This window comes from Gulosibacter sp. 10 (genome assembly GCF_900163695.1).
In the GTDB taxonomy this organism is placed as follows: domain Bacteria; phylum Actinomycetota; class Actinomycetes; order Actinomycetales; family Microbacteriaceae; genus Gulosibacter.
Window position 1 is genome coordinate 1 of sequence record NZ_FUIC01000016.1, and the last position, 56,040, is coordinate 56,040.

At 70.6% G+C, this 56,040-nt stretch carries 51 protein-coding genes and 3 tRNA genes (1 of these 54 only partly in view); 24 read left to right on the top strand and 30 right to left on the bottom strand.

Features of this window, described 5'->3' with window-relative positions; translation table 11 throughout:
• The 4 genes from FM112_RS06290 to FM112_RS06305 all read right to left on the bottom strand — a co-directional run.
• Positions 1 to 2,828 (bottom strand): LuxR C-terminal-related transcriptional regulator (locus FM112_RS06290; RefSeq protein ID WP_140400591.1); only part of this gene is annotated, 2,828 nt, incomplete at its 3' end.
• A gap of 117 nt (positions 2,829 to 2,945) precedes the next feature.
• Positions 2,946 to 4,436: an MFS transporter gene (locus tag FM112_RS06295; protein ID WP_087005185.1), complete on the bottom strand. Its 1,491-nt coding sequence runs from the start codon at positions 4,434 to 4,436 to the stop codon at positions 2,946 to 2,948.
• Between the two features lie 50 nt (positions 4,437 to 4,486).
• Positions 4,487 to 4,627 (bottom strand): hypothetical protein, encoded by a 141-nt coding sequence (locus tag FM112_RS17120; protein ID WP_176386700.1) that lies wholly within the window; start codon positions 4,625 to 4,627, stop codon positions 4,487 to 4,489.
• A 28-nt stretch (positions 4,628 to 4,655) separates the two neighbouring features.
• Entirely contained in the window at positions 4,656 to 5,027 is a 372-nt protein-coding gene (locus tag FM112_RS06305; protein WP_087005193.1) for an META domain-containing protein, read from the bottom strand.
• Positions 5,028 to 5,512: 485 nt separating this feature from the next.
• On the opposite strand from FM112_RS06305, the gene FM112_RS17125 reads away from it, so the two are divergent.
• Together FM112_RS17125 and FM112_RS06315 are read left to right on the top strand one after the other, a co-directional pair.
• Complete coding sequence (locus FM112_RS17125; RefSeq protein ID WP_087005196.1) at positions 5,513 to 6,187, top strand: hypothetical protein; 675 nt, start codon at positions 5,513 to 5,515, stop codon at positions 6,185 to 6,187.
• A gap of 75 nt (positions 6,188 to 6,262) precedes the next feature.
• Positions 6,263 to 6,979: a hypothetical protein gene (locus FM112_RS06315; RefSeq protein WP_087005199.1), complete on the top strand. Its 717-nt coding sequence runs from the start codon at positions 6,263 to 6,265 to the stop codon at positions 6,977 to 6,979.
• A 351-nt stretch (positions 6,980 to 7,330) separates the two neighbouring features.
• On the opposite strand, the gene FM112_RS06320 is transcribed toward FM112_RS06315, so the two are convergent.
• Complete coding sequence (locus FM112_RS06320) at positions 7,331 to 8,038, bottom strand: asparagine synthase (protein ID WP_140400593.1); 708 nt, start codon at positions 8,036 to 8,038, stop codon at positions 7,331 to 7,333.
• 203 nt (positions 8,039 to 8,241) lie between these two features.
• Here FM112_RS06320 and FM112_RS17400 point away from each other — a divergent pair, with 203 nt between their 5' ends.
• Positions 8,242 to 13,785: a DEAD/DEAH box helicase gene (locus tag FM112_RS17400; protein ID WP_217874460.1), complete on the top strand. Its 5,544-nt coding sequence runs from the start codon at positions 8,242 to 8,244 to the stop codon at positions 13,783 to 13,785.
• A 237-nt stretch (positions 13,786 to 14,022) separates the two neighbouring features.
• Positions 14,023 to 14,910 (top strand): DNA-formamidopyrimidine glycosylase family protein, encoded by an 888-nt coding sequence (locus FM112_RS06330; protein WP_087005209.1) that lies wholly within the window; start codon positions 14,023 to 14,025, stop codon positions 14,908 to 14,910.
• Positions 14,911 to 14,938: 28 nt separating this feature from the next.
• On the opposite strand, the gene FM112_RS06335 is transcribed toward FM112_RS06330, so the two are convergent.
• Entirely contained in the window at positions 14,939 to 15,634 is a 696-nt protein-coding gene (locus FM112_RS06335; protein WP_087005212.1) for a hypothetical protein, read from the bottom strand.
• A 245-nt stretch (positions 15,635 to 15,879) separates the two neighbouring features.
• Here FM112_RS06335 and FM112_RS06340 point away from each other — a divergent pair, with 245 nt between their 5' ends.
• Positions 15,880 to 16,242: a hypothetical protein gene (locus FM112_RS06340; protein WP_087005215.1), complete on the top strand. Its 363-nt coding sequence runs from the start codon at positions 15,880 to 15,882 to the stop codon at positions 16,240 to 16,242.
• Between the two features lie 184 nt (positions 16,243 to 16,426).
• Complete coding sequence (locus FM112_RS06345; protein ID WP_087005218.1) at positions 16,427 to 16,867, top strand: Hsp20/alpha crystallin family protein; 441 nt, start codon at positions 16,427 to 16,429, stop codon at positions 16,865 to 16,867.
• A 59-nt stretch (positions 16,868 to 16,926) separates the two neighbouring features.
• Here FM112_RS06345 and FM112_RS06350 read toward each other — a convergent pair whose 3' ends face one another.
• The 4 genes from FM112_RS06350 to FM112_RS06365 form a co-directional block, all read right to left on the bottom strand.
• On the bottom strand, positions 16,927 to 18,279 hold the full coding sequence (locus tag FM112_RS06350; protein WP_087005221.1) for a M20/M25/M40 family metallo-hydrolase: 1,353 nt from the start codon (positions 18,277 to 18,279) through the stop codon (positions 16,927 to 16,929).
• A 13-nt stretch (positions 18,280 to 18,292) separates the two neighbouring features.
• Entirely contained in the window at positions 18,293 to 18,859 is a 567-nt protein-coding gene (locus FM112_RS06355; protein WP_087005224.1) for an HdeD family acid-resistance protein, read from the bottom strand.
• Between the two features lie 62 nt (positions 18,860 to 18,921).
• Positions 18,922 to 19,605, bottom strand: coding sequence for a Fic family protein (locus FM112_RS06360; protein ID WP_087005227.1), 684 nt, complete (start codon positions 19,603 to 19,605; stop codon positions 18,922 to 18,924).
• A gap of 257 nt (positions 19,606 to 19,862) precedes the next feature.
• Positions 19,863 to 20,762: an arginase family protein gene (locus FM112_RS06365; RefSeq protein ID WP_087005230.1), complete on the bottom strand. Its 900-nt coding sequence runs from the start codon at positions 20,760 to 20,762 to the stop codon at positions 19,863 to 19,865.
• A gap of 128 nt (positions 20,763 to 20,890) precedes the next feature.
• On the opposite strand from FM112_RS06365, the gene FM112_RS06370 reads away from it, so the two are divergent.
• Positions 20,891 to 21,940 carry a tartrate dehydrogenase gene (locus FM112_RS06370; protein ID WP_087005233.1) on the top strand — a complete coding sequence of 350 codons (1,050 nt, stop codon included), beginning with the start codon at positions 20,891 to 20,893 and terminating at the stop codon, positions 21,938 to 21,940.
• A gap of 73 nt (positions 21,941 to 22,013) precedes the next feature.
• Here FM112_RS06370 and FM112_RS06375 read toward each other — a convergent pair whose 3' ends face one another.
• Complete coding sequence (locus FM112_RS06375; protein ID WP_087005235.1) at positions 22,014 to 22,229, bottom strand: SCO4848 family membrane protein; 216 nt, start codon at positions 22,227 to 22,229, stop codon at positions 22,014 to 22,016.
• 313 nt (positions 22,230 to 22,542) lie between these two features.
• On the opposite strand from FM112_RS06375, the gene FM112_RS06380 reads away from it, so the two are divergent.
• Positions 22,543 to 23,349, top strand: coding sequence for a DUF817 domain-containing protein (locus FM112_RS06380; protein WP_254910399.1), 807 nt, complete (start codon positions 22,543 to 22,545; stop codon positions 23,347 to 23,349).
• A 59-nt stretch (positions 23,350 to 23,408) separates the two neighbouring features.
• On the opposite strand, the gene FM112_RS17135 is transcribed toward FM112_RS06380, so the two are convergent.
• Both FM112_RS17135 and FM112_RS06390 read right to left on the bottom strand, forming a co-directional pair.
• Positions 23,409 to 23,579: a hypothetical protein gene (locus tag FM112_RS17135; RefSeq protein WP_176386701.1), complete on the bottom strand. Its 171-nt coding sequence runs from the start codon at positions 23,577 to 23,579 to the stop codon at positions 23,409 to 23,411.
• Between the two features lie 236 nt (positions 23,580 to 23,815).
• Entirely contained in the window at positions 23,816 to 24,091 is a 276-nt protein-coding gene (locus FM112_RS06390) for a helix-turn-helix domain-containing protein (protein ID WP_087005243.1), read from the bottom strand.
• 176 nt (positions 24,092 to 24,267) lie between these two features.
• Here FM112_RS06390 and FM112_RS06395 point away from each other — a divergent pair, with 176 nt between their 5' ends.
• A complete protein-coding gene (locus FM112_RS06395) occupies positions 24,268 to 24,465 on the top strand; it encodes a hypothetical protein (RefSeq protein ID WP_087005246.1) in 198 nt (65 codons plus the stop codon).
• Positions 24,466 to 24,588: 123 nt separating this feature from the next.
• Here FM112_RS06395 and FM112_RS17140 read toward each other — a convergent pair whose 3' ends face one another.
• Positions 24,589 to 26,196, bottom strand: a complete 1,608-nt coding sequence (locus FM112_RS17140) for a PucR family transcriptional regulator (protein WP_176386702.1) — start codon at positions 26,194 to 26,196, stop codon at positions 24,589 to 24,591.
• A 367-nt stretch (positions 26,197 to 26,563) separates the two neighbouring features.
• On the opposite strand from FM112_RS17140, the gene FM112_RS06410 reads away from it, so the two are divergent.
• From FM112_RS06410 to FM112_RS06420, 3 genes are read left to right on the top strand one after another with little or no spacing between them, the layout of a single operon-like run.
• Positions 26,564 to 28,666 carry a hydantoinase/oxoprolinase family protein gene (locus FM112_RS06410; RefSeq protein WP_176386703.1) on the top strand — a complete coding sequence of 701 codons (2,103 nt, stop codon included), beginning with the start codon at positions 26,564 to 26,566 and terminating at the stop codon, positions 28,664 to 28,666.
• On the top strand, positions 28,663 to 30,393 hold the full coding sequence (locus FM112_RS06415; protein ID WP_087005254.1) for a hydantoinase B/oxoprolinase family protein: 1,731 nt from the start codon (positions 28,663 to 28,665) through the stop codon (positions 30,391 to 30,393). Before FM112_RS06410 ends, FM112_RS06415 begins: the two co-directional genes overlap by 4 nt.
• Complete coding sequence (locus FM112_RS06420) at positions 30,393 to 31,742, top strand: MFS transporter (RefSeq protein ID WP_087005258.1); 1,350 nt, start codon at positions 30,393 to 30,395, stop codon at positions 31,740 to 31,742. Before FM112_RS06415 ends, FM112_RS06420 begins: the two co-directional genes overlap by 1 nt.
• A 292-nt stretch (positions 31,743 to 32,034) precedes the next feature.
• Here FM112_RS06420 and FM112_RS06425 read toward each other — a convergent pair whose 3' ends face one another.
• The 3 genes from FM112_RS06425 to FM112_RS06435 all read right to left on the bottom strand — a co-directional run bounded on the left by FM112_RS06425 (position 32,035) and on the right by FM112_RS06435 (position 34,524).
• A complete protein-coding gene (locus tag FM112_RS06425; protein WP_087005261.1) occupies positions 32,035 to 33,126 on the bottom strand; it encodes a type I restriction endonuclease in 1,092 nt (363 codons plus the stop codon).
• Between the two features lie 166 nt (positions 33,127 to 33,292).
• The gene (locus tag FM112_RS06430) at positions 33,293 to 33,907 is read right to left on the bottom strand and encodes a hypothetical protein (RefSeq protein ID WP_087005266.1); all 615 of its coding nucleotides are present in this window, start codon (positions 33,905 to 33,907) and stop codon (positions 33,293 to 33,295) included.
• A gap of 47 nt (positions 33,908 to 33,954) precedes the next feature.
• The gene (locus FM112_RS06435) at positions 33,955 to 34,524 is read right to left on the bottom strand and encodes a hypothetical protein (protein ID WP_087005269.1); all 570 of its coding nucleotides are present in this window, start codon (positions 34,522 to 34,524) and stop codon (positions 33,955 to 33,957) included.
• A gap of 372 nt (positions 34,525 to 34,896) precedes the next feature.
• On the opposite strand from FM112_RS06435, the gene FM112_RS06440 reads away from it, so the two are divergent.
• From FM112_RS06440 to FM112_RS06455, 4 genes are all read left to right on the top strand, one after another.
• Positions 34,897 to 35,193: an antibiotic biosynthesis monooxygenase gene (locus tag FM112_RS06440; protein ID WP_087005272.1), complete on the top strand. Its 297-nt coding sequence runs from the start codon at positions 34,897 to 34,899 to the stop codon at positions 35,191 to 35,193.
• An 84-nt stretch (positions 35,194 to 35,277) separates the two neighbouring features.
• Positions 35,278 to 36,057 carry an L-threonylcarbamoyladenylate synthase gene (locus FM112_RS06445; protein WP_087005274.1) on the top strand — a complete coding sequence of 260 codons (780 nt, stop codon included), beginning with the start codon at positions 35,278 to 35,280 and terminating at the stop codon, positions 36,055 to 36,057.
• A gap of 161 nt (positions 36,058 to 36,218) precedes the next feature.
• The gene (locus tag FM112_RS06450) at positions 36,219 to 37,595 is read left to right on the top strand and encodes an MmgE/PrpD family protein (RefSeq protein WP_087005278.1); all 1,377 of its coding nucleotides are present in this window, start codon (positions 36,219 to 36,221) and stop codon (positions 37,593 to 37,595) included.
• Positions 37,596 to 37,624: 29 nt separating this feature from the next.
• Entirely contained in the window at positions 37,625 to 38,461 is an 837-nt protein-coding gene (locus FM112_RS06455; protein ID WP_087005281.1) for a phosphosulfolactate synthase, read from the top strand.
• A gap of 97 nt (positions 38,462 to 38,558) precedes the next feature.
• On the opposite strand, the gene wrbA is transcribed toward FM112_RS06455, so the two are convergent.
• Complete coding sequence (wrbA, locus tag FM112_RS06460; RefSeq protein WP_087005284.1) at positions 38,559 to 39,173, bottom strand: NAD(P)H:quinone oxidoreductase; 615 nt, start codon at positions 39,171 to 39,173, stop codon at positions 38,559 to 38,561.
• 60 nt (positions 39,174 to 39,233) lie between these two features.
• Positions 39,234 to 39,953: an SDR family oxidoreductase gene (locus tag FM112_RS06465; protein WP_087005287.1), complete on the bottom strand. Its 720-nt coding sequence runs from the start codon at positions 39,951 to 39,953 to the stop codon at positions 39,234 to 39,236.
• Positions 39,954 to 40,204: 251 nt separating this feature from the next.
• Between FM112_RS06465 and FM112_RS06470 the strand changes: the two genes are divergently transcribed.
• Positions 40,205 to 41,308 carry a sorbosone dehydrogenase family protein gene (locus FM112_RS06470; protein ID WP_087005289.1) on the top strand — a complete coding sequence of 368 codons (1,104 nt, stop codon included), beginning with the start codon at positions 40,205 to 40,207 and terminating at the stop codon, positions 41,306 to 41,308.
• A gap of 125 nt (positions 41,309 to 41,433) precedes the next feature.
• Positions 41,434 to 42,024, top strand: coding sequence for a GNAT family N-acetyltransferase (locus FM112_RS06475; RefSeq protein WP_087005291.1), 591 nt, complete (start codon positions 41,434 to 41,436; stop codon positions 42,022 to 42,024).
• A gap of 119 nt (positions 42,025 to 42,143) precedes the next feature.
• On the opposite strand, the gene FM112_RS06480 is transcribed toward FM112_RS06475, so the two are convergent.
• From FM112_RS06480 to FM112_RS17145, 6 genes are all read right to left on the bottom strand, one after another.
• Positions 42,144 to 43,445, bottom strand: coding sequence for a CapA family protein (locus tag FM112_RS06480; RefSeq protein ID WP_087005294.1), 1,302 nt, complete (start codon positions 43,443 to 43,445; stop codon positions 42,144 to 42,146).
• 33 nt (positions 43,446 to 43,478) lie between these two features.
• A complete protein-coding gene (locus FM112_RS06485; protein ID WP_087005466.1) occupies positions 43,479 to 44,246 on the bottom strand; it encodes an amino acid ABC transporter ATP-binding protein in 768 nt (255 codons plus the stop codon).
• Positions 44,246 to 45,154, bottom strand: a complete 909-nt coding sequence (locus FM112_RS06490; protein WP_087005298.1) for an amino acid ABC transporter permease — start codon at positions 45,152 to 45,154, stop codon at positions 44,246 to 44,248. The genes FM112_RS06485 and FM112_RS06490 overlap by 1 nt, the downstream gene beginning before the upstream one ends.
• Entirely contained in the window at positions 45,154 to 46,110 is a 957-nt protein-coding gene (locus FM112_RS06495; RefSeq protein WP_140400594.1) for a transporter substrate-binding domain-containing protein, read from the bottom strand. The genes FM112_RS06490 and FM112_RS06495 overlap by 1 nt, the downstream gene beginning before the upstream one ends.
• A gap of 195 nt (positions 46,111 to 46,305) precedes the next feature.
• Complete coding sequence (locus FM112_RS06500; RefSeq protein ID WP_087005304.1) at positions 46,306 to 47,796, bottom strand: cytosine permease; 1,491 nt, start codon at positions 47,794 to 47,796, stop codon at positions 46,306 to 46,308.
• The gene (locus tag FM112_RS17145; RefSeq protein ID WP_176386704.1) at positions 47,796 to 47,960 is read right to left on the bottom strand and encodes a hypothetical protein; all 165 of its coding nucleotides are present in this window, start codon (positions 47,958 to 47,960) and stop codon (positions 47,796 to 47,798) included. Before FM112_RS17145 ends, FM112_RS06500 begins: the two co-directional genes overlap by 1 nt.
• Before the next feature lie 130 nt (positions 47,961 to 48,090).
• Between FM112_RS17145 and FM112_RS06505 the strand changes: the two genes are divergently transcribed.
• Positions 48,091 to 49,449 carry a flavin monoamine oxidase family protein gene (locus FM112_RS06505; protein WP_087005307.1) on the top strand — a complete coding sequence of 453 codons (1,359 nt, stop codon included), beginning with the start codon at positions 48,091 to 48,093 and terminating at the stop codon, positions 49,447 to 49,449.
• Between the two features lie 138 nt (positions 49,450 to 49,587).
• On the opposite strand, the gene FM112_RS17150 is transcribed toward FM112_RS06505, so the two are convergent.
• From FM112_RS17150 to FM112_RS06520, 4 genes are all read right to left on the bottom strand, one after another.
• Complete coding sequence (locus tag FM112_RS17150; protein WP_176386705.1) at positions 49,588 to 49,731, bottom strand: hypothetical protein; 144 nt, start codon at positions 49,729 to 49,731, stop codon at positions 49,588 to 49,590.
• Between the two features lie 753 nt (positions 49,732 to 50,484).
• Positions 50,485 to 50,560: transfer RNA gene (locus tag FM112_RS06510), tRNA-Phe, on the bottom strand.
• A 62-nt stretch (positions 50,561 to 50,622) separates the two neighbouring features.
• Positions 50,623 to 50,696, bottom strand: a tRNA-Asp gene (locus FM112_RS06515).
• Positions 50,697 to 50,762: 66 nt separating this feature from the next.
• A tRNA-Glu gene (locus tag FM112_RS06520) sits at positions 50,763 to 50,835 on the bottom strand.
• 279 nt (positions 50,836 to 51,114) lie between these two features.
• Between FM112_RS06520 and FM112_RS06525 the strand changes: the two genes are divergently transcribed.
• A complete protein-coding gene (locus FM112_RS06525) occupies positions 51,115 to 52,491 on the top strand; it encodes a M23 family metallopeptidase (protein ID WP_087005310.1) in 1,377 nt (458 codons plus the stop codon).
• A 169-nt stretch (positions 52,492 to 52,660) separates the two neighbouring features.
• Here the strand turns inward: FM112_RS06525 and ppa are convergent, their stop codons facing one another.
• Entirely contained in the window at positions 52,661 to 53,194 is a 534-nt protein-coding gene (gene ppa, locus FM112_RS06530) for an inorganic diphosphatase (RefSeq protein ID WP_087005314.1), read from the bottom strand.
• Positions 53,195 to 53,307: 113 nt separating this feature from the next.
• Between ppa and FM112_RS06535 the strand changes: the two genes are divergently transcribed.
• The 4 genes from FM112_RS06535 to ftsH form a co-directional block, all read left to right on the top strand.
• The gene (locus FM112_RS06535; RefSeq protein ID WP_087005317.1) at positions 53,308 to 53,562 is read left to right on the top strand and encodes a hypothetical protein; all 255 of its coding nucleotides are present in this window, start codon (positions 53,308 to 53,310) and stop codon (positions 53,560 to 53,562) included.
• Positions 53,563 to 53,633: 71 nt separating this feature from the next.
• Positions 53,634 to 54,599, top strand: coding sequence for a tRNA lysidine(34) synthetase TilS (gene tilS / locus FM112_RS06540; RefSeq protein WP_176386706.1), 966 nt, complete (start codon positions 53,634 to 53,636; stop codon positions 54,597 to 54,599).
• A 5-nt stretch (positions 54,600 to 54,604) separates the two neighbouring features.
• The gene (hpt, locus tag FM112_RS06545) at positions 54,605 to 55,243 is read left to right on the top strand and encodes a hypoxanthine phosphoribosyltransferase (protein WP_087005323.1); all 639 of its coding nucleotides are present in this window, start codon (positions 54,605 to 54,607) and stop codon (positions 55,241 to 55,243) included.
• 170 nt (positions 55,244 to 55,413) lie between these two features.
• Positions 55,414 to 56,040, top strand: partial view of an ATP-dependent zinc metalloprotease FtsH gene (gene ftsH, locus FM112_RS06550; protein ID WP_087005326.1) — the beginning only. Its footprint extends 1,347 nt past the window's final position; only the first 627 of its 1,974 coding nucleotides appear in the window; the start codon lies at positions 55,414 to 55,416; its stop codon lies off the right edge, out of view.

Below are 56,040 nucleotides of genomic sequence, written 5' to 3' on the forward strand. Positions count from 1 at the left end.
CCTCGTCGCGTGCCATCCCGAATCCGGGCCGCCGATCCGGCGAGCACCCGCAGCACGCGCGCCGCCGCGCCGCGGGAGGAGACCTGGAGCTTGCGGAGCACGTTCGAGACGTGGAAGCGCACGGTGGCCTGGGAGACGACGAGGGCCTCGGCGATCTGCCGGTTCGACTCGCCGTCGATGAGCCGGTTCGCGATCTCGAGTTCGCGGGCGGTGAGCGCGGCGAGCAGGCGCTCCCGCTCGGAGCGGTCGCGGTTGCGGAGGGCGGCGAGGGCGCTGCGCACCCGCGGCAGGTAGCGCTCGGCGCCGCACTTGCGCAGGATGGTCATGGCGGTGCCGAGGCGGCTGCGCGCCTCGTCCTCGCGTCCGCGCGCGGCGAGGAATTCGCCGTAGTCGGCGAGCATCTGCGCGCGCGGCAGCGGGTATGGGGAGTCGCCGGCGGCGGCCTCCTCGTAGCGCCGTTCGGCTTCGGCGTCGTCGCCGCGGGCCGCCGCCAGCAGGGCGCGCAGCCAGGCGAGCGAGCCCCAGCACTCCTGCCAGCGCGCGCCGCGCCACTTCTCGAGCCGGTCGAGCAGCGCCTCCGCCTCGTCGAGGCGGCCGAGGCGGATGAGGGCCTGCGCCCGGTAGGTGAGGAAGCCGTGCTGCGTGCTCGTGATGCGCTCGAGGTAGGGGTCCTCGGAGGCCGCGATCACGCCCTCCGGGTCGTCGTCGGCGCGGGCGGCCTCGCAGGCGGCGATCACCGCGAGGTCCGGGGCGTAGCTCTCCCACTCGATCTCGTGGCGCCGCCGGGCCTGGGCGACGAGCGGAGCCGGATCCTCCCGGCCGGTGCCGGCCGCCACGAACGCCCGCAGCGCGGTGGCGAGCGGCCGGGTTTCGACGTCGAGCACGTCGTAGGAGACCTCCTCCATGAGCGAGAGCAGCGCGCCGGCCTCCTCGTACTCGCCGAGCATGACGAGGCAATGGGCGTAGACGAGGCGCACGGTGCCGGCGCCCCAGGGGTGGTGGCCCGCATCCACGATCCGCACGGCCTGGCCGGACATCTGCGCGGCCGCCTCGAAGCGGCCGAATGCGGCGAGCGCGCCGGCGATGGCGATGAGCACGTCGGCCTTGATCCCGCCGTCGGGCAGGGCCTGGGCCCGGCCGATCAGCTCGCGCACCGCGCGCTCGGCGGCGGCCATGTCGAACTGGCGGTGGGTGTGCACCATCGCATAGCAGTCGAGCAGCACGAGGTGCTCGCGCGGGGCTACGAGCCAGGCGAGGCGCCGGTCGCGCAGCTCGGCGGGGTCCTCCGGCGCCTGCTCGAAGAAGTGGCGGGCCTGGGGGATGAGCCGCACCACGGCGGAGGGGTCGCTGCTGCGCATGGTCATGATCACGGCCATGAAGGCCAACGAGGCCTGCAGCGTGCGCTCGTCGGGATCCTCGCCCGGCGTGGCGAGCAGGCGGGCGACGCGCTCGTGGGGGAAGGGGATGTCGACGCGGTGCGCCGAGATGAGGATGAGGATGTACTCGCGCAGGGCGCCCTCGGGCAGCTGCTCGTACTCGCCGAACAGGTCGACGAGGTGGAACACGGTCTTGGCGCGCAGGTGCACGACCGCGAGCTCGATGAGCAGCTCCTCGCGGCTCTCGCGGTCGGCCGCCATCGCGAGCGCGCCGCGCAGCACCTCGTCGGCGTTCGCGGAGGCGCCCTGCTCGATCGCGCTCTCGACGTAGTCGATGACCCGCTCGCGCAGCTCGGGCCGCCACGCGTCGGCGCCGGCGAGCGCGTGCTTGACGGCGGGGAAGCCGGTCAGCGTCTCGGCGAGCGCGCCCGAGATGCGCCGGGAGCGCTCGGTGCCGATGGCCCTCCGCACGGCGTGGGCCATGAGCGCGTGATGCGGCACGACGAGCGAGCCGAAGCCGGATTCGCGCAGCACCTGCCGCTCGAACGCCTCGTCCAGCCGCACGGGCTCGTCGAGGCGCGCGGCGGCGGCCTCGAGGGTCGTGCGCGAGATCTCCGAGCCGGCGACGCAGACGATCTCCACGGTGGCGCGGGCCTCGGGGCCGAGCTCCTCGTACTCCACGAGCAGCGGGTTGTCGAGTGGGCGGGCGCCGCGGATGGGGATGTCCCAGGTGAGGTGCAGCTTCGCGATCTCCTCGGGCGTGAGCTGCGAGAGGATGGTGTCGACGTGCAGGAAGGAGCCTCCGGTGACGTTGCGGAGCGCCTCGGCGTTGCGCTTCGCGATGCCGACGCCGAACCGTTCGACGGCCAGTGCGCGGATCTCGGACTCCCGCAGCGGGTGGATGTGGATGGCTTCGCCGTCGGGGTTGCCGGAGAGCTCGTTGAGGAACTCGCCGAAGGAGCCGCGCTCGTGCGGCGTCCTCGTGCCGAAGGCGAGCATGACCCTGCGTCGCGTGAGCCGGGGGACGAGGTAGCGCAGCACGCGGGCCGAGGCGTCGTCGATCCACTGGGCGTCGTCGACGACGATGAGCCGCCCGTCCTCGGGCTCGTCCTCGAGGATGCGGTGCAGGCACTCCCGGGCGATGGGGATGGGGTGCTGGGCGGGCTCGGCCTCGAAGGTCCAGCCGGAGGCCAGGTCGCCGGCGAAGAGCCGCTCCATGAAACTGTAGGGCTCGCCCCGCTCGAAGCGGTCGGCGTGCGCGTAGACGACCGACCAGCCGTGCTGGGTCTCCATGAGCCCCGCGAGCTCGCGCAGCAGGGTGGACTTGCCCATGCCCGGGAGGCCGTCGACGAGCAGCAGCAGCCCCGACTGCTCGACGGCGCGCTTGGCCGCACGACCGAGGGCACTTCGTCGTGCGCGAATGGGATCTGCGGGCCACGCGCCGGGGGACACGTTTCCGACACTAGCAGCGCGGCTCCCGCACGGGAATGCGGAGAACGGCGGATGGCCCCGGAATCGGAAACCGGGTGCCGAAAATTCGGGGCGGGGCCCGGGACGGGGCCCGGTGGGCTATTCCCGATCGCGCGGGTCCGCGCCGTCCTGCTCCTCATCCGGCCGTTCCCGGTCCTGCTGCTCCGGGTCTCGCTGCACCTGGTCTCGCCGACCCTGATCGCGCGGACCAGGGGCGCGCTGATCAGGGTCGCGCTGCTCCCTATCGCGCCGCTCCGGGCCGCGCTGTTCCCGGCCGGGCTGTTCCCCGCCGCGCTGTTCCGGATCGCGCTGCTTTTCGTCGCGTCGTTCCTCGTCGCGCTGTTCCTCGTCGCGCTGTTCCGGGCTGCGCCGCTCCCGGCCGCGCTGTTCCGGGCCGGCGATGGTCCGGTCCCTGCCCGCCACGAGTCCGACGAGCCCGAGCAGGACGAGCCCGATCGCGAAGGACCAGATCGTGGCGGTCCAGCCGCCGGTGAGGTCGTGCAGCCAGCCGGCGATCACGGGGCCGGTGGCCGCCACCAGGTAGCCCACCGACTGCGCCATGCCGGACAGCCGCGCGGCGTCGCGGCTGGAGGCGGTGCGCTCGCCGACGAGGGCGATGGCGATCGCGAAGTAGGCGGAGGTCACGAGTCCGAGCATGGGGGTCCACAACCAGATGAGCGAGGGCGCGTAGAGCGTGCCGAGCACCGGCACGAGGCCGTAGAGGGCGGTGCCCGCCACGACGACGCGGCTGTCGCGGCTGCGCTGCATCAGCACGGCCACGAGCATCGCGCCGGGGATGCCGAGGAGCTGGTTGACGGAGAGGTGGAAGCCCGCCTCGGCCTCGCTGAAGCCGGCGTCGGCGGTGATCGAGGGGATCCAGTTGACGAAGGCGTAGAACACGAAGGACTGCAGCGCCATGTAGCCGGTGACCGCCCACGCGAGCGGAGAGCGCCAGAGCGGCGTCGGCCGCGTGGTCGGCCTGGGCGGGCGCCCGTCGACGAGGAGCGTGCCGGTATCCGTCGTCGTGCGCCTGCCGCGGCCGATGCGCAGCAGCTGCAGCACGATCGCGAGCAGCACGACGGGCAGGGAGGAGGCGAGGGCGATGCGCCAGTCGCCGTGCAGCGCCTGCGTCAGGGGAGTGGCGAGCGCGATGCCGGTGGCGGCCGCCGCGGCCATCGCCGCCGAGTAGAGCCCCGACACGAACGAGGTCTGCCAGGGGAAGTCCCGCTTGACGATCGCCGGGGCCAGCACGTTGAGAACGCCGATGCCCAGGCCCACGCCGGCGGTGCCCGCCCACATCGCCCACGCGGCCGGGATGAGCCGGGTGGCGATGCCCACCGCGAGGGTCAGCAGCGCGAGCACGGAGAGGCGGTCGAAGCCGATGCGCCGGGCGGGCTTCGCGACGAAGGCCGAGACGAGGCCGAAGGTCACCAGCGGCAGGGCGGCGAGCATCCCGAGCTCGGCGGCGCTGAGGCCGTAGTCCGCGCCGATGCGCTGCGCGACCGGGCCGAAGGAGACCACCGCGGCCCGCAGGCACATCGCGATGACGAGGACGTTGACGAGCTTGATGCCGCCGATGCGCCGACCCACTCCATTCCCTCCCGAACGTCCGCAGGGGCCGACCGGCCCCGTACCGAACCCTACCCGGGGCCGGCGCGCACGGCGGCCGGGCGGTGCCGCTCGACCCGGTCGAGGACCGCGCTCGAGGAGGCGGTGCCGCGGCGGCCGCGCGGGATACCGCCGTGGCGGTCCGGGGTGCGGCCGTGGTGCGGAGCTGCCACGCGGCCGTGCGGGACGCCGTCGGGGTGGTCAGGCGACGCGCTCGAGGGTGCCGATCTCGGCGCCCTCGCGGTCGTAGACGCGCAGCAGATCGCCGTCGACCTCGGCGGTGTAGGCCTCGCCGAGCCACGTGTCCACGTCGGGGCAGGCCATGAGCGTGCCGACGAGCGGCCCGATGTTCAGCGTGCCGTCGGCATCCTGACTCCAGGGGCCGCCGAGGCCGTTGCAGCCGTCGCTGCCCGAGACCTCCTCCTCCGAGAACTCGAGGTGCGGCTGCCCCGGCGCAGTGCTGCCCCATTCGCCGATGGGGGAGGGTGAACCCGCGTCGGCGCAGGCGGCGAGCAGCAGGGACGCCGCGCCTGCGGCGAGCAGGGCGGAGAGCGGTCGGCGGACGCGGCGCATGGCGACTCCTTCGGCGGTCGGGTTCGGCGGATCGGGTCCGGTCGGGACGGTGGCCGTATCGGTGACCGGCAGGCTACTGCGGGCGCCTGCGAGCGGGGTCGGTGCGCGAGGATCTGCACTAGGACGCCACTGGCGACGCCATGGGTGCCGTTTCCGCCCTCAACGGCTCGAAACGGCCCTCCTAGTGCAGATGGGAGGCGGTGAACGACGGAGCAGCGGCTGCGCTCGGCGATGAGGCGATGCCGGGATGGACCGGCGGCACCGCCTGCATGACGGAGAGGCGGCGCTCCTGAACTGCTGCGACCGTCATCCTCGAGCCGGATATCCGATGCTGCGAATTGTCTTGGAGCAGCGCGAGCACCGATACTAGGTGGACGGTAGGGAACACTCCGAACCGGTGGTCGCTCGGTTTCGCGGCTGCGGATCGAGAACGCGCTCGACCCGGCGCATCCCTAGGTGTCCGAAACGAACGAATGGAATGACGTATGAACAAGAAGAAGCTGTGGGCACTGCTCGGTATCGGCGCGCTCGGGCTCTCGCTCGCCGCCTGCTCGTCCGATGAGGGTGAGGACGCCGAGGAGGCCCCCGTCGCCGAGGAGACCGAGGCGGAGCAGGAGGCTCCGGAGACGGAGGAGGAGACTCCCGCCGAGGACGACGCCGTGGAGGATGAGGGCGGTTCCGCCCCGGCCGGCGACGTGACCGCTCCCGGCACCGAGCTCGCATTCGGCGAGACGGCCGTCGTGGAGTTCTACTACGCGGGCGAGAGCGGCCTCGTCGAGATCACCCCCGTGGGCATCACCAAGGGCGACCCTGCCGACATGGCGGACTTCGACGACCCGCAGATGGAGGGCATCACCCCCTACTACATCGAGGTCGAGTTCGCCCCGGCGGACGACGCCGCGGTCGCGATGGGCTCGCTCAACGTCAACGGCGCGCTCGACGCCCTCTACGAGGACGGCGAGACCGCGAACCTGGTCACCGTCATCGGCTCGTGGGACAAGTGCAAGAGCGAGTCCGGCTCCTCGGACGCCGCGGTCGGCGACACCACGACCACCTGCGTGCCCGGCTTCTCGAACAACGACAGCCAGGCGGTGACCGGCCTGCAGTTCGACAGCCGCGAAACCGACTACGAGGAAAACCCGGTCGTCTGGACCGAATAGGCATCGTGATGCATGGGACCCCGCTGCGCGTGCCGCGGGGTCCCATGTTTCCCGGCACCGTGAATGGAATGAGTCATGACTAAGAAGCTGCTGGCACTGCTCGGCGTAGGCGCCCTCACGATCACCCTCGCCGCGTGCTCATCGGCCGAGCCCGAGACGAGGCTCGAGCGCGGCGAGAAGCAGGAGATGCCGTACGCCGAGCCCGGCCTGCCGGAGGACCCGGCGACCTCGGAGCCTGCCGAGCCCGCACCCGAGCCCTCCGATCCGGCTCCGTCGGGCACCTCGGATCCGGGCGGGCAGTCCGCGCCTTCCGGCGAGCTGACGCCGCCGGGAACGGAGCTCTCCTTCGGCGAGACGGCGACGATCGACTTCACGGTGGGCACCCAGGGCCAGGGCCTGGTCGAGATCACGCCGCTGAGCATCACCAAGGGCTCGCCCCAGGACACGGAGGAGCTCGGCGACGTCGACGAGGACGCCAAGGGCAACACTCCGTACTTCATCGAGGTGGAGATCACCGGCGTCGACGAGGCGTCCACCTCGCTCGAGTACTACAACGTGGACAGCAACCTCGAGGGTCTCTTCGACAACGGCGAGCGCGCCGATCGCGTCTACACGAGCTCGTGGTCGAAGTGCCCGATCGAGTACTTCCCCTCGGGCTTCGGGCCGGGCGTGACCTTCACCACGTGCATCCCGGTCTACTCGGCGGGCGACGAGCACGAGGTGACCGGCCTGCACTACACCCGCTGGGACACCGACTACGACAGCAAGCCCGTGGTCTGGACCGACAAGTAGGACGAGGGTCCGGCGAACGGGACGGCCCCGCAGCGCTTCCGCTGCGGGGCCGATCCGGTTTCCGCGAGCCGCGACAGCGAGCCGCGAGTTACAGAGCCGCGAGCTGCGGAGACGCGAGCTGCAAGTTACGGAACCGCGCGTCGAGCGCCGCGTGCCGCGCACTGCGAGCCGCGAGCCGCGCATCGGCGGGCGCCGCGAGCCGCGTACCGTGCGTCGGGCACCGCGCGCCAGGAACCTGGGCGGGCGGCCCGGGCGCGGACCGCTCGGTGGCGCTTCCGCCCTCCCGACGGCCCTCGCGAAAGGGTCCTCGCTAAAGGGACTCCAGGCTGCGAGGCGCGAGCGGCGCCCGCCTTAGTGATCGAGCTTGATCTGCTTCCGCAGCCACGTGAAGAACCCGGTGCGGGGCTTCTTCCTCGCGGAGTCGGGCTGCGGCTCCTCGTCCTTGGGCTTCTGCTCCGCGGCCAGCCGGGCGGCGCGCTTCCGCTCGCGCTCGAGCTTGGGCAGGTCGACGGCGATGACGTCGTGGATGCGGCCCGAGCGCTCCTCCGGGTCCTCGACGTCGGTGGGCACCGGCGCGAACTCGGAGTCGAGGTTGTACTGGATGTTCCGCGCGATCTCGGTCCAGGCGGCCTCGTGCGCCGCGCTCACGAGCTCCCGCAGCGCATCCTCGTCCTCGGCGCGCTTGCGGAGCTCCCGCGCGACGAGCTCGGACTGGGCCTTGCGCTTCTTGAGGTTGTCGACGTCGTTCTTGCGGTAGTCGTGCATGTCCATCGGACGCGCGCGGCGCTTGCCGGCGCGCTGGATGATGCGCTCGAGCCGCTCGCACTCCGACTCGGCCTCGGAGACGAGCTGCAGGAGCGAGTCGCGGGCCACATCGATGTAGTGGTCGGCGGCGAACCCGGTGCCGTCGTCCGAGAGGGTCTCGACGAGGATGCGGTTCTTGAGCGAGAGCTGCGTCGCGGCGGCGGCGATGTACACGCCCTCGGCCACGATCTCCTCCGGGGTCGGCTGACTCGGCTCTCGACCGTTCGAGCCGGCAGCCACAGTGGAATCAGCCATAATCCCCTCCAATCTCTGTCCGACTAAGAATCTAGTCGGCTCACGGCCCGGATGGAATTCGGAATCGCGAGAGAAGCGCATTCTCGTGCGGCGGACGGCGGGTTCGGCCCCCTCGCCCGCCCCTTCCCGACGGCCGGCCCCGGACCGCGGGGCCGGAAGCCGTCGGGACGGGCCGTGTCGGTGGCTTGTGGTTGGGTAGTGCCATGACGGATGCGGCGGCCGCGATGGCGGGTTTCGGGGAGGCCACTCGGGAGTGGTTTCTCGGCGCCTTCAGCGCGCCCACGCGGGTGCAGGGGGAGGCGTGGCGGTCGATCGCATCCGGAGAGCACACCCTCGTGGTGGCGCCCACGGGCTCGGGCAAGACGCTCGCGGCGTTCCTCTGGGCGCTCGACCGGCTCGTGCAGGAGCGGGCCGACGAGGGCGGGGATGAGGGCCGACCCGCCACGCGCATCCTCTACATCTCCCCGCTCAAGGCGCTCGGCGTGGACGTAGAGCGCAACCTCCACGCGCCGCTCGTGGGCATCGGGCAGACGGCGCGGCGCCTCGGCACCGAGCCGACGCCGATCTCGGTGGGCGTGCGCTCGGGCGACACGAAGCCCGCCGAGCGGCGCCGGCTGCAGGCGCATCCGCCCGACGTGCTCATCACCACGCCCGAATCGCTCTATCTCATGCTCACCTCCTCGGCCCGCGAGAGCCTCGCCGGTGTCGAGACCGTCATCCTCGACGAGGTGCACGCCGTGGCGGGCACCAAGCGCGGCGCCCACCTCGCGCTCACGCTCGAGCGGCTGGATGCGCTGCTCGAGCGTCCGGCCCAGCGCATCGGCCTCTCGGCCACCGTGCGGCCGCTCGAGACCGTGGCGAAATTCCTGGGCGGCAGCGCGCCGGTGCGCATCGTCGCGCCGCCTAGCGAGAAGGCCTTCGATCTGCGGGTGGTGGTGCCGGTGGCGGACCTCAGCGACCTCGGCTCCTCCGGCGGGCCGGAGCGCTCCGACCGGGGCCGCGCGTCGCAGCGGGAGTCGTCGGAGGAGGGCATCGTCTTCGGCGACGCGACGCAGGCCGCGCATCCGCGCGCGGGATCGATCTGGCCGTACATCGAGACCGAGATCGTGGACCAGGTGCTCGAGCATCGCACCACCATCGTCTTCGTCAACTCGCGCGGACTCGCGGAGCGCCTCGCGGCGAGGCTCAACGAGGAGTACGAGCAGCGGATCGCGGATGCGCGCGCGGCGAGCGGGGGAGGCGGCGCGGCCGGCGTCCACACGGACGGTGCGGACGGCGCGGCGGCCGGAGTCGAAGGCGCGGATGGCATGGATGGCGCAGGTCGTTCGCGCGGTGGGTCGGCGGGGTCCGGCGCCGGGGACGCGGCCCCCGGCGGAGTCGAGAACGGGGAAGATGCGGCGGTCGGTGCGGCGGCAGCCGGCGGCGGTGTCGACTCCGGCATCGGCGCCGGCTTCGGCATCCGAGCCGCACCTGGCGCGGAGGGCGACCGGCCGAGGCCCCGGGTCATGGGCGCGCAGCTCATGGGCGGCTCGGGCGACTTCAAGGGCGCGGACGCGGATCTCGCCCGGGCGCATCACGGCTCCGTGTCGAAGGAGACCCGCGCCGAGGTCGAGGAGGAGCTCAAGGCCGGCCGGCTGCGGTGCGTGGTCGCCACCTCGAGCCTCGAGCTCGGCATCGACATGGGCGATGTCGATCTCGTGATCCAGGTGGAGGCGCCGCCCTCGGTCGCCTCCGGCCTGCAGAGGCTCGGACGCGCGGGGCACCAGGTCGGCGGCGTCTCGCGCGGCCGGCTGCTGCCGAAGCACCGGGCGGACGTGCTCCACTCCGCGGTGGTCGCCTCCCGCATGCTGAGCGGCTCCATCGAGGTGATCGAGCTCATCGAGAACCCGCTCGACGTGCTCGCGCAGCAGATCATCGCCGCCGCCTCGGTCGATCCCTGGGCGGCCGAGGACTGGCTCGCGCTCGTGCGCCGCGCGGCGCCCTTCCAGCGGCTGTCGCGCGGACTGCTCGACTCCACGCTTGACCTGCTCGCTGGCAAGTACCCCTCGGACGAGTTCGCGCAGCTGCGCCCGCGCATCCTGTGGGACCGCGACGCCGACGTCTTCGAGGGCAGACCGGGCGCGCAGCGCCTCGCGGTGACCGGCGGCGGCACCATCCCCGACCGCGGCATGTTCGGCGTGTTCATGTTCACCGGCGCCGAGGGCGCGGAGGAGGACGCGAGCACGGCCTCGGCGGGCACGCGCCGCGAGGGCGGGATGCGCGTGGGCGAGCTCGACGAGGAGATGGTCTACGAGTCCCGCGTGGGCGACGTGATCGCGCTCGGCTCGACCTCCTGGCGCATCCGCGAGATCGGGCCCGATCGCGTGCGGGTGACTCCGGCCTTCGGCGAGCCCGGCCGGCTGCCGTTCTGGCGCGGCGATGCGCTCGGCAGGCCCGCCGAGCTGGGCCGGGCCATCGGCGAATCCGTGCGGGCCATCGCGCAGCGGGATGCGGTGCCCGAGGCGCTCGCCCCGGTGCTCGACGAGCACTCGGAGACGAATCTGCTCGCCTACGTGCGCGAGCAGCGCGAGGTCACCGGCCAGGTGCCGAGCGACCGCGTGCTCGTCGTGGAGCGCAACCGCGACGAGCTCGGCGACTGGCGGGTCATCCTGCACTCGCTCTACGGCCGCCGCGTGCACGCGCCCTGGGCGCTCATGGTGACGGCGCGGGTGCGCGAGCGGTTCGGGATGGAGGCCTCGGCGGTGGCGAGCGACGACGGCATCGTCGTGCGGGTGCCCGATATCGAGGGCGATCCGCCGGGGGCGGAGTTGTTCGCGTTCGAGCGGGAGGAGATCGAGCCCGTCGTGACCCGCGAGGTCGGCGCCTCCGCGCTGTTCGCGGCGCGGTTCCGCGAGAACGCGGCGCGGGCGCTGCTGCTGCCGCGCCTGCATCCCGGCAAGCGCTCGCCCCTGTGGCAGCAGCGGCTGCGCGCGGCGCAGCTGCTCGAGGTCGCGCGCCGGTACCCCGACTTCCCGATCATCCTCGAGACCGTGCGCGAGGTGCTCCACGATGTCTACGACCTCGACGCGTTCACCGAGCTCCTCGGCCGCATCGCGGCCCGGGAGGTGCGGCTCACCGAGGTGATCACGGGCGAGCCCTCGCCCTTCGCGCGCACGATGCTGTTCGGCTACGTCGGCCAGTTCCTCTACGAGGGCGATCAGCCGCTCGCCGAGCGCCGCGCCGCCGCCCTGAGCCTCGACGCCGGGCTGCTCGCGGACCTGCTCGGCGCCACCTCGCTGCGCGAGCTGCTCGACCCGGAGGCCATCGAACAGGTGGCCGACGAGCTGCAGAAGCGCGCCTCCGGATTCCGCATCCGCGGCCTCGAGGGCGTCGCGGATGCGCTGCGGCTGCTCGGACCGCTCTCCACGGCGGAGATCGCGGAACGGCTCGAGTTCGAGGAGGGCGACGGGGCCGGTGAAGCGGGTCCGGACAGTCTCGGCGAGCCGGGAGCATCGGACCGGCCGGGAGCGCCTGGTCGGCCGGGAGCGCCTGACCAGCCGGGAGCATCGGGTCGGGGGAGCCCGGTCGGCTCGGAGGATCGGGACGGTCCGGATGGCGGCGGGCATCCGGCGACGGATCCCGGCGCGGCGCCGGACGCGGCGTCGGCCGAGGCCGGGTCTGCCATGCCTGTCGAGACTGTGCCTGCCGCGTTCGCCGTGCCTGCCGAGGCCGTCCCTGCCGTGCCTGTCGAGGCCGGGTCTGCCGTGCCTGTCGAGACTGTGCCTGCCATGCCTGTCGAGGCCGGGTCTGCCGAGGCCGCGTCCCCCGGGACAGCGCCTCGGCCCATCCCGGACGCGGCGCTCGAGGCGGCTCGCGAGATCGCCGAGGAGCTCATCGCCAGCAAGCGCGCGCTCGCTGTGCGGATCGCAGGCCAGGAGCGCCTCGCCGCGATCGAGGACGCCTCTCGGCTGAGGGACGCGCTCGGCGTGCCGCTGCCGATCGGCGTGCCGAACGCCTTCATCGATCCGGTCGCGGACCCGCTCGGCGACCTCGTCGGCCGCTTCGCGCGGACGAACGCGCCGTTCACGACCGGCGAACTCGCGGCCCGGCTCGGACTCGGCGAGGCGGTGGTCGCGGACGTGCTCGGCCGTCTCGAACTCGCGAACCGGGTGGTCCGCGGCGAGTTCACGCCCGCACGGACGGGCGAGGAATGGGTCGAGGACCGCGTGCTGCGCCGCATCCGCGCCCGCACGCTCGCGAAGCTGCGGCACGAGGTCGAACCCGTCTCGCAGACCGCCTACGCGCGCTTCCTGCCGGAGTGGCAGCAGGTGGGCGCGAGCCTGCGGGGCGTCGACGGCGTGATCGCCGCGATCGACCAGCTGCAGGGCACGGCCATCCCGGCCTCCGCCTGGGAGTCGCTCGTCCTGCCCGCGCGCGTCGAGGACTACGCGCCCGGCATGCTCGACGAACTGCTCGCCTCGGGCGAGGTGCGCTGGCACGGCCGCGGCGGCATCGGCTCCTCGGACGGGTGGATCAGCCTGCACCTCGCCGACACCGAGCACCTGACCCTCGCCGAGAACCCCGCGGCCGATGCGCACTCGCCGCTCGCGGAGCGCATCCGCGCGATGCTCGAACGGCGCGGGGCGATGTTCCTGCCGCAGATCGCGGAGGCGCTCGCCGACAGCCCGGGCGTCGGCGACGGGATGGCATCCGGCGACGGGACCGCGTCCGCCTCGCCGCGGAGCGCGTCGCCTCGGTTCGGTGCCTCGGAGGCCGGTGCCTCGCGCGTCGGCGGTTCGGGCATCAGCGGCTCGGGCGTCGGCTCCCTGCACTTCGAGCGCGCGAGCGCGTCGGGGGAGGACACGGATGCAAGCCGCGCCTCGACGGCGGACCGGCCCTCGTACGATGCGATCGCCGACGCCCTGTGGGAGCTCGCGTGGAGCGGGCTCGTCACGACCGATACGCTCGTGCCGCTGCGCGCCCTGCTCGCGGGTCCGGCCGGATCCGCCTCCCGCACGGCCCACCGCACCGAGCGGCGACCCGCCCGAGGGCGCACCTTCCGCTCCTGGGCCGCGGCCGAGCGCCGCGCCGCGCAGGTGCCGCCGCGCGCATCCGGCCGCTGGTCGATCGTCGGTACCGCGGACGAGGAGGACACCGTCCGCGCGCAGGCCGCCGGCGAGCTCCTCCTCGACCGCTACGGGGTCGTGACCCGCGGCTCGGTCGAGGCGGCGGGCACGAGCGGCGGTTTCGCGCTGCAGTACCGCGTGCTCGCGAAGTTCGAGGAGGCCGGGCAGGCGCGCCGCGGGTACTTCGTCGACCGGCTGGGCGCCGCGCAGTTCGCCACGGCCGGCGCGATCGACGTGCTCCGCCGGGCCGACGATGACCGGTTCCTCGAACGGCCGCCGCACCACGCCCTGACCCTCGCGGCCACCGACCCGGCCAACGCCTACGGCGCCGCGCTGCCCTGGCCCGAGCACGGCGGCTCGCACCGTCCGGGGCGCAAGGCCGGCGCGCTCGTGACCCTCGTGGACGGCGCGCTCGTGCTCTACATCGAGCGCGGGGGCAAGACGCTGCTGCGCTTCGACTGCACGCCCGAGGCCGAACGGGCCGCCGCCCACTCTCTGGCCGACACGGTGCGGCGGGCACGCATCCCGGGGCTCGTCATCGAGAAGGTGAACGGCGAGTACGCGCTGAACTCGCCGCTCGCCCGAGCGCTCGAGGACGGCGGCTTCTCGACGACCCCGCGCGGACTGCGGATGCGCCTATGAGCCTTGGGAAGGCAACGATCGTCGGTGCTGTCGGTGCTGTCGGTGCTGTCGGTGCTGTCGGTGCTGTCGGTTTCGTTCATGCCGTCGGCTCTGTCCGTGTCCGTGCCGGTGTCCGTAGCGTCCGTGGCATCGGCGTCATCCGAGCCGTTCCGGTGCCGTGCAGCGTGGAGCCGATGCTTCGCGCCGTCCCGCAGGCGTCGAGGCTCGGCGCCCTCCGGTACGGGGAGGCGACCCCGCATGCCTGAGGGGGATACCGCCTACCGGGCGGCGTTCAACCTGGACCGGTCGCTCGCGGGGCGCATCGTCGACCGCTTCGAGCTGCGCGTTCCCGACTACGCCACCGCCTCGCTCGTGGGCGAGCGCATCCACCGCGTCGACTCGCGCGGCAAGCACATGCTCATGCGCATCGGCGACTGCACCGTGCACTCGCACTTCGGCATGGACGGCTCCTGGCGGCTCGTCCCGCCCCGCCCGTACGAGGCGCACCGCGGCATCCCGGCGGACACCCCGCGAGGCGCGGCGGCGCGGGCGAGGCTGGGACGGCCGCGTCTCCGCTCCGTGCGCCGCGGCCCGACCGTGGCGTGGCCGGCCGACCACCGCATCCGCGCGATCATCGGTACCGCCGCCGTCATCGCGCTCGGCATCGACCTTGCGCGACTCGAGCTCTGGCCCACCGCCGAGGAGGAGGAACGGCTCGGCTGGCTGGGCCCCGACCTGCTCGACGACGACGTCGACCTCGACGAGGCGGTGCGGCGGGTGGCCGCCGATCCGGGCCGGCCCATCACCGCGGCGCTGCTCGACCAGCGCAACGTGGCCGGGCTCGGCAACGAGTACGTCACCGAGATGTGCTTCCTGCGCGGAGTGCTGCCGAGCAGGACGGTCGGCGAATGCGGCGACATGGGCGAATGGCTGGAGTTGGGACACCGCCTCATGCTCGCCAATCGCGACCGGGTCGAGCGGACCTTCACCGGCGATCTGCGGAACACGGGCTACGTGTTCGGCCGGGAGGGGGAGCCGTGTAGGCGCTGCGGCACGATCATCGTCGCCGGAACGCACGCGTCGGGCAGCGAGCAGCGCGGGGCCGAACTGCGGCAGTCGACCTGGTGCCCGCACTGCCAGGTCTGACCCCCAGGCGGGCGCGAGCGGCCGCGGCTCAGGCGGTCGGCCAGGTGCGGCCGAGCCAGTCGAGCCAGGAGGCGAAATCCTGCGCCTCGTCGTGGGTGTAGAGCGTGTACTCGGGGCAGCCCTCGAGCGGGGTCACGCCGCCGTAGGAGTGATCGGGGAGGAACGCCACCACCTGGCCGGTACCGGTGTGCAGCATCGTGAGATTCGAGTTCGCCTCGGCTGCGATGCCCACGAACGGCTCGGGATCGAAGTCGAACTCCAGTCCCGCGTCCTCCCAGGCCCAGTCGGAGGCGCGCACGTACTCCGGGAACTGCTTGCCGAGCGAGTACGCCTCCGAGGAGAGGATGGCCCGCTGGTTGAGCCACCAGCCGCCGTCGGCCGGCTGCGGATTCGTGCCGAACACCTCGAGGATCCCGCCGAAGACGGCGAGGAGCTCGCGCTGCATCGGATGCACGAGCGCGTCCCCGACATCCTGCGGCATCGCGGTGAACCAGCCCCGGAGCGCGTCGCCCTCACCCCAGGTGAGCAGCTCGTAGTCGACGCCGCTCATGCGGACCGGCGTGACCGTCGTCGTCTGCAGCAGCTCGCTGAAATCGGGGGCGAGCCCGAACGACCCGCGCTGCCACTCGTGCGACTGGCCGAGCGCGACGTCGACATCGGGCTGGAGGGTGCGGCCCTTCTTCGCGAGAAACGCATTCCATAGCTCGTTCGGGGTGTCAGCCATGGGAGTACAGTATCGCCGCCGCGTGAACCCAAACCATGCAAATCCTGCGAAATGTGCGACTCGCCGCGCCGGTTCCGGCAGAACCCGCCCGCCCTTTCGCCCGCAGGGCAGGGGGAGTCTGTTCACCTCGATCTGCATTAGGAGGGCAGCGGCGGGCCTATCCTCGCCTCAGCGCGGGGATACCGCCGACACAGCCCTCCTAGCGCAGATCCGTTGCGACCGGAACCGTTCTAGGCTCGGGCACCATGAACCCCATCGAGCACTGGATCGCCGTCCGCAGAGAAGACGGCGAGACCGTCGGCTACCTCGAGCCGCTGAGCGAGGACTACGCGTCGATGCAGCCGCGCACCCTGCTGGGGCACGCGGTCGGGGAGCCGCTCGAATACGTGCCGGCCGAGGAGCTGCTGCTGGAGCGCGGCATCGGCGAGCTCGCCGAGCGGTGGACGCTGGACGCGGGCACCGCGGAGGAGATCCGCGACCTGACGGTCACCGAGCTCTCGCCGAACGGGATCGTGCTCGCGAACTACGTCGAGGCGAAGGCCCTCGCGAACGGCGCACGGCACCGGATCGACTGGCCCGATCTCCAGGGGCGCCTGCGCCGCGCCTGATCTCCGATCCGCAGCAGCGCAACGATGTTCGCTCTAGGCGAGCTGAATAGTGCGTGAAAACGGGTGAGCAAACTTGATTCGAGTGGTATCAAGTTAAGTGCGGGTGGTTGAAGCACCCGCACGGCACGCTCCTCCCGAGATGCGTGTCGGTGCCGTTGTTGCGAATCCAGTGAAGGGAGAACCCATGGCTACGAGAATCGACCCGTTCCGCGAGATCGAGCGTGTCTTCCAGGAGGCGACGCGAACCGCCGGTTCGACGGTGTTCCCGATCGACGTGTACCGGCAGGGCGAGCAGTTCGTCGTGAAGGTCGACCTGCCCGGCGTCGACGCCGAGACGATCGACGTGGACGTCGAGGACCGCACGCTCACCATCCGCGCCGAGCGCAAGCGTCCCGAGGGCGGCGAGGACTTCGAGTGGCTCACCAGCGAGCGGTCGTTCGGCACGTACGCGCGGCAGCTCACGCTCGGCCCGACCCTCGCGGTCGACCGCATCGAGGCCGACTACGCCGACGGCGTGCTCACGCTCACGATCCCGGTCGCCGAGGAGGCCAAGCCGCGCAAGATCCAGGTGACGGCTTCGAAGGCGCCCAGGGTCATCGAGGCCGACGGCGAGCGCGACGACTAGCCCGACGCATCGGAACGAGGCGCGGCCCCCTGTGCGGGGCCGCGCCTCGATCGCGCGGGTCAGGGCAGCACGATCTTCGCGAGCGCGCGCGTGGTGAGGTCGATCGACTCGAGGTCGACGCGCTCGTTGTTCGCGTGCAGCCGGCCGCGGAACTCCGCGAGCGGCAGCCGCGGCGAGTAGAGCCCGAAGCCGTACACGTTCGTGCCCTGCGCGCGGAGGAATCGGCCGTCGCTGCCGCCGGGGCCGATGACGGCAGCCGGTAGCGCCTCCGGGTACTGCTCGCGGAACACGGTGATGATGCGGCTGTACAGCCCGGTGTCGGTGGGCGAGATGTTGCCGGGTTCGAAGAGCGAGCCGGTGACGCGGATGCTCTCGCGCCAGGGCGCCAGCGTCCGCTGCAGCCACTCGTCGACCTCGGCGGCGGTCTGGCCGGGCAGCACGCGGATGTCGAGGTCGATGGTGGCCTCGCCGGGGATGACGTTGAGCTTGTCGCCCGCCCGCACGATGTTCGGCGAGACGGTCATGCGCGTGAGCGCGTGGCCGAGCGCGGCGAGGTCGTCGAGCCGCGGCAGCGCCGCATCCACGCGTGCCGGGTCGAGCAGCGCCGCGGTGAGATCGGCGTCCACGCCGAGCGCGTGCACGAAGCTGCGCCAGTAGGGGAGGATGACCGGCGGCGCGGGGTTCCGCAGCAGGTGCAGGACGATCTCGGCGGCGATCTCCGCGGCGCTGCGGGACCCCCAGGGCACGGCGCCGTGGCCGGGCACGCCGGTGACGTGGATGCGGCGCGGCGAGCGGCCCTTCTCGCCGATGCCGAGGGTGATGCCGGAGTCGGGCCGGCTCGGGTCGATGAGCATGCCGCCCTGCTCGGTGAGGGCGTCGTCGGCGCGCAGGAGGTCGGGGCGGTTGCGGGTGATCCAGCCGGTGCCGTAGTCGCCGCCGGTCTCCTCGTCGGCGACCGCGGCGAACACGAGGTCGCCGCGCAGCCGGCTGCGCTGGGCGATGGCCTGCTTCGTGACCGCCGCCATCGCCGCCGTGAGCGTGAGCATGTCGACGGCGCCGCGGCCCCAGACCTCGCCGTCGACGATCTCGCCGCTGAACGGGCCGCGCCGCCAGCCGGCGGTCTCCACGGGCACGACGTCGAGGTGCCCGATCAGCAGCAGCGAGCGGGCCGAGGGATCGCGGCCGGGCACGCGGACGATCAGCGAGGAGCGGCCTGGGTGCGGGTCGACCACCTCGGACTGGATGCCCGGCACGTCGAGCGCCTTGCCGAAGAAGGCGTCGAGCGTGCGGACGCTCGCGATCTCGTTGCCCGAGTCGGGCGTGCCGTCGTTCACCGCGGCGTTGCGGATGAGCGCCTGCAGCAGCTTGACGGTCTGGTCGGTGAGGCTCAGCTCGGGCTTGGGGTCGGACATACGGGCCTCCCGATCAGCGGTTCGAGTTCATGCTGAGCGCCCGGACGGTGTTGACCACGCCGAAGAAGAGCAGCGAGATGCCGACGAACAGCCACATCCACAGCGCGAAGAGGAACGGGGACATGATCACGCCGATGCCCGCGAGCAGGCTGATGACGGCGTAGACGAACGACCAGCGGCGGCCGGAGGTGCGCTTCGGCAGCCCGGCGGCGTGGATGAACGCGGCGATGGCCTCGAAGATCCAGGTGACGCCCAGCGCGACGCCGATGAAGACCGCGAGCAGGCTCGTCGCGAGCCCGAGGTTGAGGAAGGTCACGACGCTCGCGGCGACGAAGAGGATGCCGAGCAGGATGTGCGCGGCGCGCAGGCCGGTGCCGTGGGTCTTGTTCGTGAATCCGGCGATGAGGTAGACGATGCCGGTGAGCAGCGCGTAGACGGCGATGATGATGGGGATGACCGCGGCGGTCTGCGCCGGCCAGAGGAGGATGAGCAGGCCGGTGATGGCCGCGAGGACGCCGGCCGCGACCAGCGGGCCGCGAACGGTCTTGCGAGTGCTGTCCGAGCTGGATGTGCGAGCCATGAGCCGTCCAATCTTCGGTGGTGGAGCGGGAGTTCCCCCGTTCCGGCCAGTATAGGGATGGGCTAGGCGGCCAGTGCGTCGAGGAAGCGATGATTGATGAACAGCCGATGGCGGCCGGCGCGGGTGCTGGTCAGCGCCCCGCTGTCCACGAGGCGATTGAGCCAGTTCGTCGCGGTCGGGCGGGACACTCCGCAGCGGTCCATGACGTCCTGAATCCTGCAGTACGGCCGCTCGAACAAGAGGTCCGGGAGATCGGCATCGGCGGTGGACACGGTGTCGCGCAGTTCTCGGGGCATGGCCCGCTGGAGGTATTGGATCGTGCTGATGAGTTCGAGCGCTTCGCGGCAGGAGTCCTCGACGCCGGCGAGCATGAAGGCCGGCCATTCTTCCCAGGCGCCATGCTCGGTCACGGCGAGCAGGCGATCGTAGTACTCCTCTTTGCGACGGATGATGTAGCGGGAGAGATAGAGGACGGGCTCCTCGAGCAGTCCGCGTTCGACGAGCATCAGGATGTTCAGGATCCGGCCTGTTCGGCCGTTGCCGTCGGCGAACGGATGGATCGCCTCGAACTGGTAGTGAGCCGCGGCCATGATGACGAGGGGGTCGAGTTCGTCTCGGCTATGGACGAATTCCTCCCACTGGCCGAGCTTGTCGCGGATCGTGGCTGCGCCTTCCGGCGGCGTGTACCGGGGCCTGCCCGTCTTGGAACTGCCGATGTACGTGCCGGGAAGGGACCGGACCCGCATCTCCCGGCCTTGGATTCGTGTGCAGATCAGCGTATTGCAACGGTATGAGCACGTGTAAAGAAGGCGTCGAAATTTTTACACGTCACCGGGACGTGTAAAGCGGTTTGCAACGTCCTCCGAGGTCCGGGCGGCGGCTCCTGCCGTCTCCGGGATACGGCCAGCACGTCCCTCGGAAGCGGTCGCAGTGCGCAGGCAGGCCCTCCAGTCGCGGAATGCGAGCATTCGCCGTCGAGGCGGCCGGCGCGCGGCCACCCGGCTCAGCCGATCAGCGGCAGCCCCCGCACGAGCCGGTCGAGGGCGAGCACGTCGCGGGGGATGAACTCCGCGATCGTGAGGCCGACCACATCGGCCCGCTCCGCGACGTCCTCGACGATCCGGCGCACCTGGGCGCGGGTGAGCCCGCCCCGGTCGGCGCCGAGCCCCAGCCGCACCTCGTCGCTGTCGACGACATCCACGTCGAGGTGGATCGCGACCCTGCTCGCGCCGGTGCCCGCCAGCCACTCGAGCAGCGGCGCGGTCGTCTCCCGCAGCGCCTCCGGGCCGAAGGCGGGCAGGCCCCACTCCGCGACGTGCGCGTAGGCGTCCTCCTCCCACGAGTGGAGGCCGGTGAGCGCGACGCGCTCGGGCGGGATCGTCGCGGGGAGCCGGCCGCCGAACTCCGGGTCGCCGCGGCCGATGAGCGTCGACACGGCCATCGCGTGGTAGCCCGAATAGCCGGTGCCGTTCGTGTCCACGTCGGGATGCGCGTCGAGCCAGATCACCGCGAGGTCGTCGCCGTAGCGCTCGGCGAGCGCGGCGAAGGGAGCGACGCTCACCGAGCACTCGCCGCCGAGGGTGAGGATGCGGTCGACGTCGTGACGGCCCAGGGCCTCCTGCGCGGCGGCGAGCGAGGCGCTCAGCGCGGAGCGGGACTCGATGCCGTCCACCGCGCCCTCGTCCGGGTCGCCGCCGTCGACGGGCACGACCTCGGTGGGGCCGTCGTGCGGCGGCAGCAGCGCGTCGAGCATCCGCGAGCCGATCGCGTAGGCGCGGCGGGCGTACTCGAAGGGCAGCTCGGGCAGGAACTCGCCGACGCTGCTGCGGCCGGCGCCCTGCCATTGCGGCCAGACGAGGCGGAGGGTGCGGGCGTCGTTCAGCGGCGTTGCGGGGGAAGTCATCGTGCTCCTTTGCGTCGTGGTCGCCAGCGTATCGCGCCTGTTCTTGCAGGGAACCGAGGCTGTCCAGCGCATGAGAGCGGGCGTAGCATGTTAGGCGACACTAAGTTTCTCGGGAAAGGCCGCGATCGTTGCGCAAGTACACCGTTGATGTCATTGCAGGGGATGGAATCGGCGTGGAGGTGATGCCGCCTGCGCTGCGCGCGATCGACGCGCTCGCCGGCCGCCACGGCTTCGAGGTCGCCTGGCGCGAGCGGGACTGGAGCTCCGAGCGATATCGCAAGGATGGCGCCTTCATGCCGGAGGACGGCATCGAGCAGCTCGCCGACGGCGACGCCGTCTTCCTCGGCGCGGTCGGCGATGTCGACATCCCCGACCACGTCACGCTGTGGGGCTTGCTCATCCCGTTCCGCCGCGAGTTCCGGCAGTACGTGAACCTGCGCCCGATGCGCATGCTCCCGGGCATCGCCCCCACGAGCTCGCGCGCCGAGGGGCTCGACGTGGTGATCGTGCGCGAGAACACCGAGGGCGAGTACTCCGAGGTCGGCGGTCGCGTCCACCGCGGCGAGCCGGACGAGTTCGCGGTGCAGGAGGCCGTGTTCACGCGCAAGGGCATCAGCCGGGTCGCGCGCTTCGCGGCGCAGCTGGCGCAGCAGCGCAGCGGCCGGATCGTCTCGGCCACCAAGTCGAACGGCATCATCCACTCGATGCCGTTCTGGGACGAGGTCGTCGCCGAGACCGTCGCCGAGTACGAGGGCGTCGAGGTCGAGCCGGTGCTCATCGACGCGCTCGCGGCGCGCACCGTGCTCAAGCCAACCTCGCTCGACGTGGTGGTGGCGTCCAACCTCTTCGGTGACATCCTCTCGGACCTCGCCGCCGCCGTCGCCGGGTCGATCGGCATCGCCCCCTCGGCCAACCTCAACCCCGAGCGCGAGTTCCCCTCGATGTTCGAGCCGGTGCACGGCACCGCGCCGGACATCGTGGGGCAGGGCAAGGCGAACCCCGTCGGCACGCTGTGGGCGGGCGCGATGATGCTCGAGCACCTCGGCGAGCGGGAGGCCGCGGCGGAGCTCACGGCCGCATTCGAGGGCGTGCTCGGAGACGGCGTCTCGACGCCGGATCTCGGCGGCTCGGCGAGCACCGAGGACTTCGGCGCCGCGGTGCTGGACAAGCTGCGGTAGGACGGATTCCGCGCCCGACGCGGGCGATCGCGGGGCCGCGGCCGGATCATCCGGCCGCGGCCCCGCGGCATCGCTAGGCGATCAGCAGCATGACGCCCGCGACGACCGAGGCCGCCGCGATGGTCAGGGCGATCAGCACGAGCACGAGATGCACGGTGTAGAAGGTCGTGCGGCGCCCGGACTCGTCGCGGGCGCGCGGGTCGGCGGAGACGCGCTGGAAGAAGCGCGGCCACGAGATGACATTGAACAGGGCGCCCACGAAGAGCACGATGGCAGCGAAGATCGTCACGCTGCGATCGTACGCCGTGCGGACGAGGCGGGCCGCGCCTCGCCGCCTCGGAACCGTGCTCCGCCGCATCGCCGGGAGCTGTGGACTTCGCCATCGGTGGCGATGAGCGCAGGCGCGATGAGGCCGCGAGACCTGGGATCGAGCGTCCGGGATGGCCCGTCGGGGTGATGCCCGGCGGCGCAGCGGGGCGGTACAGTCCTGCACCATGACGAGTCGGGAGGGTGAGGGCGGGGAACCTGCCGTCGATCCCCCGGGCGGCGCATCGCGGCGGCTCAGCGCCGCCGAGCGCCGCATCGATCGCCTCTCGCGCCGGATGCTCGAGCGGGCCGGTGAGCGCGGCATCCGCGCGGGCCTGATCGAGTTCCTCGTCTTCGGGCTCAAGCAGGCGTGGGCCTGCCTCTTCGGCGCGCTGATGCTCGTGGCGATCATCGCCGCCAGACTCTGGTGGCCGGACGACGCGGTGTTCGCGAGGAACGACGCGCTCGTGATCGCGGCGGTGGTCATCCAGGCGCTGATGCTGCTCGCCCGGCTCGAGACGGGGCGCGAGCTGTGGGTGATCATGCTGTTCCACGTGGTCGGCACCGTGATGGAGCTGTTCAAGACCGGCGTCGGGTCGTGGCTCTACGATCCCGACGGCCTGCTGCGCATCGGGGGAGTGCCGCTGTTCACCGGGTTCATGTACGCGGCGGTCGGCTCCTACATGGTGCGGGTCTACCGGCTCTTCGACCTGCGGTTCGAGCGCTATCCGCGGCTGTGGGCCACGGCGCTGCTGGCGCTCGCGGCCTACGCGAACTTCTTCGCGCATCACTACGTCTGGGATGCGCGGTGGCTGCTCCTCGCGCTGGTGGTGCTCGTATACCGGCGCACGTGGATGCACTACCGCGTCTTCCGCCGCACGTTCCGGATGCCCGTGCTGCTCGCCTTCGCGCTCGTGGCGCTGTTCATCTGGTTCGCCGAGAACATCGCCACCTGGGCGGGCGCGTGGGCGTATCCCGATCAGGTGGACGGCTGGGAGCCCGTGTCCTGGATGAAGCTCGTCTCCTGGTTCCTGCTCATGCTGATCAGCGTGGTGCTGGTCACGGCCGTGTATCCGCCGAAGCCGGCGGCGCCTTCCCGCTAGGGGCGCGGCCGGGGCCCGGACGCCGAGGGCCGGGCGGAGAGAGGATCGGCGGCGCATCGCTACTCCTCTCGTCCGCACACGTGCTGCAGTGCGGCGATGAGTCGGCGCGCGCTCTCGACGCTCACCTCGAGGTATTCGCCGGGTCCGGCGCCGATGTAGACCCAGGTCTCGGTCGAGCCGTCGGCGCGGCTGAGCCCGATCTCGTACTCCTCGGGGTGCGCCGTGCGCACGAGGTCGGTATCGGTCCGTCTGCTGACGACGGGGACGGCGACACCGGGCGCCCGATGGACGCGGTCCTCCGGCAGGTCGGACTCCAGGTGATCGCCCGCGCACCATCGAGGGCACGGGTCATTCTGCCAGGACGGCTGCATACGCTCAGGCCTCCGCTCTCATGAATCGGCCCGCACGGCGTGATCCCATTGGAGCACGAGCCCCCGACATGGACGTCTTCGGGCGCGACCCGCGCCTATCGGCCGATCGCGATGCCCGGCAGCTGCTCCGGGAGCAGCGACTCGGGGGAGGTCTCGAGCACCTCGGCCAGCGCGATCAGCGTGCGCAGGCGAGGATTGGCGGCGGTGCCGGGGTTCGACTGCCCCTTCTCGAGCTTCCGGTAGGTGAAGACCGAGATCCCGGCGGCCGAGGCGACGCGCTCCTGGCTGAGCCGCTTCTCGTGCCGGGCGCGCTGCAGATTGACGCCGAACTCCCGGGCATAGTCGTCCCACGACTCGAGGCGGTGCGTCATGAGACCACTGTGCCGCGCTGATCTCGTTCACATGTGCATGTATACATGCTTTTCGGTGTAGTGTGAACCGGGTGCATAAATTCCGTACTCCGTGTCAGGCTTCTGGCACGGAGGGACGACGATGGAGGAAAATCGAGAAGACGCCGGGGCAGGCCGGCGGGGACAGGACGACGGATATGTTCACGAGGGGAGATCTCGTTTTCGCGGGTCACGACATCGACACGCCGGATCATCGGCGGATCGCCGCCGGCACGCCCGGCATCGTGACCACATCGGGGCTGTGGACGGGGCGGATCACGGTCGAGTTCACCGTCTCGGACCTGTTCGCCGGCTGCACCATCGAGATCACCGTGAGCGACGCCGACCTGCGGTGACCTCCCGGGCCCGTCCGGAGACGATCGGGCCCGGCGCCGCCCGCGGCGATGCGCGCCGGGGTAGCGCCTGGTCCGAATTCCTCGACTCCCGGAGCACCGCGGGCCGGCGGACTCCTTCCGGGATCAGCCCCGATGCGCTCGCAGCCGGAGCGCGAGCTCCAGCGCGAACGCGATGTCGGGCTCGTCGATGTCGGCGTTGAGGAGCGCGGCTATCCGGCCCAGCCGGTCGTAGAGGGACTGCCGGTTCAGCCGGAGGGACTCGGCCGCGGCGGTCTTCTTCCGGCCGCTGCTCAGGTACTCGGCGAGGGTTCGCACGAGGTCGCTCCCATGCGTCCGATCGTGCCGCAGCAGCGGGGCGAGCACGTGCTCCGTGTACTTCGCCGCGGATGCGCCGTCGGCCAGCTCGTAGAGGAGCCAGTCGGCGTTCGGCAGGCTTCCGTCCACGAACCCCGCTCCCGTATGCGGGCCCGCGGTGAGCGCCGATATCGCCGTGGGGCGGAGCCTGCGCCCCAGATCCGCCCAGTTGCCCGTCAGCGGTCCCTGCGCGATGTTCACCGTGCCCGGAGGCATCTCGTCCGCGGTGGTCTCGCGGATCTGCGCGAGAATCCGCTCGGTGGACTCCGGCGAGGCCGCGGGCACGATCACGAGCAGCTCGTCGCCCACCTGGCCGGCCATGAGGGGCCGCTCCGAGAGCGGCGAGCGCATGATCCGGCGCGCCAGCGTGCCCCATCCCTCGGGCACCCGCTTCGCGCCCTGCCACGCGAGCGCCACCGGGAACAGGGGATGGCCGGCCCTGTCGGCGCCGAGGGCGATCGCGCTCTCCTCGGCGGATGATCGAGAGAACTGGCCCTTGCCGAGGTTCCCGAGGAACTCTCCCCGCGTCAGCCCGCGGGCCACGGTGTCGTCGTGCCCTCGGGCGAGGCAGAGCGAGATCATCAGCGCGGTCCGCTCGACCAGCTCGCGTGCGAGGCGGGCGTCGAGCTGCGCGTCGAACTCGAACGCGCTCAGGTCTCCCCAGACCGCGCCGCTGCGCCGCACCGACATGGTGATCATGCCGGAAGGGTCGTTCGCGTTCCTGGCGGATTGGAAGGCGTCGAGCACCCGGTCCTGGCGAAAGCCGGCCGCGTTGAACGCCGTGATCCCCCGCGCGATGTCCTCGAGGATCACCGGGGCGCCCAGCGCCCCCGCGAGGGTGTCGATGAACTCCTGGACGCCCCCGCCGGCAAGGGCCACGGCGTCGACGGCCTCGAGCAGCGGCGCGGCTCGCCGCCGCACCTCGTGGGTCTGATCGATCAGGGCATGGTGGATGGCCTCGGTGATCTCCGCGAAGCGCACTCTGCGGCGGAAGGCGAAGAGCGGCAGTTCGCGCTGCCGCGCTCTGCGCACCAGTTCGCCCGGCAGCTCCTGCGCGTAGGCCCCGCCGAGCTCGATCCCGAGCGCCGCCGCGCCCTCATCGGCGAGGTCGTCGACGAAGCCCCGGAGGACGCGCTCGTCCTCGCCGAGCGGCGAGCCGGTGGAGAGGATGAACTCGCCCCCGCGGAGGAGCCCGCGCACGTCGACGTGGTCGAACACGTGGGCCCATCGGACGAGCCGGTCGAGCGCGGATTCCCCGGCCATCAGCTGCGGGTGCGCCCGGCGCAGCGGCTGGAGGGCGAGGATGTCCGAGAGCGGCATCCCCTTCGGGTGTCCGGCGCCGCCGGACAGCGTGTCGACATCGTCGTCGGTCCTCATGCGCGGCGCGGTCCTTTCACTGTGGAATGCGATCGGCGGGTCCGGCTCCGAGAATCGGGATCCCCTCACCTTCGAGGCGACCGCGGAGACCGGGTGTGCGGCGAATTGCCGCGCCAGGATACCGAAGACGCCTTCGTCTCCGCTCGGAGCGCGACGGGAGCGAGGCGCGTGCAAGAGGCCGCGGCGCGCGCTCGGCGCACCGCGCATCCGCCGCGCGAACGCGTCCTTCGACCCCGACAGAGTGTCGGGTCGAGGGGTCGAATCCCAGTCACGACGTGGGTACGACGCGGTTCGTCGCGTCCGTACAGTTCCTCGTAGCCATACATCGATGGCATGCAATGAGGCATCTGCGATTGGAGGACTGCTCGTGACGACGAATGAGCAATCGGCGAGGAACGCGCCGGCAGGGGCGACGCTGGGAGTCGATATCGGTGGCACGTTCACCGACGTCGCACTGCTCGACCCCTCGGGGCGGCTGTGGGAGCACAAGATCTCGACCAGCACCGGGAGCGAGGCGGATGCGTTCATCCAGGGCTCGCTCGAGCTGCTGGAGCGCGCGGGCGTGGCGCCCGGGGACGTCGGGGAGGTGATCCACGCGTCGACGATCGCCACGAACGCGATCCTCGAGCACAAGGGGCCCGAGGTCGGGCTCATCACCACCGAGGGCTTCCGGGACGTCCTGGAGATCGCGCGGATCCGAACCCCCTCGCTGTACGACCTCGAATGGCAGAAGCCGGCCGCGCTCGTCAAGCGGCGGAACCGTCGCGAGGTGCGCGAGCGCATCGGCGCGGACGGGGGAGTCGTTGCCGAGCTGGACGAGCAGGGCGTGCTCGAGGTCATCCGGGAGTTCAAGGAGACCGGGATCGACACCATCGCGGTCTGCCTGATCAACTCCCCGATCAACGACGCCCACGAGCGCCGGATCGGCGAGCTGCTCGAGACGGAGTTCCCCGAGTGCACGTTCTCGCTCTCGATCGACGTGCTGCGCGAGCTCAAGGAGTACGAGCGCACGAGCACGACCGTGATCAACGCCTACCTCCGCCCGGTGCTGCGCCGGTACCTCGGCAACATCCGTCAGCGCCTCGACGAGGCCGGGATCCAGGCGCCGCTGCGGGTCATGCGCTCGGACGGCGGCATGATGTCCGACACCGCCGCGCAGCAGCGGCCCATGACCGGGGTCATCTCGGGCCCCGCGGCGGGCGTGCTCGCCGCCGAGGTCGTGGCCCAGCGCGCGGAGGTGCGGGACGTGCTCGCGTTCGACATGGGCGGCACCACGGCGAAGGCGGCGCTGGTCGAGGACGGCAGGCTGCCGCGGACCAACGAGTACGAGGTCCGGGCGGGCATCTCCACGCCGAGCCGATTCATCAAGGCCGGCGGCTACCTGCTCATGGTCCCCGCGGTGGACATCGCCGAGGTGGGCAACGGCGCGGGCAGCATCGCCCGCGTCGACGCCGGCGGCGCGCTGCGCGTCGGCCCGGAGAGCGCCGGCGCGGTACCCGGCCCGGCCTGCTACGGGCGGGGCGGCGAGCAGCCCACCATCACGGACGCCAACGTCGTGCTCGGCAGGCTGAACTCCGGCGCGCTCGTCGGCGGGGCGCTCGAGATCGACGCCGATCGCGCCTATCGGGCGATCGAGGAGCGGGTCGCCCGTCCCCTCGGCATCGACGTCATCGAGGCGGCATGGGGCATCCACCACGTCGCGAACTCGAACATGATGCGGGCGATCCGCTCCGTCACAGTGGAGCGGGGCCGTGACCCGCGGGCGGTCAGCCTCGTCGCGTTCGGCGGCAGCGGCCCCGTCCACGCCGTGGACGTCGCGGCGTCGATGCACATCCCCAAGGTCATCGTGCCCAGGCTCTCCGGACTCCTCAGCGCCGTCGGCCTGCTGTCCTCGAGGATGGAGAAGAGCGACAGCCGCGCGTTCGTGCGCCTCCTCGACGACACCGCCGAACCCGAGCTCCGCGAGGCGCTCGCCTCGCTGGCCGCCGAGTGCGCCGACGGCCTCCGCGCCGAGGGACACGAGATCGAAGAGACCGAGCTGCTGCTGGATCTGCGCTTCAGCGGCCAGGAGAACCATCTGAGCATCCCGTTCGGCGACGGCCCGGACGCCCTCGACCGGGTGGTCGAGGAGTTCGATGCGGAGTACGCGCGGACGTACGGGAGCAGCCTCAACGACGAGCCGATCGAGATCGCGAACCTCCGCGTGATCGTCCGAGGGCCGGAGCGCGAGCGCCAGCTCAGCGATTTCGCGCTCGCCGATCCTGCCGAATCCGAGGGCACGCGGCGCTCCTACTTCGGCCCCGAGCTGGGGTTCATGGACACCCCGGTCATCCGCCGCGAGGACCTCGGCGCGACTCCCACCGCCGGCCCGCTGCTCATCGACGAATACGACACCACGGTCGTCGTGCCGCCCCGCGCGCAGGCGACGATCACCGAACAATCCGACATTCACATCGAGGTGAACTCATGACCGCACGCGACCCCATCACGCTGGAACTCATCAAGAACGCACTCTCCTCGCTCGTCGACGAGATGGCCTACACGGTCATCCAGACCGCCCACTCCGAGATCGTCAAGGACGTCATGGACTTTTCCACGGCCTGCTGCGACGCCCAGGGGAGGATGCTCGCGCAGGGCAAGACGATCGCGATGCACCTCGGCGCCGTGCCCGAGGCGATGGAGGCGGTCCAGGCCGAATTCGCGGGGGACATCAACCCCGGCGATGTCTTCACCCTCAACGATCCGTACGAGGGCGGCATGCACCTGCAGGACGTCTTCATCATCAAGCCGGTCTTCACGGGGGAGACCCTCGCCGGCTGGATGGTGGCCGTCGCGCATCAGACCGACATGGGCGGGCGCGTGCCCGGCAGCAACGCGAGCGACTCCACGGAGATCTACCAGGAGGGCATCCGCATCCCGCCGCTCAAGCTGTACGACCGCGGCGAGCGCAACGACACGATCATCCGCTTCATGCACAAGAACGTGCGCGTGCCGGGCCGCGTCCTCGGCGACTGGGGGTCGCAGCTCGCGGCCTGCTCGCTCGGCGAGAAGTCGTACCTCGAGCTCGTCGAGAAGTACGGCCTGGAGGTGCTGGACGACTACTTCAGCGCCCTGCTCGACTACAGCGAGCAGATGATGCGCGCCGAGATCTCGGCCTGGCCCGACGGCAGCTACGAGTTCACCGACTACCTGGACGGCGACGGCTTCGACGAGACGCCCATCCCCATCAAGGTCACGCTGCACATCGACGGCGATTCGCTGGTGGCCGACTACACGGGCAGCGGCGAGCAGGTGACGGGCGCGATCAACTCGACGCTGTCGTTCACCAACTCCTGCACCTATCTCAGCGTGCGCTGCATGATCCGCGAGGACATCCCGAACAACGCGGGGGTGTTCCGACCGATCACCATCAAGGCCCCGGAGGGCACCATCGTCAACGTGGTGAGCCCCGGGGCGGTCGCCGCCCGGGCCGCCACGGGGTATCGCATCGTGGACGCGATGTTCGGCGCGCTCGCGCAGATCGTGCCCGATCGGGTGCCGGCGGCTGGCGAGGGCGGGAACACCGTCGCCTCGCTGAGCGGCCGGCGCGAGGACCGCTCGCCCTTCATCGTGGTCGACATGCTGTGCGGCGCCTGGGGCGGCCGTCCGAACGCCGACGGCGTGGACGCCGTGACGAACCCCTCGCAGAACATGTCCAACACCCCCATCGAGGTGCTCGAGGCGCAGCACCCGGTGCGCGTCGAGCGCTACGGCCTGGTGCGGGACACGGCGGGCGCGGGCCGGTTCCGGGGCGGGATGGCGATCTCGCGCCAGTACCGCATGCTCAACGAGGGCGGCGGGCTGCTGCAGCTCCGCAGCGACCGGTCGCACCACGCGCCGTGGGGCCTCGAAGGGGGCCGGCCGGGGCACGTGTCGCTGAACTTCCTCCTCGAAGGAGACGAGGAGAAGCCGCTCCCGAACAAGGTGACGATGAGCATCCCCAAGGGCACCGGCGTGCGCCACCAGATGGCGGGTGCGGGCGGCTTCGGCGACCCGCTCGAGCGCGACCCCGGGGCGGTCCTCGAGGACGTGCTCGACGACCGGATCTCGCGCGAGTTCGCCCGCCGGGAGTACGGCGTCGTGATCGACGGCGACGCGATCGACGAGCAGGCGACATCGGCGTTGCGCGACGCCGGTGGAGCGGCGAGCGGCGCGTGATGAGCACGACGACGGGCTCTGCGCCGAAGACGAGGATCCGAGATCTCGACCCCTCCGCGAAGCGGAAGGTCCGAGCCGCCTGGTACGGGATGTGGCTCGACCTGTACGACATCTACCTGCCCATCGTGGCACTCACCCCGGCGATGATGTACTTCGAGCCCGAAGGGCTGTCGGTCGCCGAGCGGCTGCTGATCAACAACTTCGTGTTCGTGCTCACCCTCATCGGCCGACCGCTCGGGTCCATCATGTTCGGCGTGCTCGCCGACCGGTTCGGGCGCAAGCGGATCACCGAGATCTCCGTGGTGGGGTTCTCGGCGTGCACGCTGCTGATCGGGGCGCTGCCGGGGTACGCGACCATCGGCATCGCCGCGCTCGTGCTGCTGTTGGCGCTGCGGGCCATCGGCGGGGTGTTCATGGGCGGGGAGTACACGGGCGCCAACCCGCTCGCGATGGAGGCGACGCCTCGCAGCATGCGCGGCCTCGTCGGCGGCGTCATCCAGTCCGGCTACCCGCTGGCGTATGTCAGCGTCTCCGCGTTGGTGGCGGTCCTGCTGCTCGTCCTCCCGAGTGGCGGGCTGGGGGACGCCTACACGACCTGGGGCTGGCGCATCCCGTTCATCGTCGGCGGCGTGCTGGGCTTCGTGTTCTTCGTGCACCTGCGCCGAGGAGTCGAGGAATCCCAGGTGTGGAAGGAGTCGGTCCGTTCGAAGACGAAGGAGAAATCGCCGTTGCGGGCGGTCTTCGTCGGGGAGAGCGGCAAGGCGCTCGCGCAGACGCTGCTGCTCATGACCGGGCTGTGGTTCGGCGTCCAGGCGCTGACCGCGGCGACGCCGACGCTGCTGATGAACGTGCTGGAGATGGACAGCCAGCAGGTCACGGTCGCGCTGCTCATCGCGAACCTGATTCTCGCGGCGAGCTACGTCCTCCTCGGGCGGCTGGGGCAGCGGGTCGGGCGGAAGCGCTTGCTGCTGTGGGGCGGCGTCGTCGCGCTGGTGGTCGGAACGCCCTTCTACTACCTCATGGTGCAGAGCGCGACGAGCCTCAACATCGTCCTGGTGACGATCACCGCGACGGTCGCGCTGGTCGCGGTGGTGGGCGTGTTCGGGCTCGTGCCGACCTACCTCACGGAACGCTTCCCCGCCGAGGTCCGGTCCACCGGCTACGGCATCGGGTACAGCCTCGCGCTGGTCATCCCGAGCGGGTACGGCTACTACATGAACTGGCTCAGCGGGTTCATGCCGTTCGAGTACACCCCGCTGGTCCTGATCGTGCTGGGCGGCGTGCTCACCGTGATCGGCGCCACGATGGGGCCCGATACACGCCATGTGCGGATGAACGACGAGGAGTAGGGCTCCCCGGGACGGACGGTTTCGAGCGCGGAACCGGCCGTCCCGCGTGCCGCATCTGCACTAGGAGGGCAGAAATCGACGGTTCGGGGCGGAAAACGGGGGTACGACCCCGTCAGTGGCGTCCTAGTGCAGATCCGACCCCGAACGGTCGCCCGCGAGCACGCCGTAGACGACCATGTCGGTGCACTCGCGACTGCGCGTCAATTGCTGTATCCCCGCGGCAGCGAGATTCGCGGAAGCTGTGCTGCGGGCGTCCGATCGTGCCGGTTCTCACCGCTGAACGGGCCGGTACCTACCTGTATCGGACGACTGCCTCGCGGATGGCATCCGAATACGAGTAGATGTCGTCGAGCGAATCGATGGGGTGACGCGTCTCGACCTTCTTCTCGTCCAGCAGCCCGAGGTATTTCTGCTTCGTATTGAAATGCAGCCGAGCGATCGGCTTGCGGTTGTTGTCATCGAGGAGGACGGCGAAGTAGGACTTCTGATCCCGATGTGCGATCCGCTGAGGCTTCGCCTCGCTGCAGGCGATGGCCTTCACGATCTGATAGCCCTCGAGCTCTTCGAGAGTGGTCTCGATCTCCGTGTTGCGGCTGAGGTCCTGTTCGACGACCTCTTCACTCGAAATCTCTTCGGGATCTTCGGCGGGAACCGCGTTGGGCGCGGCGCTCGCTCCCAACGCGGCTTTGAGTCGATCGTTGACCTGCTCGGTGAGGTACTGCTTGGAGGCCTTGGTCACGAGGCTGGTGAACTGCCCGCGCACCTTCGCGGTGAACGCGCCCTCGTATACACGAGTCGTGAAGAACTTGATCCAGTCGTCAGAGGGTTCGCGGAACTGGGCGGCGATCTCGCGTTTCAGCGCTCCGACATATTTGAGCTCTTCCGCCGCGTTGATGATCGACTCGAGATCGAAGCTCTCCTTGCTGAGCTTCTGGATCTCGGGGATGAGTGTTTCATCGATGTCGAGAAGGTCCAAGACCAGGAAGGGCTTGGAATCCATCTTGTTCGGGGCGTCGAGGTCGGTGTAGAACTGCCATTCGACGCCGTTCGTCAGTACCGCGAGTCGGGCATTGGTGGTGGTGAAGTAACGGAACAGCTGCGACGCGTGTTCGATCTTCAGCGCGCCGAGCGAGGTCTTGCACTCGATGAGGAGCTGCACCTCTCCGTCGCGCATGATGGCATAGTCGACTTTTTCGCCCCGTTTGGTTCCGACGTCCGCGGTGAACTCAGGGACCACTTCCAGAGGATCGAATACGTCGTAGCCGAGGATGGTGGAGATGAACGGCATCACGAAGGCGTTCTTCGTGGCCTCCTCGGTATCGATCGCCTTCGCCTGGTTCTTGACTTTGACTGCGAGAGCCTCGAGACGCTCACCGAAATCCATTGCCGCTCCTTTGTGACAGTGTTCGCGGCTGGAATTCCGCGTATGAGTCTCACAATAGTGGGTATCCGGCTTTTCGGGGGTCTTCGAGTGGCGCTGGCCGTAGGCGAGTATCCCGCAGTGTTCGAGCCGGCCATCCCGCGGTAAGACCGCGGGACGACGGGTGCGCTCAGAACTCCGGGCGGACCTCGGCGATGTCCTCGAGTGCCTTCTGCACTCGTTCGTACAGCTCGAAGCCCCGCTCGCGCCAGGTGTCCGGCATCTCGGGATTCGTCTCGGCCTGGGCCTGCCAGGCAGCCGACCACTCGTCGAGGTCCTTCTTGAGCCGTCTTCCGAACGGCATCGTCTTGGGGTCGACGGGGTAGTTCTCGGTGAACGACTCCCACAACGGGATGGACACGCCCCACTCGGGGAACATGCGGATGGACCGCAGGCCGTTCGGCAGCACCACCGGCTGATCCCGTTGCGCCCGCGCCATGAGATAGCGGCTCTGCATGTCACCTCGAAGGCGCCATTCCCGAAGGCTGGTCGGCGCGATCCGGTAATCCATCCCCGAGATCCAGATGAGTCCCGTCCCGGGGCCGTCGTCCACGACGGCCAACGACCACAGGCGGGAATCCTGCTCTGAGAAGATCCTCGAGTTCTCGAGCGCCTCCTTGATCGTCGTATCACGAAGGTCCAGCGCCATCGCCGTCGCTTCGGGCCCCTCGTAGACGAACAGCCGAAAATGCGTGTCGTAGCGGTGCCGTGCCGTGGAATCCGGGTCGGCGCATTCCATCCTCATGCGTCCACAGTACGCACCGGCCGGAGCCGGAGCACGGCCGCGAGATGCTACCGGCCGTCGACGGCGCCGAGCCGGAACCCGTCGCCCGAGCGGCCGTCGAGCTTCCAGAACTCGCTCTTCGACACGGGGGCGAAGTGGTACATATCCGAATCCAGGTCGATCACGAGCAGGCGCAGGCCCACCTCCTGCAGCTGCCGGTCGACCTCCGCGAGCAGCGCCGGCGGGGCGTCGCCGCGTTGTTGCACGCTCTCGAGCGCGGTCTGCAGCCGCTCCTCGTCCCAGTGCCGGCGCGTGAGGTCGAGCCGGCCGCACGCCCGGTCCACCTGGTCGCGGATCTGCCCGGGCTCGTCCTCGCCCGACCAGTCGCACCAGCCGACGGTCGCGCGGAGCGGATGGCTGCCGACGCCGATCAGGATGTCGATCTCGCGCGGGCCGTCGTCGGAGAACGAGTCGTCGAGGTCGGGATAGCGATCGCGGAAGTCCTCGGGACCGGCCTCCGCGAGGTACGCGACGGCTTCGCGGAACTTCCGCTGCGCGGCGGCGGTGAGGATGCTCGAGGCGAGCTCGTCGACTGGCAGAGCGTCGTTCGGGGAATGCGCGGGAGAGGATGCTTTCACGAGCCGAGCGTATCGAGCGGGAGGCGGGGAAGCGCGGGATCTCGCTGTGAGTGCGCCGTCTCGATCGGCGGCGGGACGGTCGGATGCGGCCTGCGGCAAGGCGAGGACGCGGCATCGACGGCCCGGGGCAGGGTGCGGAGCGAAGCGAAGCTGCAGCAGGGATGCTCGTGAGACGCCCACGGGGCGGTTCTCGGCCCTGCGGAGGCCGGCCGCGGCTCGCGGTCGATCGTGAGGCCGTTCTGGTATGTCTCGGGGAGCGGCCCGCCCGGCGCCTCCATCGCCGCGGCCGTTGCACGGGGTCGCCCGGACGACACGCATCGGCATGCGCTCCACGGCGCCCCGAAAGAACCCGCCTCCGACGAAAGGAACCCCATGTCCGTAGTGAAGATCAACGCGATCAGCGTCCCCGAAGGCGCCGGCTCCGAGCTCGAGAAGCGGTTCGCCGCCCGGCAGCACGCCGTGGACTCGGCCCCCGGATTCGAGGGGTTCCAGATGCTCCGCCCCGTCGTGGGCGAGGACCGCTACTTCATCGTGACGACCTGGGCCAGCGAGGAGGACTTCCAGGCCTGGCAGCGCGATCGGGGCCCGCACGGCGGCAAGGGCGGGGGCGTCGCGACCGGCGCCCAGCTGCTCGAGTTCGAGATCGTGGACCTCGCCGCGCAGCAGTAGCCCGACCGGCCCTTGCCATCCCCCGCATTCGGCCGCAAGATAGTAAGGCTGACCTAACTTAATTCTCGAGATCGGAGACGGCGAATGGCCGCAGAACGCGTGCAGTGGAACGGCGGATTGCAGGAGGAGGCCGACGCGATCCTCGCGAAGGGCGGCGGCATCGTCGTGTGCCCGACGAAGGTCGGATACATCATCCTCGCCGCCGATCACGAGGGGCTCGAGCGCAAGTTCCGGGTCAAGGGCCGCGCCCGCAACAAGCCCGGCGTCGTGCTCTGCGGTTCGATGGAGCAGCTGCGCACGCTCGCCCGGCTCACGCCCGAGATCGAGGAGTTCTACCGGCTGCACTGGGAGCAGGACATCCTCATGGGCTGCATCCTGCCGTGGAGCGAGGAGGGGCGGGCCCTCATCCCGGACGACGGCTCCGCCGAGCTCGTCATGGACGGGCGCGGCACGAGCTGCTTCATCATCAAGTTCGGCACGCCCGGCGAGCTGCTCGCGCGCTCGCGCTGGGATGCGGGGCGGGGGCTGACCTTCGCGAGCTCCGCGAACCCCTCCGGGCAGGGCAACCGCGGCGTCGTCGAGGGGATCGGCGAGGCGATCGCCGCCGAGGCCGACCTTGTGATCGAGGGCGACGAGTACGTGCGCTCGATCCAGCCGGAGGCCACGTCGGAGACCCGGTACGAGCAGGGCGTGATGGTGTCGTTCGTGGACGGCAGGGGAGCGCTCGTGCCCGAGCAGGGCGGCAAGCGCTCGGTCGTGCCGGCCCCGACGGTGATCCGCAAGGGGCTCGACATCGACCGCATCATGATGAACCTCTCGGCCTGCTTCAACAGCTGGGACTACCGCCACGGCGAGTACTACTAGGCCTGCGAGACGAGCGGCGCGCACCGGACGGTGCGCGCCGCTTTCGAGTTTCCCGACGCCGTCGGTGGTCACCGACCTCACAGAAAAGTATCTTGACGTCGAGATAAATCGGGTGTGAAGTGTTAGGTGAACCTAAGTTGTTCCGACGGATTGGAGATCCCGTGACCGAAGTGCAAGACCTCGCCGGATTCGTCGCCGAGGCGAGCTGGGAGACGCTCAGCCCCGAGGCGCTCGAGCAGCTCAAGATCCGGGTGCTCGACACCCTCGGCGTCGCGATCGGCGCGCTCGACGCCGAGCCGATCGTGGCCATCCGCGGACTGCTCGACGACCTGGGCGGGACCCCGAGCGCCACGCTGATCGGCGGCGGCCGCACGAGCCCCGAGCGCGCCGCGTTCTACAACAGCGCGCTGAGCCGCTACCTCGACTTCATGGATTCGTACCTCGCGAAGGGCGAGACCAACCACCCCTCCGACAACCTCGGTGCCGTGCTCGCCGCGGCCGAGAGCGTCGACGCCTCCGGCGCCGAGCTGCTCACGGCCCTCGCGGTGGCGTACCAGGTGCACACGCGCCTCTCGGACGTCGCGCCGGTGCGCGCCAAGGGCTTCGACCACACGACGCAGGGCGCTTTCGCCGCCGCCGCGGCCGCCGCGAAGGCGATGCGCCTGCCCGCGGAGCAGATCGCGAACGCCGTCGCGATCGCCGGCACCGCGAACGCGGCGCTGCGCGTCACCCGCACCGGCAATCTCAGCCACTGGAAGGGGCTCGCCTACCCCCACGTCTCGAAGGAGGGCGTCTTCGCCGCGCTCCTCGCCTCCCGCGGCATCACTGGCCCCGAGGCGGTCTTCGAGGGCAACAAGGGGTTCAAGGACTCCATCGCCGGCGACTTCGAGCTCGACTGGTCGGGGGAGGACCTCGAGAGCGTGCTGCGCACGATCATCAAGAAGCACAACGCCGAGATCCACTCGCAGTCGGCGCTGGACGCCGCGCAGGACATCCGCGAGCAGGCGGGCTTCGACGCCGCCGCCATCGAGCGGGTGTGCCTGGACACCTTCGACGTCGCCTACTCGATCATCGGCGGCGGCGAGGAGGGGGATAAGCGCAGCATTCGCACGAAGGAGGAGGCGGATCACTCGCTGCCCTGGATGGTCGCGGTCGTGCTGCTCGACGGGCGGCTGAACCCCGAGCAGTACGAGCCGGAGCGCATCGTCGCCGAGGACGTGCAGCGCCTGATGGCCAAGGTCGAGATCGCCCCGAAGGACGAGTTCTCGGCGCGCTTCCCCGACCACATGCCCGCCGATCTCGAGGTGGTGCTGACCGACGGCACCGTGCTGCGCGCGACCCGCGACACCTACCACGGCTTCCACGACAACCCGCTCGACTGGGGCGCCGCGCGCTCGAAGTTCGACGCGCTCGCTGCGCCCTTCGCCTCCGAGGCGCTGCGCGACGAGATCGCCGAGATCGTCCAGGACCTCGAACATCGCGACGTCGCCGACCTCACAGCCGCGCTGGCGCGGGTCTCCGCCGCGCGCGAGCACTGATCCGAATCACGAAAGAAAGGGAATCACCCATGACCAACGCAGTCCCGCACGACGTCTCGTTCAACTTCGTCCCCCGCGCCTACCGGCCGCAGAAGCCCCGCACCTTCGGCATGACCGAGGTGCGCGCCCCCTACTACGACACCTTCGGCACCCGGCACCTGCAGGACGTCTTCGACGTGGCCGGCCAGTGGGTCGACGGCATCAAGTGGGCCGGCGGCTCGTTCTCGCTCATCCCCGTCGAGCAGGTGCGCAGGTTCAGCGAGATCGCGCACGAGCACGGCGCCTACGTCTCCTCGGGCGGCTGGATCGAGACCGTGCTCCGCTACGGCGACGACGCGGTCGACCAGTATCTCAAGGAGGCCAAGGAGGTCGGCTTCGACGTCATCGAGATCTCCACCGGCTTCATCATGCTCAACACCTCCGGCCTGCAGCGGCTCGTCGAGAAGGTCGTCAAGGCCGGCCTCAAGGCCAAGCCTGAGCTGGGCATCCAGATCGGCTCCGGCGGCGACTCGGGCGAGGCCGAGCTCGCGGCCGAGAGCGCCAAGGACATCGGCGACCTCGTCGACCGCGGCCGGAAGGCGCTCGACGCCGGCGCCTCGATCATCATGATCGAGTCGGAGGGCATCACCGAGAACGTGGGCGAGTGGAACACCGGCGCGGCCGCATCCATCATCAACGGCCTCGGCCTTGAGAACGTGATGTTCGAGGCCGCCGACGGCCCCGTCTTCGAGTGGTACATCAAGAACTACGGCAACGAGGTCAACCTCTTCGTCGACCACACCCAGGTGCTGCAGCTCGAGGGGCTCCGCCAGAACATCTGGGGCAACAAGAGCACGTGGGGCCGGGTGATCAACCCCGCCCCGTAGCGGCGCGGGTCCGCCCCGGCGGGTCCGTCTCGGGCCGGGAATGGCCAGGGGCCCGGGCATCGATCCGATCGATGCCCGGGCCCCTGGCCGTTCGCGTCTACGCCAGTGCGGCTTCTGCGGGCTTGAGCGCGTCTGCGAGCTCCGCGAGGCGCCGGCCCTGGAACCGGGCGAGCGCCAGCACGTGCTCGTCGGGTGCGCCGTCGCCGGTGATCGCGCTCACGCCGTAGGGATTGCCGCCTGCGGCGTGCGAGAGCTGGTAGTCGACGTAGCCGGTCGGCACGATCACCGAGCCCCAGTGGAACAGGGTGTGGTGGAGCGAGAGCAGCGTCGACTCCTGGCCGCCGTGGCGCTCGGTGGTGGAGGTGAACGCCGACGCGGGCTTGCCGGCGAGCTGTCCCGCGGCCCACGGGCCGCTCGTGGTGTCGATGAACTGCTTGAGCTGCGAGGCGGGCTGGCCGAAGCGCGTGGGCGCGCCGAGCGCGAAGCCGTCGGCCCAGACGAGGTCCTCGGGCGTCGCGACCTCGATGTGCCGGGTCTCGGCGAGGTGCGAGGACCAGGCTTCGTTCGCGTCGATGACGCCCTGCGGGGCGAGCTCTCCGGCGCGGCGCAGGCGGACCTCGGCGCCGGCCTCCGCGGCGCCTTCGACGAAGGCCTCGGCGATGCGGTAGGTCGAGCCGGTGGACGAGTAGTAGATCACGGCGATGCGCGACATGGATCTCCTCAGTGGTGGATGGGGTGGTCGGTGATGGCTGGTGCGGGCGGGGCCGCAGGGTCAGGCGTGGCGGGCGCCGCCGTCGACGTGCACGGTCTCGCCAGACACGTAGGGGGCGGTCAGCAGCCAGATCGCCGCATCCGCGACGTCCTGCGGGGCGCCGACGCGGCCGGCGAGGCTGCTCTCGGCCGCCTGCTCGTACATCGCGCCGCGCGAGGCGGCGTCGAGGCCGTCCCACGTGCCGGAGTCGGTGACGCCGGGCGAGATCGCGTTCACGCGCAGTGGCGCGAGTTCCTTGGCGAGGTGGCTCGCGAGGAACGAGACGGCGCCGTTGCTGACGCCCATGACCGTGAGGCCGGGGGCGGGGTTCCACGCCGCCGAGCCCGAGAACAGGAGGATGGATCCGGTCTCGGGCATCGACGCCGCGAAGTGCTTGGCGACGAGCATCGGCCCGACCACCTTGGCCTCGAAGGCGCCGGCGATGCCGTCGCGCTCGAGCTCGGCGACGGGCACGTTGTGGTGCGCCGAGGCGGTGATCACGATGTGGTCGACGGCGCCGAGTTTCTCGGCTGCCGCGCGGATGCCCTCCTCGTCCGTCAGGTCGAGATGCACCGACGTCGCGTCGGGCAGCTCCGCCGCGAGCCGGGCGGCGCGGTCGTCGTCGCGGGCGCCGATGACGACGCGCGCGCCGCGATCGGCCGCGGCTCGGGCCACGGCCTCGCCGAGGAATTTCGCGCCGCCGATGACCAGCACGCGCCGGCCGTCCAATGTCTCTGCCATTCGGGTGTCCCTTTCTCTGCCGGTGGGCGCCGCGCGTGCTCGTCGAGCCGGACGCCCAGAACTTACTTTTCGTAAGTTACGTTGAGTAACTTACGCGATCGCGGAGGTTCGGCGCAACCGGGATCCGCGGCGGGTTCGCCGCCCTTGCCCGACGGCGCCGCCGGTGGCAGGGTTGAAGGCAGGATGAAGCGCCGAACGCGGCGTCGGCGGGCGGCGCATCCCGTGCCGGCGCGCGACGAAGGGTGGGGAGGATGGCTGGGAGAAGAGCGGCTGCGGCGCTCGCGGTCGCGGCGGCGGTGCTGCTCGCATCCTGCGCGCAGGACGCGGCGCCGGGCGGCGAGGGCGCATCCGGGTCGTCGGGGCCGATGCCGTCGCAGTCCGCGGAGGTCGGGGCGCCCTCCGGCCTCGGCGAGCCGACCGTGCTCGCGCAGGGACTCGAAGCCCCTTGGTCGATCGCCTTCCACGGCGAGACCGCGTTGATCGCGGAGCGCGACACGGCGCGCATCCTCGAGCTCGGCGCCGACGGCGGGACGCACGAGGTCGGCGTCGTCCCCGGCGTGGAGGCCGCCGGCGAGGGCGGCCTGCTGGGCATCGCCGCGCACGAGGGGCATCTCTACGTCTACAGCACCGGGGCGGGCGAGAACCGCATCGAGCGCTACGAGCTCGAGGGCGAACCTGGCGCGCTCGCGCTCGGCGCGGGCGAGACGCTCCTCGACGGCATCCCGGCGGCGGCCACGCACAACGGCGGGCGCATCGACTTCGGCCCCGACGGCATGCTCTACGCCACGACGGGCGATGCGGGCGACCGCCCGGCCGCGCAGGACCTCGACTCGCTCGCGGGCAAGATCCTGCGCCTCACACCCGAGGGCGAGGTGCCCGCCGACAATCCCTTCGAGGGCTCCTACGTCTACAGCTACGGGCACCGCAACCCGCAGGGCATCGCCTGGGCCGAGGACGGCACGATGCTCGCGAGCGAATTCGGCCAGGACGCCTGGGACGAGCTCAACGTCATCGAGCCCGGCGGCAACTACGGCTGGCCGGAGGTGGAGGGTGCGGCCGGGGACGAGGCCTACGTCGACCCCGTGCAGCAGTGGGCGCCCGCCGACGCGAGCCCGAGCGGCATCGCGATCGCGGCGGGCAGCGTCTACATCGGGAACCTCCGCGGCGAGCGGCTGCGCGAGGTGCCGCTCGACGACCTCGGCTCGGCGCGGGAGCATCTCGTGGGCGAGTACGGACGGCTCCGCGACGTGACGGTCGCGCCCGACGGCGCGCTGTGGGTGCTCACGAACGAGACCGACGGGCGCGGCGATCCCGCCGCCGAGGACGATCTGCTGCTCGAGATCGCCCTCCGGTAGGCGACGCGGACGGACTGCCGGCGCGGCGATGCGCGCGGGATCGGGTGCGGGCCTGCGTCATGCCGGTTCGGGGCGTTGCCGATGGCTCGCGCCTCGCTGTATCCGAACGATGTTAGGTTAATCGTATGTTGGATGCAGGGATGCTGCCGCTCGAGCGCGAACGGGTGCGGCTGCGCGCGATGCGCCGGGAGGATGCGGGCGCCTACGCGGCCGGCGCGGGGGACCCGGCCGTGCGCGCCTACGCGCACCTGCCGGAGCCGGAGTACACCGAGGCGTCGGCGGCGGCGCTCATCGACGGCGCGATCCGCGAGGGCCTGGCGCGGGGCGACCTCGCGGTGCTCGCGATCGCCGATCCGGGCACGGATGCGTTCGCCGGCAGCCTGGTGCTGTTCGGCGCGGAGGGGGACGCGATCGAGGTCGGCTTCTGGGTGCATCCGGACCACCGCGGGCGGCGGCTCGCGGAAGCCGCGCTGGCGCTCGCGGAGGAGTTCGCGCGCCGCAGCGGCTTCGCCGAGCTCGCGGCGCGGACCGTGCCGGGGAACGCCGCATCCCGCCGAGTGCTCGAGCGATCGGGTTTCCGGCCGTCGGGCCGGGGCGCGGACCTCGCGCCCTCGGGCGACGAGGTCGAGCTGCTGCACTACCGCCGCACGCTGACCTCGAGGCCGCCCGGTAGGGGCCGAGGTGCGGTGGCCGCCCGGCTAAGCGCCCAGGCGTGACAGATGCGTCGCAGTCTGCTGTTATCGGCCCCGCGAAACAGCAGACTGCGACGCATCTGCGCCCGGCGACGCTCAGCCCCCGGCGGGCGCTCAGCCCGCGCGCCCTGAGCCTGGGACGGTCAGTCGATGGTCCCGATGTCGCCTCGCACCGCGATCTCGGTGCCGAAGGGCTTGCTCATGCGGAGCACGTCGCCCAGGATGCGCGTCGCGTCCTCGCCTGCGGCGAGGCGGGGCATACCGCGCTCGCCGAGGGTGTCGGCGCCGAGCCGCATGTCGATGGGATGGAGGCGGATGGCGGTCGGGAGGCGGCCCTCCGCGAACTCGAGCTCGGCGAGCAGGCCGTCGGAGAACCGCGCCTCGCTCGAGAACCCCACGGGCTGCCCGTCGGCGCCGTACCGGCGGCCCAGGTGCAGCCGGGAGGGGAAGGCGGTGGTCGGATGCCCGTACTTCTCGAGCATCTCGGCGGGCATCAGCGGGCCGGTCTCGAGGTCGAAGGTCAGCCCGTTGAGCGAGTAGAAGATCGGCGCGCCCCGGTGCACCTCGATGCCGCGGAGCATGTGGGGACCGTGCCCGAACACGGCGCTCGCGCCGGCCTCGACCATCGCGTGCGCGGCCTCGACGAGGAACTCGGCCGGCTGCTCCGAGTACCAGCCCTCGTCCTCGCCCTCGTGCGCGTGCATGCTGACGAGCACTACGTCCGCGGTCGCGGTGGCGTCCTCGATGGCCGCGCAGATCTCCTCGAGGTCCTGGCGGTGCACGTCGAAGCGCACCCTCGCCTGCTCCGCCCGGCGCAGGCTCGCGCCGCCGAACGACGTCCGGTCCGGGTCCAGATTCTCGCGGATCTCGATGCGGTCGGTCTCCCGGTGGGTGGCGTCGATGCCGAGCGCCCGCTGGATCGCGAGGACCTGCTCGAACTGCTCGTCGGTCAGCTCGTAGCGCGCCGACCATCGCAGCGGGTTCAGCCCGGGCCGGGCCGCGACCTTGCGGCCGGCGTCCGCGGCGCGGAACCCGTCCGCGCCCGTGGTGGAGGTTGCGACGAGGCCCACGCGGCCGTGGGGCGAATCCGCGTAGGTCGCCGACCGCGCCTCGGCCAGCGACCTGCCGACGCCCGCCAGCTCGATGCCCTCTGCCGCGAACGCGTCGATCGTGTCGAGGACGCCGAGGTGCCCGTAGTCGCCGGTGTGGTTGTTCGCGCCGGAGACGAGCTCGATGCCGAGCGAGCGGAGCTCGGCGGCGGCCCAGCGGTGCGTGCCGAGGGTGTACCCCTCCGGATAGGCCGGGGTGCTCGGCCGGGGGATCGTGAACTCGGCGTTCGCGAACACCAGGTCGGCGCCGTCGAGCAGCTCGAGCACGCGGGGGTCGAACCGCTCCCGGAGCTTGCGTCCGCCAAAGATCATGTCACCGGCGCCGAGGATGCGCATGGAACTCCTTTTCGCTGCGTACGGGGAAGGTGGTCAGAGCACTCGCGAGAGGAATGCCCGGGTCCGGTCGTGCTGCGGGTTCTCCGTCAGCTGGGCGTACGTGCCCTCTTCGATCACGCGGCCGTCGTCCATCACCACGATGCGGTCGGCCGCCTCGCGGGCGAATCCCAGCTCGTGGGTGACGATCACCATGGTCATGCCGTCCTTCGCGAGCCCGCGCATGACGTCGAGCACCTCGTGCACCATCTCGGGGTCGAGGGCCGAGGTCGGCTCGTCGAAGAGCATGATCTCGGGCTGCATCGCGAGCGCCCGGGCGATCGCCACGCGCTGCTGCTGGCCGCCCGACAGCTCGCCGGGGAACGCCGTGGAGCGATCCCCGAGGCCCACCCGCTCGAGCAGCGCGCGGGCGCGCTCGGTGGCCTCGCGCTTGGAGAGGCCGAGCACGCCGATCGGAGCCTCGACGATGTTCTCGAGCACCGACATGTGCGGGAACAGGTTGAACTGCTGGAAGACCATGCCGATCTTCAGGCGGCTCCGGGCGATGAGGCGCTCGGGCAGCTCGTAGAGCCGGCTGCCGTTCTGGCGGTAGCCGATGCGGTTCCCCAGCACGGAGATGGCGCCGCCGTCGATCGACTCCAGGTGGTTGATGCAGCGCAGGAGCGTGCTCTTCCCGGAGCCGGACGGCCCGATGACGCACACGACCTCGCCGGCCCGCACGTCGAGGTCGATGCCCTGGAGCACCGTGGTGCCGCCGTACTTCTTCACCACGCCGGTGGCGTGGATGGCGAGTGCGTCACTCATCATGCGGTCCCTTCGTTGCCCACCCGGATGGGGCGCCGCCGGCGCTGGCTGCGATCGCTGCGGTCGTAGTGGCGTTCGATGAAGTGCTGGCCGATCATCAGGATCGTCGTGATGATGAGGTACCAGATGGTGGCGACGAGCAGCAGCGGGATCGTCTCGAACGTGCGGGAGTACACGGCCTGCACGGAGTAGAGCAGGTCGGGGAAGGCGATCACCGAGACGAGCGAGGTGGCCTTCAGCATGGAGATCACCTGGTTGCCGGTCGGCGGCAGGATCGTGCGGATGGCCTGGGGGAGGACGATCCGGCGGAAGATCCGCGCCGGCGTCATGCCCAGCGCCTGGGCGGCCTGCACCTGTCCGGCGGGCACTGAGAGGATGCCGCCGCGGATGATCTCGGCCATGTACGCGCCCTCGTTGACGCCGAGGGCGATGACGCCGACCATGAACGGCGTGATCAGGGCGTTGACGTCGATCGGCGCCATCTGCAGCGGCGTGAACGGGATGCCGAACGCGATGGTCGGGTAGAGCGCCGAGATGTTGAAGAGCAGGATGACCTGCACGAGCAGGGGAGTGCCGCGGAACACCCAGAGGTACGCGGCGCTCACGCCCCGCAGCACCCAGGAGGAGGACTGCCGCATCAGCGCGGCGATGACGCCGAGCACGATCGCGATCAGCATCGAGAGGACCGTGAGCAGCACGGTGTTCCAGAGGCCGGCGAGGACCGACCAGGAGGTGAAGTAGTGGACGATCACGTCCCATTGGAAGCGCTCGTTCGTGGCCATCGAGACGACCATGAGCGCGACCGCGACGAGCACGAGGACGCTGACGATCCGGCGCCCCACATGGCGGCGCGGGACGATTACGAGGTCGGCGCCCTCCTTCTGCGCGGCGCTGCCCTGAGCGCTCATCAACCCTCGCGCTCCGCCTGCGCGGCCTCGAGTAGCGCCGTGTAGTCGGCCTCGTCGTTGTTGATCACTTCCGGCGTGGGCGCGAGGTCGCCGAGGCCGTACTCGTCGAGCATCGCGGGCCACTCGCCCGATTCGAGCAGGTAGAGCATCGCCGCGCGGACGGCCTCCTTGAGGCCGTCGTCCTTGGGCGTGAGGACGCCGTTCAGCTCTACCAGCTCGGTGCCGGTGGTCGACAGGGCGAGCGACTCGTCCTGGCTCGCGGTGTAGCGTGAGGCGCCCATGGAGAGGAAGACCGCGTCCGAGCGGCCGCTCTTGAGCGCGAGGATCATGTCCGGGATGCCCTGGAACGCCTGCACCTCGATAGCGGAGTCTCCGGCTTCCACGCAGGCGTCCGAGGCCTCGTTGACCTGCTCCTCCTGGCTCGAGCCGGTGTCGACGCCGACGGTGAGGCCGCAGGCATCGGAGAGCTCGATCCCCTGATGCTCGCTCTCGGCGAGAACGACCAGCGAGGACGGCTCTCCGAACATGACGTCGACGTAGTCGACGATCTCGCGCCGGTCGGGGGTGTCGGTGGTGATGTTCGTCACGAGGTCGTAGCGGCCGGCCTCCAGGCCGGGGATGAGCTGGGCGAAGTCGACGCCGTTGCCACGAACCTCCAGGCCGAACACCTCGCCGAGCTTGTTCGCGAGGTCCACGGAGAGGCCCCGGTCCTGGCCGTCTTCGCCGATCTCGCCGTACGGGAGCCCCGCGGTGTTCTGATAGCCGACGTCGATGTATCCCTGCTCGATGAGCTCGTCGGGTACGAGCTCCCGGATGCTCTCGATCTCGGGGGTCACGTCGAGGCCGCCTGAGGACTCGGCGGGCGCGCCGCCCGTGGTGGGATCGGCGAAGCACGCCGTGAGCGCCAGGGCGGTGACGGCGAGCGCGCCGGCCGCCATCGTCTTTCGGTTCCTCACGTGGCTGCCTCAATTCCTGAAAAGTGTGAGCGGACCAGAGCAGTGTAGTGGCGGACGGCATTTCGACGACGATGTGTTTCGGTTTGTGTCGCCGGATGTCATCGGCGCCGGGTGATGCCGATGCCGATGGCGCGAGCCGAAAGCCGCGGTGGCCTGACGACCACCGCGGCGTGCGCGCGTCCGCCGTGGAGCCTTCTAGTCGGTCAGGTGCTTCTGCGGGAGGTTGACGAGCCCGGTCGAGGCGGGCACGTCCAGCCGGTATCCGCCCAGCCCCATCCGCTGCGTGAACAGCTTGGTGAGCACGATGTAGACCACGGCGCCGACGATGCAGGAGGGCATCGAGGCCGTGAGGTAGGGGAACCAGGCCGAGGGCTCGTAGGTGATCGGGTGCAGCAGCAGCGTGTAGACCACGGCGCCGGCGGCGAGGGCGATGAAAGCCACGGGGTTGTAGCCGTGCCAGTAGGTGAACGCGGATTCGCCGATGGGCTTGTAGAGCTCCCGCACCCTCACCCGCGCCCGACGCAGCAGGAAGTAGTCGGCGATGCCGATGCCGGTGAGGGGCGCGACGAAGATGGCGCCCCAGGAGAGGAAGCGGTCGTAGTTGTTGTAGAGCGCGTCCGGGAAGAACACGAGGATCGCGGCGGGGCCCAGGATGAATACGCCCATGAGCGGCCACGAGATGCGGCCGAAGAACTTGCCGCCGCCGCTGCGCAGCGCCACCATCGAGCCGTAGCCCTGCGAGAGGATCGCGGTGATGTTGGCGCCGGCGATCACGACGAGGCAGACGATGCCGAACGCGGTGCCGGCGAGGGGGATGAACCAGTCGGTGGGCTCGGTGAGGTTGAGGGCGAGCGCGGCGAAGGCGCCGACCACCGCGGCGAACACCGAGGCGAAGAAGATGCCGATCCAGTTGGGCCAGAACGCGGCCCGCGGGTTGCGGGTGAGCCGGGCGAGGTTGCCCATGTTCGGCCACCAGGCGAATCCGCCGGCGATGCCGAGCTCGATCGCGAGCATGAAGCTCACGTGCGGGTTCTCCTCGGGGTCGAGGGGCGGGATCGCGGTGAGCTCCTCCCAGCTCAGGTTCGTGAAGATCAGCACGGTGAGGACGACGAGCACGATGAGCAGCGCGGGCGCCACGACCTTGCTCACACGTTCCACCGAGATCGGCCCGCGGGTGAGTGCGAGCCAGGACGCGAGCACCGTGATGAGCGCGACGATGCTCACCGCCATGCCGGTCTTGCTGAGCTCGAGGCCGAAGGCGCTGTTGAGGATGTTCACGACGCCGTGGCCGAGCATGATCGAGAGGATTGCGGTCCACGCGGCGGCGAAGATGGTGGACATGCCCACCAGGACGATGCGTGCGCCGTGGGCGCCGAAGATGCTGCGCAGCATCACGAACTGCTCGACCCCGTACTTGGCGGAGGCGAGCACGGGGGAGAGTGCGACGAGCAGCACCGCGACGCCGTAGCCGATCACGACGCTGGTGATGGCCTCGACGGCGCCCACGTAGTAGGCGACCGTGGCGCCCTGGAGGAAGGCCCAGGTGGCGATGGCGAGACCGGCGTTGACCGCGCTGTGGTCCCAGAACCCCCAGATGCGCTCGCGGGGCAGCAGCGGGAGCTCGTTGAGCGTGGCGTCCTCGGGGACCTTCTCGGCCTTGATGCTGTCGGTGCGGATGCTCTCCATCAGGCGAAGCTCCACACCAGGAGCAGCCCGGACACCACGACGAGCCCGCCGACGGCGAGCAGCAGATCGAGCCACGGGAGATCCCGCTGCATCATGCCACCACCGCCCGGAGACTCGAGCCGTTCGAGGCGCTGTTCGAGTTCGTCTTCGTACATGGTGTCCATGAAGCAGTGAGTTTTCCACGATCGTCGTGGTATATCAAATTGATGAATCGGCGATGCAGCATTTCTGAAGTCGGGCCGGCCCCTGGCTATACTTGCGCGCGTGCCTGCCTCAACTCCTTCCTCAGCGCCGATGCCCGAACGAACCGCGGTGGCGGTGGTCGGGGCCGGATACGCCGGCCTCTCCGCGGCCCTGAAGCTCCACGACGCGGGGGAGGAGGTGCTCGTGCTCGAGGCGGCGGACCGCGTGGGCGGCCGCATCTTCACGGGTGCCCTCGCGGACGGCACGCCGGTGGATCACGGCGGGCAGTGGGCCGGGCCCACGCAGCATCGCCTGCTCGGGCTCGCCGAGCGCTTCGGCGTCGAGACCTTCCCCACGTACGCCGACGGGGCCAACGTCGAGCTGTGGCACGACGGCGCCGTCCGCCACTTCACGATCGCCGGGCCCGAGGACGGGCCGGGCATGGACGAGTACATCCGCGCCACGGCGCGCATCGACGCGCTCGCGACCACGGTGGATCTCGAGAACCCGGCCGCGACGCCGAACGCCGAGGACCTCGACAGCGAGACCGCGCACTCCTACTTCGAGCGCACCGTGCCGGACGAGGACGCCCGGCTGCGCCTCGCGCTCGCGGTGCAGGGCGTGTGGACGGTCGAGCCGCGGGACATCTCGATGCTGCATCTGCTCTTCTACGTCGCCTCGGCCGGCAGCTTCGAGCAGCTGATGGAGGTGGAGGACTGCGCGCAGGACAGCCGCTTCGTCGCGGGCGCGCAGGCGCCCGCGCTGCGGATCGCGGAGCTGCTGGGCGAGCGCGTGCGACTGGGCTGCGAGGTGACGCGGATCGAGCAGGACGGCGACGCCGTGACGCTCGAGACCTCGCGGGGCGCCGTCGTCGCCGACCGGGTGGTCTTCGCGCTGCCGCCCAGCGCCGCCGCGAAGGTGCGGTTCTCGCCGCGGCTGCCGGACGCGCGGGTGCGGTGGTGGGCGAAGAGCCCGATGGGGGATGTCGCGAAGATCCACGTGGCGTACCCGACGCCGTTCTGGCGCGAGCGGGGGCTGTCGGGCGAGGTGTCGGCGTACGGCGATCCCGCGGTGGGCGTGGTCTTCGACAACTCGCCGCAGGATGCGTCGACCGGGGTGCTGGTGTGCTTCGTCTACGCCGACCGGCTGCGCCGCTGGGCGGCGCTCGACGGGGCCGCCCGCCGTGCGGAGGTGCTCGACCTGCTGAAGCGCGTGTTCGGCGAGGACGCGGCCGAGCCGGTCGAGTACGTCGAGAAGATATGGAACGAGGATGCGTTCGCGGGCGGCGGCTACGCGGCGAACCCCGTGCCCGGCACGTGGATCGAATACGGCGAGCGCGGCTGGCGGGAGCCGGTCGGCCGCATCCACTGGGCGGGCACCGAGACCGCGAGCGTGTGGAACGGCTACATGGATGGCGCGATCTCCTCGGGCTACCGCGCTGCCGACGAGGTGCTCGCCGCCCGCGGCTAGCGGGTCCGTGGTTGGCCGCATTCGGCGGCGGCATTCGCCTGCCGCATTCGTCGGTGGCATTCGTCGGCAACACGAGGCCGTGTTTTGCGACTGCTGGTGCTGGTGCTGGTGCTGGTGCTGGTGCTGGTGCGGCGATGACTATGCGAGCAGCAGTGTGAAGAGCGCTTGGAGGAGCGCGATCCCCAGCCCGACAGCGCCGACGACCTTGAGCGCACCGCCCCGGTAATAAAAGGTATCGATCACGGCTCGTGATGGATGCCGCGGATCGTAGGAGACCAGCACCGGGGCTTCTCGAGTAGCGGCACTGCCGAAGAGCCCATGGTCGGCGTGCTGCCGCGCGCCGCGCGGTCGACTATGCGGCTGCCGCTGATAGGAGAGGAATGTCCTCAATATCCACGCATGTGAGGCGAAAGCGCTTCACCTCCGTGGATATGAGGGAAACGCAGGTTTCGGAGCCCCGTAACCCTGCACCAGTCTCACATCCGCAGCACCCTCACATCCGGTTTGTCGGGAACGGTATCCCGGGGTGGGTCTTACTCGTTGCTCTCGGATTCGGATTCGGATTCGGACTCGGACTCGGACTCGTCCTCGGTCCTCGGCCCTTGGCCTCGGCCGCTCGGTTCCTCGGCCTCCGGCCGCTCGGTTCCCCGGTCCCCGGGTCTCGGCCCTTGGGTCCTGGGCCTTCGGTCGTGGGTTCCGGGTTCCGGGTTCCGGGCGCGGACCCCAGGCCCGGGGGTTCCGCGTCCCGGGGCACTGATTCCGGACCCAGGGTCCCGGACTTCCGGATTCCGCGTGAGCGTCTGGCGCGAGCGGGCGCGCCTCAGCCTGAGCGTCGCCGACCTGACGGCCGAGTACGCCCAGTGCGCCGTCGGCGCCCCCCAGATGCGTCGAAGTCTGCGGTTATCGCGCCCGCATAACCGCAGACTTCGACGCATCTGTCGCCACACACCAGCAAGCCGGCCGGACGCCGCAAACACGGATGCCGCGGCCCGGAAAACGAGGAACCCCCGCAGCAGCGGGGCTGTGCGGGGGAAGTGGTGGCTCCGACCGGCGTCGATCCGGTGACCTTTCGATTTTCAGTCGAACGCTCTACCAACTGAGCTACAGAGCCAGAGAAGGGATAACTCCTCCGAGATGAAACGCCCTCATCTTTCGACAAGGGCGTCGCACTCGCGACCCTGACGGGACTTGAACCCGCGACCTCCGCCGTGACAGGGCGGCGCGCTAACCAACTGCGCTACAGGGCCATATTCGTTTTTCACAGACATCCAACAGTACCAGCTACTCGGCTCTGGTGCCACTCGGCTCCAACGTGACCCCAACGGGATTCGAACCCGTGTTGCCGGCGTGAAAGGCCAGTGTCCTAGGCCACTAGACGATGGGGCCGAGTTAGGCCGTCGTGCTGACTGCCAAGAGTAGAGCTTAGGAGGAAACCAGAACAGCTTGCAACTCGAGGGGCAAAAAAGTGTGGAAATTTTCTGCCAGTACCCTCCGAACGCCTCCGGTTCCGCGTGGTTCCAACGAACACGCCGTCTGGGAAAGCTGTGAACATCGTTGCACAGTCGCAACACAGTGACTAGCGTTGCCGATGTTATTGAAGTGGCTCGCGTGACGCGTGCACATTGACGGAGCTCATGACCCAGAGCGTCCGGAAGAGAGGATTGGATGACTTCGACCAGCGAGAAGCGGGGTCCCACCAGGCGTTTCGGCTTTCGGGCCGGCGTGGTGGCCTTCGTCACCGCAGCCCTAGTCACCCAGGGGGCCTTCTTCGCCAGCGCGAAGGATCTCGATGAATACGCCACGTGGGACGACGTCGTCGACGCGCAGGGCGATGTGGATGAGCAGAATCGGCTCATCGAGGAGATCAACGGGCAGATCTCGCAGCTGAAGACCCAGGTCGCGGAGGCGGAGCAGGTCGCCGAGCAGAAGGGCGAGGCGTACTCCCAGGCCTCCGAGGCGACCACCGAGCAGACCGGCGTCGTCTACAGCCTGCAGCAGCAGGCGGACGAGGCGGACGAAGCGGCGATCGCGGCCGAGCAGGAAGCCGGCGCGGTCGCCGCTTCCATGTCGAACCGCGTCAACGTCGACCCCACCATCCAGCTGCTCACCGAGCCGGATTCCGCGGACGGCTTCCTCATGGGCATGTCGACCCTCTCGAAGGTCGGCACGCACAACGGCGGCGTGTACGAGAACGCGGTCAGCGCCCGGAACAACGCCGAGCAGCTCGGCGAACAGGCTCAGTCCGCGCTCGACGAGCTCGAAGTGCTCGAGGCCGCGGCCGAGGCCGCCTACAACGAGGCGGTCGCCGCGCAGCAGGACCTGCAGACCAAGCGCGACGAGGCGATCAACCAGGGCGCCGAGCTCGAGGCCATGCTGGTGCCCCTCATGGAGCATCGCGACGTGGTCGAGGCCGATTACCAGGAGGGCGAGCGGCTCCGCGAGCTCGAGCGCCAGCGCATCGAGCGGGAGCGCGCCGAGGCGGCCGCCGCAGCGCAGGCCGCGGCCGAGGCGGCGGCTCGGGAGCAGCAGACCAACTCCGGCGGCGGCGGAGGCGGCGGCGGTGGCGGCTCCGCCCCCAGCACCAACACCGGCGGCGGTGGTGGAGGCGGTGGCGGCGGTTCGACCGCCAGCGGCTGGCACGCCCCGCTGCCCGGAGCCTGGGTGACGAGCCCCTTCGGCATGCGACTCCACCCCGTGTACGGCTACTACCGCATGCACAACGGCATCGACCTCGTCAGCGGGGGCGGATGCTGGGCGCCCATCCACGCCGTGACCTCCGGCACGGTCACCTTCGCCGGCTGGTTCGGCGGCTCAGGTTACATGGTCTCCGTGCAGGCCTCCGACGGCACGACGTTCAACAGCGCGCACATGCCCGAGGGCGGCATGAACGTCTACGTCGGCCAGTCCGTCAGCGCCGGCGACGTGATCGGCTACGTGGGCACGACCGGCGCATCCACCGGCTGCCACCTCCACTTCGAGGTGGTCCAGGGCGGATACGTCGACCCGCGCGCCTACCTCGCCAACCGGGGCATCTACTACTAGGCCGAGGCACGTGCCGCGGCGGGCGGCCGGGGAAGCCCCCGGGCGCCCGGACGAACGGCGCAGGGCCGATCTGGGTGGGGCCGACCTCGGCGGGGACCGACCGAGGCAGGGCCGAGACGAAGAACCGCGGTGACGCCGAAGCGTCACCGCGGTTCTTCGTACGAGACGACTACTCGGCGGGCTGGTAGGCCGCGATCGAGCGCTGGATGATCTCATCCGCCTCCGCCGCGGTGCCCCACGCATCCACCTTGACCCACTTGCCGGGCTCGAGGTCCTTGTAGTGCTCGAAGAAGTGCTTGAGCTGCTCCCGCGTGTTCTCGGGAACGTCCTCGAGCTCCTGGAGGTGCGCGAAGCGCGGGTCCTTGTGCGGCACGCAGAGGATCTTGTCGTCGCCGCCGGCCTCGTCCGACATGCGGAGCACGCCCACGGGGCGCACCTTGAGCCCCACGCCGGGGAAGACGGGGTACTCGAGCAGCACAAGCGCGTCGAGCGGGTCGCCGTCGTCGGCGAGCGTGTGCTCGAAGTAGCCGTAGTCGACGGGGTAGACGAACGGGGTGAACAGCACGCGGTCGAGGTAGACGCGACCGGTCTCGTGGTCGACCTCGTACTTGTTGTGGCTGCCGCGGGGGATCTCGATGACGACGTCGTAGGCGCCCATAGACACTGCTCCTTCAGGGATTCGATCGATTGGATGCGTCGCCATAAGGCTAACGCGCCCGGGGCGGCCCTCCCTGTCTGCGCGGGCGGCGACCGGGCTATCAGCGAGCTGGCGCAGACTGGAGGGGTACGAAGGACGAGCGAACGGGAGGATGGGACATGGCGAAGCGGCGGAAGAAGCGCGGCACGGCGCTCGAGGAGTGGCAGAAGCTGGGCGACGGCACGCAGGCGACCGTCGCGGTGCTCGCCGGCGTGCAGGTCACGCTGTTCGCGATCGCGCAGCTCGAACTGGTGTCGCGGGCGAGGGAACGGGTGCGCGGGCGCAAGTGGACGTGGTTCCTCGGCAACTTCGTGAACTTCCTCGGGCCGATTTCGTTCCTGCTGTTCGGCCGCCGACGTAGCCCGAAGGGTTGAGGCAAGGATAGGCTTGGTCCGTGACTGATCGACCTCGCCTTACGCCGTCGGTCGCAAACATCCGAAGGTCTGTGCGCAACGCGCTTCGTGGGTTTGCGGTCGAGGGAGACCTCGTACTCGTCGCCCTCTCGGGCGGCCCTGACTCGTTGGCGCTCGCCGCCGCTCTGGCCTTCGAGGCGCCGCGTGCCGGATTGCGCGCCGGAGCGGTGATCGTCGACCACCAGCTGCAGCCGGGATCCGCCGAGCAGGCGGAGCGCGCGGCGCGGCAGGCGCGCGACCTCGGGCTCGACCCGGTCGTGATCGAGCGGGTCGGCGTGATCGACGAGGGCGCCGGCCCCGAGGCATCCGCCCGCGCGGCGCGCTACGCCGCGATCGACCGGGTGAAGGAGCGCGAGGGCGCGAGCTGGATCGTGCTCGGCCACACGCTCGACGATCAGGCCGAGACCGTGCTGCTCGGCCTCGCCCGGGGCTCGGGCGGCAAGTCGCTGCACGGCATGGCCGTGGTGAACGGCTACCTCGTGCGCCCGCTGCTCGGGCTCGAGCGCGCCGAGACGCACCAGGCCTGCGAGGATCAGGGGCTCGAGCCCTGGTCCGATCCCATGAACGAGGACGAGTCGTACCGGCGCGTCCGCGTGCGCAAGACCGTCATGCCGATGCTCGAGGCCGAGCTCGGCCCGGGCATCGCGAACGCGCTGGCCCGCACGGCCACGACGCTGCGCGAGGATGCGGAGACGCTCGACGCGCTCGCGCTCGAGTGGGCGCACGAGATCGTCGACACCGACGAGGAGGGGCGCGTCACGCTCGACGTGGGCGGCCTCGTCACGCAGCCCGCGGCGCTGCGCCAGCGCATCTGCCGCATCGTCGCCGAGCAGGGCTTCGGCGTCTCGCTCTCCCGCGCGCACACCATGGCGGTGTCGGCGCTCGCCACGGAGTGGCGCGGCCAGGGGCCGATCGACCTGCCGGGGATCCGCGTGGAGCGAGCCGAGGGCCGCATCCTGTTCGGCGCCCCGGGAACGACCGACAGCGATGAGGAGTAACCCGGATGCGCGCCAGCGACTGCCCCGATGAAATCCGTCAGATCCTGCTGACGCAGGAAGAGATCCACGAGCGCATCGCCGAGCTCTCGCGCGATATCGAGCGCGACTACGAGGGGCGCCTGCCGCTGCTCGTCGGCGTGCTCAAGGGCGCGGTCATGGTCGTGAGCGACCTGGCCCGCGAGCTGCGGATAGACGTCGAGATGGACTGGATGGCCGTCTCGTCCTACGGCTCGGGCACCGAGTCGAGCGGCGTGGTGCGCATCATGAAGGACCTCGACACCGACCTCTCGGGCCGCGACGTGCTCATCGTCGAGGACATCATCGACTCGGGGCTCACCCTGACCTGGCTCGCGCAGAACCTCGCGTCGCGCGGCGCCGCATCCATCGAGATCTGCACGCTGCTGCGCAAGCCCTCGCGGCTCAAGACCGACCTCGCGGTGAAGTACATCGGCTTCGACGTGCCGAACGAGTTCGTGGTCGGCTACGGCCTCGACTACGACGAGCGCTTCCGCAACCTCCGCGACGTGGTCGTGCTCAAGCCCGAGGTGTTCGGCGCCACCGCGGCCGACGTGAGCGACGTCATCGAGCCCGCGCGCAAGGTCTTCAAGCCCGGGCTGCCGCAGGCGGGATTCAGCGCCGGATAGCGGTCTCGGGCCGCGCGGGGCACGCCCTGAGCGTACAAGCGCCGTTTTTCAGGCGCTCACCGTTCTCGGGGCCGCCGCCCCCGGTAAGCTTTGCCCATCCGGTCGGGGCCGCGAGCCCGGGCCACTGCGTGCCGCCGACTGAAAGGTAGCGAGCCAGCTCGCCCTCATCCATGAAGACGTTCAAGAAGATCCTCAAGAGCCCCATCCTGATCGTGCTGCTCGCGCTCATCGCGATCGGCGTGGGCTTCAGCTTTTTCACCTCGCAGGGCACCAGCGAGGTGACCACGCAGGAGGGGCTCGAGCTGCTCGAGAAGGAGCAGGTCAAGGAAGTCACCATCAACGGCGGCGACAACCGCGTCAACGTCGTGTTCGCCGAGCCCACCGAGGAGCACGGCGAGCAGATCGTCTTCTACTTCGTCGACGCGCGCGCGGATGCGGTGATCGACGCCGTCTCGAAGGCCGACCCCTCGGAGGGCTTCGACGACGAGATGCCTGGCCCGAACTGGGTCTCCACGGCGCTCTCGCTCCTGCTGCCGCTCGTGCTCATCGGCTTCTTCGTGTGGCTCATGTTCTCGAGCATGCAGGGCGGCGGCGCCGGCGGCGCGATGAAGTTCGCCAAGTCCAAGGCCAAGATGGTCTCGAAGGAGGACCCGCAGGTCACCTTCGAGGACGTGGCCGGCGCGAACGAGGCGCTCGAGGAGCTCGCCGAGATCAAGGAGTTCCTCAAGGAGCCCGCGAAGTTCCAGGCCGTGGGGGCGCGCATCCCCAAGGGCGTGCTGCTGTACGGCCCTCCGGGC

What these genes read in the sequence shown, in the direction of transcription:
- FM112_RS06525 (WP_087005310.1), top strand. Translation starts at nt 51,115, where the DNA reads ATGACTTCGACCAGCGAGAAGCGGGGTCCCACCAGGCGTTTCGGCTTT.
- FM112_RS06415 (WP_087005254.1), top strand. Translation starts at nt 28,663, where the DNA reads ATGACCGCACGCGACCCCATCACGCTGGAACTCATCAAGAACGCACTC.
- FM112_RS06425 (WP_087005261.1), bottom strand. Translation starts at nt 33,126, where the DNA reads ATGGATTTCGGTGAGCGTCTCGAGGCTCTCGCAGTCAAAGTCAAGAAC.
- FM112_RS06500 (WP_087005304.1), bottom strand. Translation starts at nt 47,796, where the DNA reads ATGGAGAGCATCCGCACCGACAGCATCAAGGCCGAGAAGGTCCCCGAG.
- FM112_RS17145 (WP_176386704.1), bottom strand. Translation starts at nt 47,960, where the DNA reads ATGGACACCATGTACGAAGACGAACTCGAACAGCGCCTCGAACGGCTC.
- FM112_RS06350 (WP_087005221.1), bottom strand. Translation starts at nt 18,279, where the DNA reads ATGTCCGACCCCAAGCCCGAGCTGAGCCTCACCGACCAGACCGTCAAG.
- FM112_RS06465 (WP_087005287.1), bottom strand. Translation starts at nt 39,953, where the DNA reads ATGGCAGAGACATTGGACGGCCGGCGCGTGCTGGTCATCGGCGGCGCG.
- FM112_RS06365 (WP_087005230.1), bottom strand. Translation starts at nt 20,762, where the DNA reads ATGACTTCCCCCGCAACGCCGCTGAACGACGCCCGCACCCTCCGCCTC.
- FM112_RS06345 (WP_087005218.1), top strand. Translation starts at nt 16,427, where the DNA reads ATGGCTACGAGAATCGACCCGTTCCGCGAGATCGAGCGTGTCTTCCAG.
- FM112_RS06320 (WP_140400593.1), bottom strand. Translation starts at nt 8,038, where the DNA reads ATGGCTGATTCCACTGTGGCTGCCGGCTCGAACGGTCGAGAGCCGAGT.
- FM112_RS06535 (WP_087005317.1), top strand. Translation starts at nt 53,308, where the DNA reads ATGGCGAAGCGGCGGAAGAAGCGCGGCACGGCGCTCGAGGAGTGGCAG.
- FM112_RS06490 (WP_087005298.1), bottom strand. Translation starts at nt 45,154, where the DNA reads ATGAGCGCTCAGGGCAGCGCCGCGCAGAAGGAGGGCGCCGACCTCGTA.
- FM112_RS06390 (WP_087005243.1), bottom strand. Translation starts at nt 24,091, where the DNA reads ATGACGCACCGCCTCGAGTCGTGGGACGACTATGCCCGGGAGTTCGGC.
- FM112_RS06355 (WP_087005224.1), bottom strand. Translation starts at nt 18,859, where the DNA reads ATGGCTCGCACATCCAGCTCGGACAGCACTCGCAAGACCGTTCGCGGC.
- FM112_RS06480 (WP_087005294.1), bottom strand. Translation starts at nt 43,445, where the DNA reads ATGCGCATCCTCGGCGCCGGTGACATGATCTTTGGCGGACGCAAGCTC.
- FM112_RS06360 (WP_087005227.1), bottom strand. Translation starts at nt 19,605, where the DNA reads ATGCGGGTCCGGTCCCTTCCCGGCACGTACATCGGCAGTTCCAAGACG.
- FM112_RS06315 (WP_087005199.1), top strand. Translation starts at nt 6,263, where the DNA reads ATGACTAAGAAGCTGCTGGCACTGCTCGGCGTAGGCGCCCTCACGATC.
- FM112_RS06305 (WP_087005193.1), bottom strand. Translation starts at nt 5,027, where the DNA reads ATGCGCCGCGTCCGCCGACCGCTCTCCGCCCTGCTCGCCGCAGGCGCG.
- FM112_RS06335 (WP_087005212.1), bottom strand. Translation starts at nt 15,634, where the DNA reads ATGGCTGACACCCCGAACGAGCTATGGAATGCGTTTCTCGCGAAGAAG.
- FM112_RS06330 (WP_087005209.1), top strand. Translation starts at nt 14,023, where the DNA reads ATGCCTGAGGGGGATACCGCCTACCGGGCGGCGTTCAACCTGGACCGG.
- FM112_RS06440 (WP_087005272.1), top strand. Translation starts at nt 34,897, where the DNA reads ATGTCCGTAGTGAAGATCAACGCGATCAGCGTCCCCGAAGGCGCCGGC.
- FM112_RS06340 (WP_087005215.1), top strand. Translation starts at nt 15,880, where the DNA reads ATGAACCCCATCGAGCACTGGATCGCCGTCCGCAGAGAAGACGGCGAG.
- FM112_RS06395 (WP_087005246.1), top strand. Translation starts at nt 24,268, where the DNA reads ATGTTCACGAGGGGAGATCTCGTTTTCGCGGGTCACGACATCGACACG.
- FM112_RS06420 (WP_087005258.1), top strand. Translation starts at nt 30,393, where the DNA reads ATGAGCACGACGACGGGCTCTGCGCCGAAGACGAGGATCCGAGATCTC.
- FM112_RS06455 (WP_087005281.1), top strand. Translation starts at nt 37,625, where the DNA reads ATGACCAACGCAGTCCCGCACGACGTCTCGTTCAACTTCGTCCCCCGC.
- FM112_RS06485 (WP_087005466.1), bottom strand. Translation starts at nt 44,246, where the DNA reads ATGAGTGACGCACTCGCCATCCACGCCACCGGCGTGGTGAAGAAGTAC.
- FM112_RS06470 (WP_087005289.1), top strand. Translation starts at nt 40,205, where the DNA reads ATGGCTGGGAGAAGAGCGGCTGCGGCGCTCGCGGTCGCGGCGGCGGTG.
- FM112_RS17140 (WP_176386702.1), bottom strand. Translation starts at nt 26,196, where the DNA reads ATGAGGACCGACGACGATGTCGACACGCTGTCCGGCGGCGCCGGACAC.
- wrbA (WP_087005284.1), bottom strand. Translation starts at nt 39,173, where the DNA reads ATGTCGCGCATCGCCGTGATCTACTACTCGTCCACCGGCTCGACCTAC.
- hpt (WP_087005323.1), top strand. Translation starts at nt 54,605, where the DNA reads ATGCGCGCCAGCGACTGCCCCGATGAAATCCGTCAGATCCTGCTGACG.
- FM112_RS06505 (WP_087005307.1), top strand. Translation starts at nt 48,091, where the DNA reads ATGCCCGAACGAACCGCGGTGGCGGTGGTCGGGGCCGGATACGCCGGC.
- ppa (WP_087005314.1), bottom strand. Translation starts at nt 53,194, where the DNA reads ATGGCGACGCATCCAATCGATCGAATCCCTGAAGGAGCAGTGTCTATG.
- FM112_RS06430 (WP_087005266.1), bottom strand. Translation starts at nt 33,907, where the DNA reads ATGAGGATGGAATGCGCCGACCCGGATTCCACGGCACGGCACCGCTAC.
- FM112_RS17125 (WP_087005196.1), top strand. Translation starts at nt 5,513, where the DNA reads ATGAACAAGAAGAAGCTGTGGGCACTGCTCGGTATCGGCGCGCTCGGG.
- FM112_RS17400 (WP_217874460.1), top strand. Translation starts at nt 8,242, where the DNA reads ATGACGGATGCGGCGGCCGCGATGGCGGGTTTCGGGGAGGCCACTCGG.
- FM112_RS06445 (WP_087005274.1), top strand. Translation starts at nt 35,278, where the DNA reads ATGGCCGCAGAACGCGTGCAGTGGAACGGCGGATTGCAGGAGGAGGCC.
- FM112_RS06475 (WP_087005291.1), top strand. Translation starts at nt 41,434, where the DNA reads ATGTTGGATGCAGGGATGCTGCCGCTCGAGCGCGAACGGGTGCGGCTG.
- FM112_RS06380 (WP_254910399.1), top strand. Translation starts at nt 22,543, where the DNA reads ATGCTCGAGCGGGCCGGTGAGCGCGGCATCCGCGCGGGCCTGATCGAG.